General features: G+C 62.1%; 58 protein-coding genes (1 of these 58 only partly in view). 37 read left to right on the forward strand and 21 right to left on the reverse strand.

Going from position 1 to position 56511, the window contains the following annotated elements:
- Positions 1-186: 186 nt before the first annotated feature.
- A complete protein-coding gene (locus ABID37_RS14755) occupies positions 187-816 on the forward strand; it encodes a 5-formyltetrahydrofolate cyclo-ligase (RefSeq protein ID WP_354196035.1) in 630 nt (209 codons plus the stop codon).
- 79 nt (positions 817-895) lie between these two features.
- Positions 896-1273 (forward strand): dihydroneopterin aldolase, encoded by a 378-nt coding sequence (gene folB / locus ABID37_RS14760; protein ID WP_354196402.1) that lies wholly within the window; start codon positions 896-898, stop codon positions 1271-1273.
- A 76-nt stretch (positions 1274-1349) separates the two neighbouring features.
- Here folB and ABID37_RS14765 read toward each other — a convergent pair whose 3' ends face one another.
- Positions 1350-1652, reverse strand: coding sequence for a hypothetical protein (locus tag ABID37_RS14765; protein WP_354196037.1), 303 nt, complete (start codon positions 1650-1652; stop codon positions 1350-1352).
- Positions 1653-2337: 685 nt separating this feature from the next.
- Here ABID37_RS14765 and ABID37_RS14770 point away from each other — a divergent pair.
- The 11 genes from ABID37_RS14770 (at position 2338) to ABID37_RS14820 (ending at position 14670) form a co-directional block, all read left to right on the forward strand.
- Entirely contained in the window at positions 2338-3411 is a 1074-nt protein-coding gene (locus ABID37_RS14770) for an ABC transporter substrate-binding protein (protein WP_354196039.1), read from the forward strand.
- A 76-nt stretch (positions 3412-3487) separates the two neighbouring features.
- A complete protein-coding gene (locus ABID37_RS14775) occupies positions 3488-4579 on the forward strand; it encodes an ABC transporter ATP-binding protein (RefSeq protein ID WP_354196041.1) in 1092 nt (363 codons plus the stop codon).
- Between the two features lie 3 nt (positions 4580-4582).
- A complete protein-coding gene (locus ABID37_RS14780) occupies positions 4583-5446 on the forward strand; it encodes an ABC transporter permease (RefSeq protein ID WP_354196043.1) in 864 nt (287 codons plus the stop codon).
- Positions 5443-6237, forward strand: a complete 795-nt coding sequence (locus ABID37_RS14785; RefSeq protein ID WP_354196045.1) for an ABC transporter permease — start codon at positions 5443-5445, stop codon at positions 6235-6237. The genes ABID37_RS14780 and ABID37_RS14785 overlap by 4 nt, the downstream gene beginning before the upstream one ends.
- A gap of 276 nt (positions 6238-6513) precedes the next feature.
- Entirely contained in the window at positions 6514-8136 is a 1623-nt protein-coding gene (locus ABID37_RS14790) for an ABC transporter substrate-binding protein (protein WP_354196047.1), read from the forward strand.
- Positions 8137-8227: 91 nt separating this feature from the next.
- The gene (locus ABID37_RS14795) at positions 8228-9202 is read left to right on the forward strand and encodes an ABC transporter permease (RefSeq protein WP_354196049.1); all 975 of its coding nucleotides are present in this window, start codon (positions 8228-8230) and stop codon (positions 9200-9202) included.
- A complete protein-coding gene (locus ABID37_RS14800) occupies positions 9199-10137 on the forward strand; it encodes an ABC transporter permease (RefSeq protein ID WP_354196051.1) in 939 nt (312 codons plus the stop codon). Before ABID37_RS14795 ends, ABID37_RS14800 begins: the two co-directional genes overlap by 4 nt.
- The gene (locus ABID37_RS14805) at positions 10134-11105 is read left to right on the forward strand and encodes an ABC transporter ATP-binding protein (RefSeq protein WP_354196053.1); all 972 of its coding nucleotides are present in this window, start codon (positions 10134-10136) and stop codon (positions 11103-11105) included. The genes ABID37_RS14800 and ABID37_RS14805 overlap by 4 nt, the downstream gene beginning before the upstream one ends.
- Positions 11105-12127: an ABC transporter ATP-binding protein gene (locus tag ABID37_RS14810; protein ID WP_354196055.1), complete on the forward strand. Its 1023-nt coding sequence runs from the start codon at positions 11105-11107 to the stop codon at positions 12125-12127. Before ABID37_RS14805 ends, ABID37_RS14810 begins: the two co-directional genes overlap by 1 nt.
- Positions 12128-12152: 25 nt before the next feature.
- Positions 12153-13562 carry a M20 family metallopeptidase gene (locus ABID37_RS14815; RefSeq protein ID WP_354196057.1) on the forward strand — a complete coding sequence of 470 codons (1410 nt, stop codon included), beginning with the start codon at positions 12153-12155 and terminating at the stop codon, positions 13560-13562.
- A 10-nt stretch (positions 13563-13572) separates the two neighbouring features.
- Positions 13573-14670 carry a M24 family metallopeptidase gene (locus ABID37_RS14820; protein WP_354196059.1) on the forward strand — a complete coding sequence of 366 codons (1098 nt, stop codon included), beginning with the start codon at positions 13573-13575 and terminating at the stop codon, positions 14668-14670.
- On the opposite strand, the gene ABID37_RS14825 is transcribed toward ABID37_RS14820, so the two are convergent.
- The 8 genes from ABID37_RS14825 to hutC are packed head-to-tail and all read right to left on the reverse strand — an operon-like array spanning position 14642 to position 21512.
- On the reverse strand, positions 14642-15187 hold the full coding sequence (locus tag ABID37_RS14825) for a TIGR02444 family protein (RefSeq protein WP_354196061.1): 546 nt from the start codon (positions 15185-15187) through the stop codon (positions 14642-14644). The genes ABID37_RS14820 and ABID37_RS14825 overlap by 29 nt on opposite strands.
- Position 15188: 1 nt before the next feature.
- Positions 15189-16586 carry an FAD-dependent oxidoreductase gene (locus ABID37_RS14830; protein ID WP_354196063.1) on the reverse strand — a complete coding sequence of 466 codons (1398 nt, stop codon included), beginning with the start codon at positions 16584-16586 and terminating at the stop codon, positions 15189-15191.
- Positions 16583-16885, reverse strand: a complete 303-nt coding sequence (locus ABID37_RS14835) for a (2Fe-2S)-binding protein (protein WP_354196065.1) — start codon at positions 16883-16885, stop codon at positions 16583-16585. Before ABID37_RS14835 ends, ABID37_RS14830 begins: the two co-directional genes overlap by 4 nt.
- A complete protein-coding gene (locus tag ABID37_RS14840; RefSeq protein ID WP_354196067.1) occupies positions 16869-17975 on the reverse strand; it encodes an NAD(P)/FAD-dependent oxidoreductase in 1107 nt (368 codons plus the stop codon). Before ABID37_RS14840 ends, ABID37_RS14835 begins: the two co-directional genes overlap by 17 nt.
- A gap of 10 nt (positions 17976-17985) precedes the next feature.
- Positions 17986-18735, reverse strand: a complete 750-nt coding sequence (locus tag ABID37_RS14845; RefSeq protein WP_354196069.1) for an aspartate/glutamate racemase family protein — start codon at positions 18733-18735, stop codon at positions 17986-17988.
- 31 nt (positions 18736-18766) lie between these two features.
- Positions 18767-19417, reverse strand: a complete 651-nt coding sequence (locus tag ABID37_RS14850; RefSeq protein ID WP_354196071.1) for a UbiX family flavin prenyltransferase — start codon at positions 19415-19417, stop codon at positions 18767-18769.
- Entirely contained in the window at positions 19414-20736 is a 1323-nt protein-coding gene (locus ABID37_RS14855; RefSeq protein WP_354196073.1) for a UbiD family decarboxylase, read from the reverse strand. The genes ABID37_RS14850 and ABID37_RS14855 overlap by 4 nt, the downstream gene beginning before the upstream one ends.
- Complete coding sequence (gene hutC / locus ABID37_RS14860) at positions 20733-21512, reverse strand: histidine utilization transcriptional repressor HutC (RefSeq protein WP_354196075.1); 780 nt, start codon at positions 21510-21512, stop codon at positions 20733-20735. Before hutC ends, ABID37_RS14855 begins: the two co-directional genes overlap by 4 nt.
- Positions 21513-21861: 349 nt before the next feature.
- On the opposite strand from hutC, the gene ABID37_RS14865 reads away from it, so the two are divergent.
- The 6 genes from ABID37_RS14865 (at position 21862) to ABID37_RS14890 (ending at position 29236) form a co-directional block, all read left to right on the forward strand.
- Complete coding sequence (locus tag ABID37_RS14865) at positions 21862-23346, forward strand: aldehyde dehydrogenase (protein WP_354196077.1); 1485 nt, start codon at positions 21862-21864, stop codon at positions 23344-23346.
- Positions 23347-23414: 68 nt separating this feature from the next.
- Positions 23415-25109, forward strand: coding sequence for a thiamine pyrophosphate-binding protein (locus ABID37_RS14870; protein ID WP_354196079.1), 1695 nt, complete (start codon positions 23415-23417; stop codon positions 25107-25109).
- A gap of 64 nt (positions 25110-25173) precedes the next feature.
- On the forward strand, positions 25174-26067 hold the full coding sequence (locus tag ABID37_RS14875) for a transporter substrate-binding domain-containing protein (RefSeq protein ID WP_354196081.1): 894 nt from the start codon (positions 25174-25176) through the stop codon (positions 26065-26067).
- 17 nt (positions 26068-26084) lie between these two features.
- Positions 26085-26984, forward strand: coding sequence for an amino acid ABC transporter permease (locus ABID37_RS14880; protein ID WP_354196083.1), 900 nt, complete (start codon positions 26085-26087; stop codon positions 26982-26984).
- Positions 26985-27020: 36 nt separating this feature from the next.
- Positions 27021-27812: an amino acid ABC transporter ATP-binding protein gene (locus ABID37_RS14885; protein ID WP_354196085.1), complete on the forward strand. Its 792-nt coding sequence runs from the start codon at positions 27021-27023 to the stop codon at positions 27810-27812.
- On the forward strand, positions 27809-29236 hold the full coding sequence (locus ABID37_RS14890) for an amidohydrolase (RefSeq protein WP_354196087.1): 1428 nt from the start codon (positions 27809-27811) through the stop codon (positions 29234-29236). Before ABID37_RS14885 ends, ABID37_RS14890 begins: the two co-directional genes overlap by 4 nt.
- Positions 29237-29593: 357 nt before the next feature.
- Here ABID37_RS14890 and ABID37_RS14895 read toward each other — a convergent pair whose 3' ends face one another.
- The 6 genes from ABID37_RS14895 to ABID37_RS14920 all read right to left on the reverse strand — a co-directional run bounded on the left by ABID37_RS14895 (position 29594) and on the right by ABID37_RS14920 (position 34770).
- Positions 29594-30421: an amino acid ABC transporter ATP-binding protein gene (locus ABID37_RS14895; RefSeq protein ID WP_354196089.1), complete on the reverse strand. Its 828-nt coding sequence runs from the start codon at positions 30419-30421 to the stop codon at positions 29594-29596.
- 45 nt (positions 30422-30466) lie between these two features.
- Complete coding sequence (locus ABID37_RS14900) at positions 30467-31117, reverse strand: amino acid ABC transporter permease (protein ID WP_354196091.1); 651 nt, start codon at positions 31115-31117, stop codon at positions 30467-30469.
- Positions 31118-31120: 3 nt separating this feature from the next.
- Positions 31121-31774, reverse strand: coding sequence for an amino acid ABC transporter permease (locus ABID37_RS14905; protein ID WP_354196093.1), 654 nt, complete (start codon positions 31772-31774; stop codon positions 31121-31123).
- A 122-nt stretch (positions 31775-31896) separates the two neighbouring features.
- The gene (locus ABID37_RS14910; protein ID WP_354196095.1) at positions 31897-32751 is read right to left on the reverse strand and encodes a transporter substrate-binding domain-containing protein; all 855 of its coding nucleotides are present in this window, start codon (positions 32749-32751) and stop codon (positions 31897-31899) included.
- 402 nt (positions 32752-33153) lie between these two features.
- Positions 33154-34263, reverse strand: a complete 1110-nt coding sequence (locus tag ABID37_RS14915; RefSeq protein ID WP_354196097.1) for a M20 family metallopeptidase — start codon at positions 34261-34263, stop codon at positions 33154-33156.
- A gap of 33 nt (positions 34264-34296) precedes the next feature.
- Positions 34297-34770: a RidA family protein gene (locus ABID37_RS14920; protein ID WP_354196099.1), complete on the reverse strand. Its 474-nt coding sequence runs from the start codon at positions 34768-34770 to the stop codon at positions 34297-34299.
- Between the two features lie 132 nt (positions 34771-34902).
- Here ABID37_RS14920 and ABID37_RS14925 point away from each other — a divergent pair, with 132 nt between their 5' ends.
- A complete protein-coding gene (locus ABID37_RS14925; RefSeq protein WP_354196101.1) occupies positions 34903-35814 on the forward strand; it encodes a LysR family transcriptional regulator in 912 nt (303 codons plus the stop codon).
- Positions 35815-36030: 216 nt separating this feature from the next.
- Positions 36031-36831, forward strand: coding sequence for a lipoyl protein ligase domain-containing protein (locus ABID37_RS14930; protein ID WP_354196404.1), 801 nt, complete (start codon positions 36031-36033; stop codon positions 36829-36831).
- Between the two features lie 14 nt (positions 36832-36845).
- On the opposite strand, the gene ABID37_RS14935 is transcribed toward ABID37_RS14930, so the two are convergent.
- The 5 genes from ABID37_RS14935 to ABID37_RS14955 all read right to left on the reverse strand — a co-directional run bounded on the left by ABID37_RS14935 (position 36846) and on the right by ABID37_RS14955 (position 39848).
- Positions 36846-37052, reverse strand: coding sequence for a hypothetical protein (locus ABID37_RS14935; RefSeq protein WP_354196103.1), 207 nt, complete (start codon positions 37050-37052; stop codon positions 36846-36848).
- A 122-nt stretch (positions 37053-37174) separates the two neighbouring features.
- Positions 37175-37465, reverse strand: coding sequence for a cell division topological specificity factor MinE (gene minE / locus ABID37_RS14940; RefSeq protein ID WP_354196105.1), 291 nt, complete (start codon positions 37463-37465; stop codon positions 37175-37177).
- The gene (gene minD / locus ABID37_RS14945) at positions 37462-38277 is read right to left on the reverse strand and encodes a septum site-determining protein MinD (RefSeq protein WP_354196107.1); all 816 of its coding nucleotides are present in this window, start codon (positions 38275-38277) and stop codon (positions 37462-37464) included. Before minD ends, minE begins: the two co-directional genes overlap by 4 nt.
- 33 nt (positions 38278-38310) lie before the next feature.
- Positions 38311-39072: a septum site-determining protein MinC gene (gene minC, locus ABID37_RS14950; protein WP_354196109.1), complete on the reverse strand. Its 762-nt coding sequence runs from the start codon at positions 39070-39072 to the stop codon at positions 38311-38313.
- Between the two features lie 299 nt (positions 39073-39371).
- Positions 39372-39848 carry an Lrp/AsnC family transcriptional regulator gene (locus tag ABID37_RS14955; protein ID WP_354196111.1) on the reverse strand — a complete coding sequence of 159 codons (477 nt, stop codon included), beginning with the start codon at positions 39846-39848 and terminating at the stop codon, positions 39372-39374.
- A 127-nt stretch (positions 39849-39975) separates the two neighbouring features.
- Between ABID37_RS14955 and phhA the strand changes: the two genes are divergently transcribed.
- From phhA to ABID37_RS14995, 8 genes are all read left to right on the forward strand, one after another.
- Complete coding sequence (gene phhA, locus ABID37_RS14960; protein WP_354196113.1) at positions 39976-40809, forward strand: phenylalanine 4-monooxygenase; 834 nt, start codon at positions 39976-39978, stop codon at positions 40807-40809.
- A gap of 150 nt (positions 40810-40959) precedes the next feature.
- Complete coding sequence (locus tag ABID37_RS14965; protein ID WP_354196115.1) at positions 40960-42084, forward strand: transporter substrate-binding protein; 1125 nt, start codon at positions 40960-40962, stop codon at positions 42082-42084.
- Positions 42081-42698, forward strand: coding sequence for an ANTAR domain-containing response regulator (locus ABID37_RS14970; protein ID WP_354196117.1), 618 nt, complete (start codon positions 42081-42083; stop codon positions 42696-42698). The genes ABID37_RS14965 and ABID37_RS14970 overlap by 4 nt, the downstream gene beginning before the upstream one ends.
- Entirely contained in the window at positions 42676-43575 is a 900-nt protein-coding gene (locus tag ABID37_RS14975) for an ABC transporter permease (protein WP_354196119.1), read from the forward strand. Before ABID37_RS14970 ends, ABID37_RS14975 begins: the two co-directional genes overlap by 23 nt.
- Positions 43572-44492: an ABC transporter permease gene (locus tag ABID37_RS14980; protein ID WP_354196121.1), complete on the forward strand. Its 921-nt coding sequence runs from the start codon at positions 43572-43574 to the stop codon at positions 44490-44492. Before ABID37_RS14975 ends, ABID37_RS14980 begins: the two co-directional genes overlap by 4 nt.
- Positions 44493-44511: 19 nt before the next feature.
- Entirely contained in the window at positions 44512-46149 is a 1638-nt protein-coding gene (locus tag ABID37_RS14985) for an ABC transporter substrate-binding protein (RefSeq protein WP_354196123.1), read from the forward strand.
- Entirely contained in the window at positions 46139-47083 is a 945-nt protein-coding gene (locus ABID37_RS14990; RefSeq protein WP_354196125.1) for an acetamidase/formamidase family protein, read from the forward strand. The genes ABID37_RS14985 and ABID37_RS14990 overlap by 11 nt, the downstream gene beginning before the upstream one ends.
- Positions 47080-48873, forward strand: coding sequence for an ABC transporter ATP-binding protein (locus tag ABID37_RS14995; protein ID WP_354196127.1), 1794 nt, complete (start codon positions 47080-47082; stop codon positions 48871-48873). Before ABID37_RS14990 ends, ABID37_RS14995 begins: the two co-directional genes overlap by 4 nt.
- A gap of 35 nt (positions 48874-48908) precedes the next feature.
- Here the strand turns inward: ABID37_RS14995 and ABID37_RS15000 are convergent, their stop codons facing one another.
- Entirely contained in the window at positions 48909-49679 is a 771-nt protein-coding gene (locus ABID37_RS15000) for an IclR family transcriptional regulator (RefSeq protein WP_354196129.1), read from the reverse strand.
- A 122-nt stretch (positions 49680-49801) separates the two neighbouring features.
- On the opposite strand from ABID37_RS15000, the gene prpB reads away from it, so the two are divergent.
- The 8 genes from prpB to ABID37_RS15040 all read left to right on the forward strand — a co-directional run.
- Positions 49802-50710, forward strand: a complete 909-nt coding sequence (gene prpB, locus ABID37_RS15005) for a methylisocitrate lyase (RefSeq protein ID WP_354196131.1) — start codon at positions 49802-49804, stop codon at positions 50708-50710.
- A gap of 20 nt (positions 50711-50730) precedes the next feature.
- Positions 50731-51696 (forward strand): Bug family tripartite tricarboxylate transporter substrate binding protein, encoded by a 966-nt coding sequence (locus ABID37_RS15010; protein WP_354196133.1) that lies wholly within the window; start codon positions 50731-50733, stop codon positions 51694-51696.
- A gap of 74 nt (positions 51697-51770) precedes the next feature.
- The gene (locus ABID37_RS15015; RefSeq protein ID WP_354196135.1) at positions 51771-52169 is read left to right on the forward strand and encodes a 5-carboxymethyl-2-hydroxymuconate isomerase; all 399 of its coding nucleotides are present in this window, start codon (positions 51771-51773) and stop codon (positions 52167-52169) included.
- A 33-nt stretch (positions 52170-52202) separates the two neighbouring features.
- Positions 52203-52643, forward strand: a complete 441-nt coding sequence (locus tag ABID37_RS15020) for a tripartite tricarboxylate transporter TctB family protein (protein ID WP_354196137.1) — start codon at positions 52203-52205, stop codon at positions 52641-52643.
- Positions 52643-54142: a tripartite tricarboxylate transporter permease gene (locus ABID37_RS15025; RefSeq protein WP_354196139.1), complete on the forward strand. Its 1500-nt coding sequence runs from the start codon at positions 52643-52645 to the stop codon at positions 54140-54142. The genes ABID37_RS15020 and ABID37_RS15025 overlap by 1 nt, the downstream gene beginning before the upstream one ends.
- A 34-nt stretch (positions 54143-54176) precedes the next feature.
- Complete coding sequence (locus tag ABID37_RS15030; protein ID WP_354196141.1) at positions 54177-55043, forward strand: fumarylacetoacetate hydrolase family protein; 867 nt, start codon at positions 54177-54179, stop codon at positions 55041-55043.
- Positions 55037-55867 (forward strand): 2-oxo-hept-4-ene-1,7-dioate hydratase, encoded by an 831-nt coding sequence (gene hpaH / locus ABID37_RS15035; RefSeq protein ID WP_354196143.1) that lies wholly within the window; start codon positions 55037-55039, stop codon positions 55865-55867. The genes ABID37_RS15030 and hpaH overlap by 7 nt, the downstream gene beginning before the upstream one ends.
- Positions 55851-56511: the 5' portion of an aldolase/citrate lyase family protein gene (locus tag ABID37_RS15040; protein WP_354196146.1), read on the forward strand. 143 nt of this gene lie beyond the right edge of the window; only the first 661 of its 804 coding nucleotides appear in the window; it begins with the start codon at positions 55851-55853; its stop codon lies off the right edge, out of view. Before hpaH ends, ABID37_RS15040 begins: the two co-directional genes overlap by 17 nt.

A 56511-nucleotide genomic window follows, 5' to 3' on the forward strand; every position in this document is an offset into this window, starting at 1 on the left:
GACGCAACACATGCCGCCATCGGCACCGAGGTCGAGATCGGCAAGCTCGACGGCCACCAGAAACGCCTGCCCGCAAAAATCGTCCCCTTCGCCCATTACGACCCCAAAAAGGAAAGGCCAAGGTCCTGATTTTCCGGGCCTGTCGATCAACCGGCACTGTTCAGGGAGCATGCGCAAGGAGAGGCAATGGCTGGAAAGGGCACCAATCCGATACCAGGCCGGCCTGACGGGGCCCCGTCGGAACTTTCGCAGGATATTTCACAGTGGCGCGTGGGCGAGCGCAAGCGCCTGATCGGTCTTCGCCTTGCCATGAGCGCAGACGAGCGCGCCAGCAAGACAAGAGCGATCGCGGCCGGTCTTGATCGCCTGATCGGCTCTCCACAGGGGCGCATTGTCTCCTTGTACTGGCCGTTCCGTGGTGAGCCGGACCTGCGCGAATGGTCGACCAAGATCATCGAGGCGGGCGGGCAGATCGCATTGCCGGTCGTTATCGCCAAGGCGCAGCCTCTGGAATTCCGGCTTTGGGCACCGGGCGAGCCGCTGGAACGCGGTGTCTGGAATATTCTCGTCCCTTCCAGCGGTCGTGTGGTCGAGCCGGACGTCGTGGTGGCCCCGGTCGTGGGGTTCGATGCGGCAAACTATCGGCTCGGCTATGGTGGTGGCTTCTACGACCGGACGCTCGCAGCAATGACCAAGCGGCCGTTCAAGGTCGGGGTAGGTTATGCGGGCGCCAGGCTTGCGACGATCCATCCGCATGCGCAGGACATCGCCATGGACGCAATCGTGACAGATGAACGAGGCTCCCATGAGCACTGACGAACTGGTTATGGACCCTGTAGTTGCGGGTACCTCGGCTCGCGGCGGCCGGGTTTCCCGCCGCGATATCGCGGGTGCGATGTACAAAATCTTCATGAAGAACTGCGCGTTCTTTGCCCGGCACGGCGTGCTGGACGAGGAAGAACGGCTTGGCCAACGGTTCTATGTGGACGCCGAGCTGGATGTGCGCCCCGCGGTGGGGATCGAAGAAGATTCGATCGAGGCCACTGTGGATTACGGGCTCGCCTTCGCCGAAATCGAAAAGATCGTCACTGGCCGCCGGCGCTTCCTGATAGAAACCCTGGCTCTCGACATCAGCCGGACCCTTTGCTCGGTGTTTCCACAGATCACGCGTGCCCGGATCACGGTGCGAAAGCCCAACGCGCCCGTACGCGGTGTGCTCGACCATGTCGAGGTAACGATCGTCTGGCCTCAAGGTCCTGTCGCAAGCCTGTAGTCGGGGCGCAAAGAGTCTGCTTCCGCGACGTATAAACAGCCGGGATTCGGCTTGGCCGGCTATCCACGGTGAGAGATCAAAGCCAGTGCTTCTTGCCAGAGAAGGTTAGGATCATCTCGTCCAAATACCCAACGTTGTTTGGGTTGGGAGCTTTCGTGCCGTGTTGAGCATCTACACGAGAATTCGGCAGCCGGAAGCGCTTCGAATGTGTGAAGCCTGGGCCTTCACATCGGAACGGGAGGATGAAGGGTTCCTCCAGTGCCATATGTCGGATATGCAGGAACGAAGCCCAGGCGATGTCGGCGTGCGCCGGTGCGGGCGGCTCCCCGCAGACCTTCACATGCTTTACCAGCATCTTGTGGGAGAGCATCGTACTCATGATAGTGATGTCGCTTTCCTTAAGAGGGTGGAGGGCAAGGGTGCGTTCACGCTTCCTGTCATGGACATCTTGGAGTCTTGGCGAGATCGGTGACAGCGTTCGCGCAAGCCGGTTGGCGGGCTACAACCACCCGATTGACGGCCTATCCGTCCCTCGAAGCGGTTTACTTTACCAGGCCTGACCTTGTCGCCTGCCGTTTCCCGGCTCTCATGGATTCGGGCGATTGCCTGCTCAAATTGCTGTCGGGCGTGGAACGGCCGTAAGGCAAAACATTTGCAACCCATAATGTGACCTGGAAATGGTGGCAGCCACAAGATGACGGCAGCTGCGATGCGGATTGTCGAAAAGGCCATCGATCCATCGGCCGGGGGATTGGGACCGAGGCCAGCCATGCCTTTCATTCCGCTGCAACGTTTCGGGTAGCCGACTGCACGGACGGCGAAGCAGAACTGTAGGCGAGACGTGAACCCGCACGGAAATTGCCGACGCCCTGCAAAATCTGCCTTGACACAACAGATAATGATATAATTATTATGCAGTAATAATATTGCTAACAAACTTTTCCCCACAGTTCGGGGTGAGGGAGGTGCTGGAAAGCGGTGATGCATGACCACGAGGTGATGCCCTTTTGTGGAGGTCAAGTCATCGCGTTCGCTGTAGCTCAGGCCCTCCGCCAGAAGAGGGTGTGACCAACCTGGGGCCAGTGGCCCTTATCAACCATCCAAGGGGAAGTGTTATGAAAAAGATACGGTATGCGTTGTTTACGACCATTGCGTTGGGTGCACTGACTTCGTCCGCCTTGGCCGATTGCAAGCTTCGGGTCACGACTTGGGGCGGCAGCTATCAGAAGACCTATCAGGCGGTTGCCGCGAAATTCGAGGAGGAACACAACTGCACTATAGAATGGGTGGTTGGCGCCAGCCCCGACCATCTGGTGAAATCGCGCCTTGGCCAGGTCGATGTGGCGACGAACACGCTTCTCAATTCGATCGCCGGCGAGAAGGAAGGGCTCTGGATGGAGCTCGACAAGGCCAAGATTCCCAATATGGCCAATCTCTATGACAATGCGGTCTTCTCGCCCTACACGATCTTTGCCAATGTCGGCGACTATGTGCTGGCCTACAACACCGACAAGGTGAAGGAGGCGCCGACAAGCTGGGATGAGTTGTGGAAGCCTGACTATAAGAATCATGTCGTCATCTACGGCTTCGAGCATATACCGACCCTCAGCCTGACGGTCCTCCAGGCTGACAAGAACGGCGGCGGCATCGACAATATCCAACCCGGACTGGACCGCATGGCCGAACTGGTCAAAAGCGGCAATCTGATCGGTTCGCTCGATGTTGAAAGCCAGATGGTATCGCTGTTCCAGACCGAGGATGCTTGGCTCGGCATGCTCGCGACGGGGCGGATGAAGGAGTTGCTGGAAAAAGGCACCTCGAACGTCAAGTTCGTGCGCCCTGCCGAGGGCACTTTCCCGCTGATCAGCACGGTCAATATTACCAAGGCCGCAAGGGACCCGGCGATGGCGCAGGCATTTGTCGACTATATTCTGAGGCCCGAGGTCCAGGTCGCCTTCGCGGTCAACAATCTCTATGCCCCGACGGTCCAGAACGCGCCTATACCGGATGATTTCGCCTATCGGGACTTGCTGGTGCAGAATGAGGAGTTCAAGCGACTCTACCTGCCGGATCAGGAGAAGATCACGGCCCATAAGGCGGAATGGCAGAACCAGTTGAACCGCATGACCAGCAAGTAGGATGTCGAAAGACGCCGGCGGCCGGATCACGCAGCCGCCGGCGCTTGTATTAGTTGGCTGAGCGAGCGCAGGAATTATGAACCACGCCACCGAACACGCCATACAGGTGCACCGCATCTTCAAGCAGTACGGACGCATCACGGCTGTAAATGATGTTTCCTTCGAAGTCGGGCAAGGGGAGTTCGTCTCCCTGCTTGGCCCGAGCGGATGCGGCAAGACGACCACCCTTCGCATGATCGCGGGCTTCATCATGCCCAGCGGTGGCACGATCCGTGTCAATGGTCGTGACGTGACCCATCTGCCGCCGGAGAAGCGTGAGGTGGGTTTCGTATTCCAGAACTATGCGCTGTGGCCGCATATGACCGTGGCCGAGAATGTCGCCTTTGGATTGAAGCTTCGCAAGCACGGCAAGGATTTCATCCGCAACAAGGTCGAGGAGGCGCTGTCTGTAACAGGGCTGTCGGGCTATGAGGACAGGCTGCCGCGCCAGCTTTCCGGCGGACAGCAGCAGCGGGTGGCCTTGGCGCGCGCGCTGGCGCTGGAGCCCCAGCTCCTGCTAATGGACGAGCCCCTCAGCAATCTCGACCGTGCCTTGCGCATTGCCATGCGGCGTGAGCTGAAGCAGTTGCAGAGCCGGCTCAACATGACCACGCTCTATGTAACGCACGACCAGGAAGAAGCACTGTCCATGTCGGATCGTGTGGTCGTGATGAATGGCGGCGAGGTCGCGCGCGTTGCCCGCCCCTTCGAGATCTACGAGGATCCCCAGTCCGAATTCGTCGCCGATTTCGTCGGCACCACGAACTTCCTTGACGGCGAGGTCTTGCGTACGCAGGGCGGCCAGGCTGTGGTGCAGGTGGGGAACTCCCCTCTTCAACTCGTTGTCGATAGCGAGATGCCGCCGGCGCAAGGCGCGCCGATGCGCATCCTGTTGCGGCCGGAGCGCGTGCATGTCTCCCGAGACAGGCCCGAGGGTGCCAATGTCTTTGCGGCCACCGTCAGTTTCATCGAATATTTCGGGCCAACCATCCGCTACACGGTCGAGGTCGAGGGCAAGCGCTTGCAAGCCGAGGTCCACAATGTCGATCGTCCGCTCGCTATCTCTTCCCCGGTATGGGTGCGCATCGATCCGGGCCATTTTCGCCTGATCGATCGCAAGGGTGCCTGAGCCATGAGGTCTAAGGCCGCCGCCGTCCTTCTGGCTCCCTCCTTCATGCTTTTGCTGGCATTTGTGATCCTGCCGCTGTTGTGGGTGGCCCGGGTCAGTTTCAATACGACGGTGGACGGAGCCTATATGGTTTCGGCCTTAACCCTGGAAAACTACACCCGTTTCCTTGGAAGCCCCTGGTACCTGGTCAACACGCTGTGGTTTTCCATTCGCATCGCGGTCCTGTCCACGGTGATCTCGGTGGCACTTGCCTATCCCATGGCGCTCTACATCGCCCGCACGTCAGGCGCCCAGAAGAGCATCCTGATGACCATGGTGCTGTCGCCCCTCCTGATCGGCCTGGTAACACTCGTCTATGGCTGGATCGTAATCTTCCGGGGCGGGGGTTTGCTCAATTCGCTCATGATTGCGTTGCGCGTCTATGACGAACCCGTGCGCTATATGTGGGACTTGAAGGGCGTTGTTATCCTGTTGGTCTATATCGGCATGCCCTATATTGTGCTGTCGCTGCTCGACTCCATCGAGCGCATCAACCCCTCGCTGGTCGAGGCGGCTCGCAATGTGGGCGCCAGCCCTTGGACGGCGTTCTGGAAGATTACCTTCCCGCTGACGATGCCGGGGCTTCACGCGGGGCTGATCATCGTTTTCTCGCTGAATTTCGCGGCCTTCGCCGTGCCGCTCATGGTGGGCGCCAACGATACGCAGATGATCGGCCTGGTCATTTACCGGGAGGCGCTGCTCAACAACGATTTGCCGTTCGCCTCGAGTCTGTCGGTCATCATGGTGGCCGCCAATGCTCTGATCCTGACGGGCATGGGCTTCGTTTTCGGCAGGTTGATCCTGAACAGGCTGGAGGCCACGAGATGATGCGCACCGATGTCGGCGGCTGGGCGCTGCGCCTGTTCACCTATATCTCCATGGCGTTCCTGTTCTTCCCAGTTGCCATCACCTTGCTGGTGTCGATCAACCCGCGGGAATTCGTCCTGCCCCCGACAGGCTTCACGCTGGAGTGGTTTCGTGCCGCCTGGGCTTCTGATACCTTCGTGCGAGCGATGGGGGTCAGCCTGTGGCTGGGGCTGACAGCGACCATCGTTGCCAACGCAATTGCGTTTCTCGCCGTGTTGGCGATGATCCGCTACGATTTCCGGGGCAAGACTCTGATCAATCTTCTGATCATGTCGCCGCTGCTGATCCCGACGACGATCTTCAGCCTGGCGCTCTACGTGTTCTTTGCCCGTCTCGGCTTCGGTGCCGGCATTCCGGCGCTGGTGATCGGCCACACCCTGCATGTCCTGCCCTTTGCGGTGCGCATTCTTATGGCGAGCATGCAGAACTTCGACATGTCGCTGGAGGAGGCGGCGCGCAATGTCGGGGCGGGTCCGGTGCGCACGCTGTTCTCCATCACGCTACCGGTGATCAGGACGGGTCTGCTTTCCAGCCTGGTACTCTGTTTCGTGCTGTCGTGGAACGATTTTCCGATCTCGGTCTTCCTGGCGCCGCCCGGCTGGACGCCGCTGCCGGTCGAGCTCTTCTCCTATATAAAATACCAGTACGATGCGGTCGGCGCCGCCCTGGCGAGCTCGCTGATCCTGATCTCGGCCCTGGCCATCATCGTCATTGACAGGATGTCCGGTCTTCGCCAGGTCGTGAACCACTGAAGCGTGCTCTGTAACGAATGGGCGCCTGGCTGCTTCTGAAAAGAGGTCGGCCTTTGTCCGCCATCGGCAAGCACGGTTTGTGCCGCAGACCTATCGGATCGGCTATCCGCATATAATATCATTATTAAAATCGCCGGCTGCAGTCGGCGCCTTTTTATTATCCAGATAAATCAACAAGATCATGCTTCTGGCGGCCGGATTTCGTGCCTTGTCCCGGGTTCATGGGCTGTTGACAGGAAGGATATCAAAATATACCAGTTATTATGATATTATTTTATGGGCAAATACCTATCAATAATAGCCCAACTGGAGGAGCAAATGAAATCAGTGGCGCGCATGCTGGCGTTGGCTGGTACGGTTGCAATGTTGGGGATCGGTGCGGCCCACGCCGCCGACAAGCTCACGATAGGAGTGCGGGCGGCCGCGACGAGTATCGATCCGCACTATCACCTGCTCAATCCAAACAAGGATCTTGCGGCCCACATGTTCGACGGCCTGACGGCCATGGATCAGAACGTTCACCTCAAGCCGTCGCTGGCCATATCCTGGCGGCTGATCGACGACCAGACCTGGGAGTTCAAGCTGCGGGAAGGGGTGAAATTCCACAACGGTAATGCCTTCACTGCCGATGACGTCGCCTTCACCATCGACCGGGTGCCAAACGTCGCCAACAGCCCGGGCTCCTACGCGGTGTACACCAAGCGTATTAAAAGCGTGGAAGTGGTGGACGACTACACAGTCCGCTTCACCACCGACGGCGTCTACCCGCTGCTGCCCATCGATCTTTCTATGGTTTTCATGCTCGACCGGGAGACCCACGAAGGGCTCGGGACGGAGGACTTCAACTCCGGTAAGGGAGCCATCGGTACCGGCCCGTACCGTTTTGTCTCCTTCCAGCGGGGCGACCGTGTTGAGCTTGAGCGCAACGACGATTATTGGGGCGGCAAGCCCGAATGGGACGAGGTGACATTGCGCGTCATCTCCAATGATGCCTCGCGTCTCGCGGCGCTTCTCGCCGGGGACGTGGACATCATTGATGCGGTGCCCACCACCGATCTTGAGCGCCTGCGCAACGAGGCACGCGTCAAGATGTGGGATGCGCTGAGCATGCGCGCCATCTTCCTGTGGATCGATCACCATCAAGCCGAGGGAGCCACTTTTGTCAGCGGTCCGAACGGCGAGAAATTTTCCGAAAATGTGCTCCGGAATCTCAAGGTTCGGCAGGCCCTCAGCATGGCCATCAACCGCGATGCCATCGTCGAGAGATTGATGCAGGGTGCCGCCGCCCCTACCGGCCAGTTCCTACCCGAAGGTGCCTTTGGCTACGATCCCGGGATTTCGTCTCCCGCCTTCGATGCCGAGGGCGCCAAACGCCTGCTTGCGGAGGCGGGCTATCCGGACGGTCTGCGCATTACCCTGCACGGCCCCAATGACCGCTATGTGAACGACAGCCGCATCATCCAGGCCATCGGCCAGATGTGGGAACGGATCGGCGTCACCACCAAAGTCGAGCCGGAGCCTTGGTCGGCCTACATCGGCCGCATGACGCGCGGCGATTTCTCCATCGGCCTCCTCAGCGTCGGCACCTCGACGGGCGAGGCCTCCAATCCGCTGCGCTCCGTGTTCGCAACCACCAATCCCGACAAGGGACTGGGTGCATCCAACTATGGCGGCTACTCCAATCCTGAGATGGATGTTGTCGTTGAAAAGGCGATGGGCACCACGGATGATGCGGCCCGCGAGGCGCTGCTGCGCGAGGCAACCAGGCTGGTGATGGACGATGTGGCGGTGGTGCCGCTGCACATCCAGAAGAGCTTCTGGGCCTCGAAGCCTGACCTCGCGCTGGAGGCGCGCCGCGATGAGTCCACGCGCGCCATGGAAGTGCATCGCAAGAAGTGACCCGGCGGTCAGCCCTCGGGCCGCCGCCTCACTGGGATGCCGTATTAACCGGCATCCCATCAGCAACTTTTCCGGACGGACCAGACTTCTAATGGCCATATGGGTGTTACGGCGATTGATGCAGGCCCTGCTGGTCGTCTTTGCGATGACCCTGATCGTCTTCATGGCGATCAGCTTCATGGGCAATCCGGTCGACATCATGATTTCGCCTGATGCCGACCAGGCCGATCGCGCCAAGGCTATAGCCGCACTCGGGCTCGACCTGCCCGTTTGGCAGCAATATCTGCGTTTCCTCGGCGGCGCCATACAAGGCGAGTTCGGCCGCAGCTTCGTCTTCAACGAGCCGGCCATCGGTCTCATACTCAGCCGCATGCCGGCGACGCTGGAACTAGCCGTCACCGCCACGCTGCTTTCGATCGTTATCGGCCTTCCACTCGGCCTCTATGCGGGCCTGCGTCCCGACACCGCGCTGGCCAAGATACTCATGGGCGGCAGCATTCTCGGCTTCAGCCTGCCGTCGTTCCTGATTGGCCTGTTCCTAATCGCGGTGTTCGCGGTGGAGCTGCAATGGTTGCCGAGCACCGGCCGCGGTCAGACGGCGCCCCTCTTCGGCATTCAATGGTCGTTCCTGACAGCCGACGGCCTTCGCCATCTGATGTTGCCGGCGCTTAATTTGGCACTCTACAACATCGCGCTCATCATGCGCCTGACACGGGCCGGCGTCGCCGAGACCATGCAGGCCGAATATATCAGGTTCGCACGGGCAAAAGGCCTGACGACCCGCCGCATCGTCTTCGTTCATGTGCTGAAGAGCATCCTGATCCCGATCGTGACGGTCATTGGCATGGAATTCGGTATCACCATAGCCCTGTCGGTGGTGACCGAGACGGTATTCGCCTGGCCGGGAATGGGCAAGCTGATGATCGACAGCATCGGCGTTCTCGACCGCCCGGTCATCGTCGCCTATCTGATGATCAGCGTCTTGATCTTTGTCCTCATCAACTTCTTGGTCGACATCTTTTACACCGTGATCGATCCGAGAGCCGATCTGGGAGCTGCTGAATGAATGCCGGTGCCGTCCAGGACACTGCTTCCCCGATGAGGAATGAGGAAGCGCAAATAACCGACGATTCCCGGCCATTGGTACTGGCTGCTCGCGTCTTCGTAGGTTCGAAGGTGGCGATGGGAGCACTGGTCTTGCTGCTCTTGCTTGTGTTCGCGGCACTCTGCGCTCCGTGGATAACACCGCAGGATCCCTACGATCTTGGCCAACTGGACATTATGGACGGGCGTCTGCCTCCCAGTTCGGTTGGCATGTCAGGCCTTACATACTGGCTGGGAACCGATGACCAGGGCCGCGACATCTTCTCCGGTATCCTGCACGGCCTGCGTATCTCCCTCGGGGTTGGGGTGGGAACCGCGTTAATCGCGGCGATCATCGGCGCGACACTTGGCCTCGTCGCGGCCTTCTTGGGCCGGCGCACGGACACGGTGATCATGCGCGTGGTCGACCTGCAGCTTTCCTTCCCGTCGGTGCTCGTGGCGCTGATGATCCTGGCTTTTCTTGGCAAGAGCGTCTGGAACGTCGTTTTGGCCCTCGTCATCGTCGAATGGGCTTATTATGCGCGTACCGCGCGCGGTGCGGCGGTGGCGGAACGGCGCAAGGAATATATCGAGGCCGCTTCCTGCCTGGCAATCCCCGGCTGGCGCATCCTGTTCTTCCATCTGTTGCCTAATTGCCTGCCACCTCTGATGGTCATCACCACCATTCAGGTGGCGAGGGCAATTTCTCTGGAAGCGACATTGTCCTTCCTGGGCGTCGGTGTGCCGGTAACCGAGCCATCGCTTGGCCTGCTTATCGCCAACGGCTACCAGTACATGTTCTCCGGCCAGTACTGGATCATTTTCTTCCCCGGTGTGGCGTTGCTGCTTCTGATCGTCAGTATCAATCTGGTAGGGGACCGATTGCGCGACATCCTTAATCCGAAGGGCGTGTCATGAAGCCCACGTTGCAGGTCACGGATTTGCGAACGCATATCTATCTGCGTTCCCATGTTCTCAAACCGGTGGATGGCGTCTCGTTCAATATCGCACCCGGCCGCATACTCGGGCTGGTGGGAGAGTCGGGTTCCGGGAAATCCACGGTTGGATATTCGGTCATGAGAATGATCGATCCGCCGGGCCGTGTCGCTGGCGGCAGCGTGGAGTTCAACGGAACCAATATATTGGATCTGGACGACGCAGAAATGCGGCGCCTGCGCGGCAATCGCATTGCCATGGTCTTCCAGGATCCGATGATGACCCTCAACCCCGTGCTCACCATTGGCACCCAGATGATGGAAACCATCGCTGCACATGAGACAATCGGCAAGATGCAGGCACGGGATCGCTGCGTGCACGCGCTGGAGCTGGTGGGGATTCCCGCACCGGCCGAGCGGCTGAAAGCCTACCCGCACCAGATGTCGGGGGGCATGCGGCAGCGTGTGTCCATTGCGATCGCTTTGCTGCATGAACCCGGCCTGATTATTGCCGATGAGCCGACAACAGCGCTCGACGTGACCGTCCAGGCCCAGATTCTGTCGGAAGTCCAGAAGCTGGCGCAGGACAGAGGGACCGCCTTCCTGTGGATCACGCATGACCTGTCTGTCGTATCCGGTCTCGCCGACGATGTGGCGGTTATGTATGCGGGTAAGATCGTGGAACAGGGCAGGACCATCGACGTTTTGCGCAACCCGCAGCATCCCTACACGAGGGGGCTTATCGGATCGATCCCATCCGGCACGGCGCAGGGAGAGATGTTGACACCCATTCCCGGCAGTGCGCCCAACCTCACGCGGCTACCGCAAGGCTGTGCGTTCGAGCCCCGCTGCCCGCACCGCCTGCCACAATGTGCCAGCGCAGTTCCACCGCAATCGGCGGGGACAGGCCGCGCGCTCGCCTGTTTCAACCCTCTGGTCGATGCGAGGTGATGGCTATGACACAGACGCCGATCCTGGAACTGAGGAAGGTCGCCAAATCCTTCGCGAAAGGTGACGATATTGTATCGCGGGCCGCGCGAAAGCTTGGGCTGCTGGCTCCCAACCGTCCCCTTCATGCGGTGCAAGAGAGCAGCTTGCAGATCTGGAGCGGTGAGATTGTCGGACTTGTCGGGGAATCGGGATGCGGAAAATCGACGCTCGGCCGCCTCGCGGCCGGCCTCATCCGCCCTACTTGCGGCGCAGTACTGCAAGATGGAAAGGACGTCTCCACAATGACCAGGTCGGAGCGGCGTCAAGCCAAGCTCAAGACCCAGATGATCTTCCAGAATCCTTATGCGAGTCTCAACCCGCGGGCCAAGATTGGACAGGCAGTCGGAGAAGCTGCCCGGTTCCATGGCCTGCTCGATGACGGTAGCGGCAGGACAAGCTATGAAGACTATGTCGAAAGCCAGTTGGCTCGTGTAGGTCTAGACAGCGGCTATAAGAACCGCTTCCCCCATCAACTCAGCGGCGGCCAGCGCCAGCGCGTGGCTATTGCGCGCGCCCTGGCTGTCAAGCCGCACATGCTGATCTGCGACGAAGTGGTTTCCGCTCTCGACGTGTCAGTACAGGCTCAGATACTCAACCTGTTTATCGAGCTGCGTGACCGGCTCAATCTGACTTATCTTTTTGTTAGCCACGATCTGCATGTAATCCGTTATCTCTCGGACAGGGTGGTGGTCATGTATCTTGGCCAGGTCGTCGAAGAGGCACCCGCCGAGCAAATTTATCGGCATCCCAATCATCCCTATACGCGTGCGCTGCTGGCTGAAGTGCCGCGCCTTGGCGAAGGCAAAAGCCAGTTCACCGCGATCAAGGGGGAGATGCCGAGCCCGCTCGATCCGCCCAAGGGTTGTCCTTTTCATCCCCGTTGCATCCACGCCACCGCGCGTTGTGCCGTGGAAGCACCGGCAATAGTCGAGATTGCTCCCGGTCACCGGTCGGCGTGCCATCTCAACCAGATGTCTCACTGAAATTGCATGCAAGATGGAGATTCCATTGAAGAAGGATGTGTTGAAGGCAGTCGAGGACAAGGCGCCTGCCTATATCAAGCTGGCGGACTCCATCTGGGATACGCCGGAGCTTTGCTTCAAGGAGTTCAAGTCTTCGGCAATGCAGATGGCGTTGCTCGGGCGCGAGGGCTTCCTGGTCACCAAGGGGCTTGCCGGCATGTCTACCGCTTTCGTGGCTGAGGCTGGCAAGGGCAGGCCTATTATCGGCTTCCTTGGTGAATTCGATGCGCTTTCGGGACTGAGCCAGGACGCGGGCGTGGCAGTTCAACAAACGTCGACTCCGGGTGCCAACGGCCACGGCTGTGGACACAATCTGCACGGCGCTGGTGCCATGCTGGCCGCCGTAGCGCTGCGCGATGTTCTCAAGGCTCACGGTGTAGAAGCAACGGTCAGGTATTATGGCTGTCCAGCTGAGGAAGGCGGTTCCGGTAAAACCTTCATGACGCGCGCTGGCGTGTTTGATGACCTTGATGTGGCGCTCAACTGGCATCCTTCCAGTTTCTCGACGGTTAAGGCATTCCCGTCGCTGGCGGTCATCCAGGCGGCCTTTCGCTTTACTGGCAAGGCTGCCCATGCGGCAGCGGCCCCGCATATGGGACGCAGCGCACTCGACGCCGTCGAGTTGTTCAATGTCGGAGTGAACTATTTACGCGAGCATATGCCCGATCAGGCCCGTATCCACTATGCCGTTACCGACAGCGGCGGCACCTCGCCCAATGTCGTGCAGGCTCGGGCCGAGGTTCTCTACTATGTGCGCGCACCCGATATCCACGAGACGAAGGAACTGTTCCAGCGGGTCAAGAAGGTAGCCGAAGGTGCGGCCTGGATGACAGAAACGACGCTTGAGGTTTCCACCAGCCGCGGTTGTTCGAACAACATTTACAACAAGGTGTTGGACGATGTCATGTATGACAATCTGCTACAACTAGGGCCCCCACCCTTCGATGATGTGGACCGTGAATTTGCGGCGGAAATCCGCAAGACCTTCAGCGAGGAAGATGTCAGCTTCAATGCGTTGAACTTCGGTTTCCCGAGCCAGTCCTCCAAGGTTCTGAGCGATGACGTCGTACGTGAGGCACCGCAATTGCTCGGCGGTTCGTCCGACATGGGTGACGTAACCTGGGTGGCGCCCACCACCCAGTATTTCGGCGCCTGCTATGCCATTGGCACCGAATTTCATACCTGGCAGCTCGTCGCCCAGGGAAAAACCCCTGCAGCTCACAAGGGCATGATCCATGCGGCAAAGGTGCTGGCAGCGACCGCCATCGATTTGATCCAGAACCCGGTCATTATTGAGAAGGCCAAGGAAAACCTGAAGTTGATGAAGAGCAACCGACCCTATAGCTGTCCGATTCCGCCGGAAGTTCAGCCCCCATCCTATGCTGAAGCGTGCTGAGGTGGCGAATATGTTGCAGGCTCGCCTGGATGGGTTGCGAGCAATGATGACGGATCAGGGTCTCGATGCTGTGGCCCTGGTTCCAGGCAATGCGTTCCGGTACTTTCTCGGGCCGGATATGCCTTTCCTGGAGCGACCAACCGTTGTCGTTATCGATCGGCAAGGGGGCAGCAAGGCTGTCATCCCCGCGATCGAGCGGGCAACCTGGCAGAAAGTCAAGCTCGATGGCGATACGTCCTACTGGCGCGATGAAGATGGATATGCCGGCATCTTTGCCGCGCAGAGAGGGCAGGTGAATGCGCGCCGCATAGGCGTCGAAAGCTTCCGCATGCGGGTGGCCGAACTGAACGCACTTCAAAGCATGGTGCCGGACGCAGAAATCGTGCCGATCCACACTCAGTTATGGGAACTCAGGTCATGCAAGGATGCCAGCGAAATCGATATGATCCGTCGGGCGGTGTGTGCCTCCGAGGAGGCAATACGAAGCACTCTGGAAGAGGTCCGGGTTGGCATGAGCGAGATGGATGTAAAGGCTATCTTGCAAGGTCATATAACGTCTTGTTCCGGCATAGGGATTACCGGCGAGCTGCTGGTTCTGGCTGGCGACAACTCGGCCCGGCCGCATGGCCGATCGCGGATGGACTATCGTATCCGCAAGGGCGACGCCCTGCTGATCGATTTCGCCGCGACCTGCGAGGGCTATTGTTCGGATGTCACCCGCACCGCCTTCGTCGGGGCGATGTCGGATGAGCAGCACCGGCTCTACGATACGGTTCTGCGCGCCAATGAGATCGGCCGTGGGCTTGTACGGCCGGGTGTCAGCGCCCACGAAGTGGATGATGTCGTTCAGTCCTTTCTGGAGGCCAGCCCCTTCCGCGACTTTATCGTGCACAAGACCGGGCATGGACTTGGCCTCGATGTGCATGAGTTGCCTCATCTTATGCGTGGCAACCATACCCCGCTGGCGCAAGGCAATGTGGTGACGGTGGAACCGGGGCTCTACAAGCCAGGCGAGATCGGGGTCCGCATCGAGGATGTCCTGGCCGTTACCGAAAACGATCGCGAGGAACTGTCGACGTTCACGCGGGAGCCGCTGGTTGTGGGGTAGGGCCGTCTCGGCCAGCCCGGACGACTTCGGCTACAGCGATGATGTACGCCAATGCCCTTTCCACCGCGCCATTGCGACTATCGGCTGGAACAAGGCCCGTCAGGGTTTCGTTTGAGGTCGGCCCGGCGCCGGTCGCGTTCTCCTCCAGCCAGTAAGCGGCGAAATCGACCTGCAGGCGTTCCGCCATCAGTTCCGCCTTTTTGATGTCGGCACGAAGCTGTTCCTTCGCGCTCTCCGCGATGTCCTGCCGTGCTGGCTTTAGCGCGCGCCTGATGCTGCGCAGGGGTAGCACCGCATCTTGACGCCAACCTGACATTCCGGCCCGAAGCGTCGCAATCTCTTTGTCCGTAAGCGGTTTGCCCAAGGCTATGTCGGCATAGATGAGCATCAGCATCTCCACCACGTCCAGTCCTGCCTCGTCCTGCAGGAGGAGACAGGCTTCGGAAATACCGTTGCGCCGATAGAAATCGAGCAGGAACGCCCATGCGGCATCTGCGGGGAAAGGCCGTTCGCTCAAATCAATCCTCTCCATATTGGCTGGCCAGTTCGCCGACTGTAACGGGCTTCAGCGGCGCACGGATGCGGTAATATCCGGTCGCATCAAGGGTCTGGCGGGTTTCGCAGGCGATGATGGCGCTGACCGTAGGGCCGCACATGCGGCCCTGGCAAGGGCCCATGCCCGCGCGCAGGAAAGCCTTGGTCTGGTTCGGTCCGAGACAGCCTTGGCGGACGACCTCCCGGATGCTGCCGGCACGAATCGCCTCGCAACGGCATACGACTACCTCGTCGGCTGGAAAAAGGATTTCCCTGCGTGGACGGTAGAGTCGGTCGAGGAAGGGTCTGACCGTCAAATGGGCGGCATACGCCCGCTGCGTGGCCGTCTGCCTGCTTGCAAATTCGGTTTCGTGAATCTTGTCGAGACGTTTCAGGATCACCAGCGCGCAGAGTGTGCCGCAATGGGCGCTTGCCTCGGCCCCCACGATGCCGCCGCCATCACCGGCGATGAAGATACCGGGAACGGAACTTTCTCCCATGGGGTCGAGGATCGGCCGGAAACACTGTTGCCTCTCGTCCCATTGGTGGGCACAGCCGATGGATCTGGCGATCTGCTGGTTCGGGATTATGCCCTCGTGCAAGGCGACCAAGTCACAGTCGATGCGGTGGGAGCGTGTGCCGACGTTGAAACTAACTGCGCTTGCACGCTCGGTCCCCTCAATATGAAGGTTGGAGACCTGACGATGGATTTTCACTCCGTGTCGGTGCAGTTTCGCTACCAGGCCGAGACCTTTCCACAGATAACGCGGACCATGGCCGAAGATGGCTTTCGGCAGATAGCGCAGTGCAGGGACAAGATTGGCGCGCACGGCCGTGTCGAGAAGTACCAGATCGGAGATCCCGGCTTGGAGGCACTGGGCAGCGAACAGGTAGAATAGTGGACCACAGCCGGCCAGCACGAGACGACCGGAAGGGCGAAGTCCGGCATCCTTGAGCATGATCTGCAAGGCGCCGATCGTCATGATGCCCGGCAGCGTCCAGCCGGGTATCGGAACCGGCCGCTCGATCGCTCCGGAGGTGAGGACGAGGGCCTTTGCCCGTAACCGTTCGACCTTGGCGTCGGCCTTCGTCCAAACAGTGCCGTCAGTATCGACGCGCCACACACTCGTGTTGAAGCGCAGCTCGGCAGCACTGGCGCGCAGCCGGGCCACCAGCGCAGCGCCATTCGCATAGTCGGGGCCAAGTACTGTGGTGAGTGTCGCGTTCTGACTATTGCGTTCGACAGCACGGTAGACCTGGCCGCCGGGCGCCGGTTGTTCGTCGATGATGAGCGTGCGTGCACCGCCTTCGGCCAGCGTCGTGGCAGCCATCATCCCGGCCGGCCCGGCGCCGATCACGATGGCGTCCCATAGGTTACTCATGCGAGCGTCCTCGCACCACGCTGGCGTCTGACGACCATGCCGGGATGGGCCCTGGTCAGGCAGGATTGTTGATTCTGCTTGCCGTCAATCTCGACCAGACACTCGAAGCACACCCCCATCATGCAAAAGGGGGCTCGCGGACTTTCATCGACTGGGTTCTTTCGCAGTGGCGAAACCCCGGCCTCCAGAAGTGCTGCGGCAACGCTGTCACCGGGCCGGAAGGGAAGCTGCGACCCCTCGAAGATCAGGACATTGTCGCCTGCGGGCAGCGCAGAACTGCATTCAACTCTGGTGAACATCGAACCTCTCGCTTGTGAAGCTCGAAAGATGCGAAGGCAACCGGCCTTGTACCAGTGCTGGGCCGATTTCCAGCGCATGGACGCTGGCCAGGGTGACGCCGCTATGGCAGGTCACGGCAAAGGCGCCTGGATAACGCGCGGATTCCTCGTAGATGGGCAGGCCGTCGGGTGTCATGACGCGCAACGAGCCCCAACTGCGCACGACCGTGGCATCGGCCAGCGCGGGAAAGACACGCGCGGCCGTCCTGCAGAGCGCGGCCGTAGTGGCCACATCGGTTCCTTCGTCGAAACCCCGCTCCTCATGGCTGCTGCCGAGCAGGACCGTGCCTTCGACCGATTGGCGGACGCAGTTGGTAGCATAGGGCAGGAACGACTTTACCCGCTCGGTCACAACGATCTGCCCCCGCTCGGGCTTCACCGGCATCGACAGTCCCATCTGCGGCGCGAGCTTGGCGGCGCCCAGCCCAGCGGCCAGAACGATGCGCCGGCCCAAGACGCTGCCAATTTGACTAGACGCCCGAAACGCGCCTGTTTCCGCATTGATGTGTTCAACCCGGAAACCCGGCCGATAGTGGCCGCCAGCGGCCTGGAACGCCAGTTGCAGGGCTCGCAGTAAATAGAGTGGGCTGACGTGGCCGTCGAGCGATGAAAAGGACGCGCCCACTACCTCGTCGCCTATGTCCGGTAACAGCGCCCGCAAATCGGCCCGGTCCAGGATGGAAATGTCGATGTCGCCGCCGTCTGCTTGCGTACGGGCGATGATGTCGCGGCGTTTGGCGATTTCTGCTTCGCTGAAACAGAATTGTAGCCCTCCAGGCTGCCGCCAGCCGATGTCGAAGGAAACGGCGGTACTCAGCCGCTCGGCGAAGTCCGGCCACATCCGCCCGGCCCGAAGTGACCAGTGCATATAGGGCGGGATACCGACGCCTTTGCCTTGCAACCATACCAGACCAAAATTACCGCGGGCCGCCCGGAAGGCGACGTCGCCTTCGTCGAGAAGGACGACATTAGCACCGGCGATCTGCGCGCCCCAGGCGAGGGCGGCTCCCACGAGGCCGCCGCCAACCACGATCAGGTCGAACGCCCCCATCGCGCCGCGTTCAGGGAAGGGGTTCGGAGTGGAAGTTGCGAGGCCTGAGGCCCGCGTGCAACCACTCGACCAGTGAGACAACATCGTAGACCGGCACGCCAAAGGTCCGCTGGATGGCTCGGGAATAGGGTGGCAGGTTGGCACATTCGCTGACTAGGGCGCCGATAGACGGCGTTTCGGCCAGCATGCGCTCCACCGTTTGGAACGCGTCGCGCTCCTGTGCTGCATAGGAGACCCGAGCGGCGTTGTTGCGCATGTTGGCGCGGATTGGCCCGTCGAAAGCAAGCTCACCGAGTGGTAGGTCCACAGGCGCACCGACATTGAGGAAATGCTGGTCTGTTATCGACTTGCGGTCGGAAATGATGACGCCGACCGTCCGGTCGACCGGCAGGGTCTGCAGTACAAGTGGAATTTGCATCAGGCTGGAGGAGGCGACCGGCACGCTGCTATAGGCGCGCAATTGTGGATGTACCATGGCCAGGAACCCGCAACTGGTGGCGATGCCGTCCACGCCTAGCTCTGTCAGCCGATCGATTGCGTCATAAAAGGCTGGTAGGGCCTTTTCGGGATTGCCCTCGATCACATCCTGCGGGCGCACTCCAGTCACGACATGGTAATGGACCGGAAACCGCCACGTCATGGCGTTGGCGACATCGCCTGGAAGGCGCTCGAACCCGGTGTCGAGCACGATGATGCCGATGGTCGCGCCATGCACCGGCCGCCGGCGGGGAGGGCGGTTGGTGGATTGCTCGACAGTCATGAGGGTTCGCATCTGCAAGGTTCCGGCTTCGTCAGGAGGCGCCGCCGCCGGGCTTCAGGCTAGCTTCACGGTCGGCGCTCATTCCCTTCCACCGCTCCACCTTGCCGCTGTCGATGCCGAACAGATCGAGTGCGCGGCCGACGCTGTGGTCTACCATCTCATCGAGCGAGCGTGGCTTGGCGTAGAACGCCGGAACCGGCGGCATAAGAATTGCCCCCATTTCTGCAAGGGAAGTCATCGTCCTGAGATGGCCGAGATGAAGAGGTGTCTCACGCAGCATCAGCACGAGCTTGCGGCGCTCCTTCAGCACCACGTCCGCGGCGCGACTCATGAGGCTGGAGGTTACTCCCGAGGCAATTTCAGACATCGTTCTTATGGAGCAGGGCGCTATCAGCATGCCAAGCGTCCGGAACGAGCCGCTGGAGATCGAAGCTCCGATATCTTGTACATTGTGGCAGACGCTGGCCCGTTCGGCGACCTCCGCCGGCCGCATGTCCAGTTCCTGGGCAAGTGTCAGATGCGCCGACCGCGTCACGATAAGGTGGGTCTCAATGCCAGCGGCCTTGAGTTGGTCGAGCGCCCTGACGCCATAGACGGCGCCGGATGCGCCGCTGATACCGACGATGATGCGGGGCGGCGGTTCTGCCCCGCCCTCCTGCCGGAATGCAGCCGGTTCGCTCATGCGTTTTCGAACCAGTCAGCCAGGTCGACCTTGTCAGCAAGGCGGATCTTCTTGCGCTCGAATTCGGCCTTGCGATGGAATGGCTTGGTGGCGTCCACGAGCAAGCGGCCCCAGTGATCCTTGGCCTCGTCACGATAGAAGGACGGCGTTTCGGGAATGATAATCATATCCTTGTCAGGGCGGCAGCGGGTCAGCGTCGCCCACATCACGTCGTCCATGCTGTAGATGTCAACGTCCTCGTCGACGACGGTGATCACCTTGGCCCAGATCGGCTCGGCGCCGATCGTGGCCAGCATGACCTGGCGAGCGTGGCCCTCGAATTGCTGGTCGATCTTGATCACGGCATGGTTGACGAAGGGCTGGCAAGTGACGTCGAGGATGCCGGGCAGCGCCGCGCTCAACCGCTGGAAGATGTTGGCGGACACCGACAGTTCCAGCGTCAGAACCTCCTCGGCCGAACCGCACAGGATGCTGTGGAACATGGCATCGCGTCGCACGGTCACCCCTAAAACCTCGAACACTGCATTCGGGCCTTCAGGCACATAATAGCCCATGAATTCGCCGAATGGCCCCTCGGGTCGGCGTTCGTTGGGCAGGAAACGACCCTCGATGACGATCTCGGTATCGGCGGGGACTTCGAGGTCGATATATTTGCACTTGCGCATGGCAATGGGACTGCCCTTAAGCCTGGCTGCGACCTCGAGCTCGTCTACGTCATAGGCCAGCGGCGCTGCAGCGGTGAGAAAGGATGTCGCCGGCGCACCGATCAGCATTGCCGCCTCCAGTGGCTTGCCCATCTTCTCGGCCTTCTCGTGGTAGATGGTGAGGTGATGACGCGGTGCTAGGCGACAGCGCAACTCGTTGTCGTTCACATACATGGACCGATGATACGACAGGTTGCCGACCCCAGTCTCGGGATCTTTGGCGATGAACATGGCCGAGGTGAAATAAGGTGCGGCATCACGGTCGGAATAGGTGATGAGCGGCAAGTCCGACAGCTTGCATTCCTTCAGTTCGGAGTCCTCCACCTTGATGAAGGGTTCGCCGATGCTTGCGGAGCCTAGATTGGCGAGGTTGCTCCACTGGCGGCAGAAGTCGGCGGAATCGATGCCGATTACCTCTGCCAGACGATCTCGCGAGCCGTAGACGTTGGTAACGACAGGAAAGCGCGTGCCTTTGACGTTGGTGAACAGAATCGGCTTGCCCCAGCGCTTCTGGGCCATATGAGTGACGGCCGCCAGTTCGTGGAAGGGGTCGATCTCTTTGTCCACGACAAGCAGATCTCCGCGTTCACGCAGGCGGGCAACGTAGTCTCTCATCGGATTCTCCTTGATGCCGCGGCACCTCGCTGTTGCGTGGCGCCAGTCCGGCTGGGTGTGGCTTCATGTGAACTGCGCAACCGGTACCGGTCGCCGGGATAAAGGAAGCGGCTGCGGGTGACGGGCACGCCGTCGCGCCAGGTACGGCGATCGAGCAGGAGACAGGGCTGGTTGCCGTCTATCTCTAGGGCGCGTCTGCTGTCCTCGTCAGCCCGTATAGCCCGGATCGTGTTGTCGACATAGGTAACCTCGGTTTCCCGCAGCAGGTAGGCGTGAGGCGTGATGCGTGTGAAGTCCTGTTTCAGATAGTCAGGGGCCTCTACCGAGTTGACAAAGCGATCCTCGATTTGGATGGGCGTGCCGTCTTCCTTGTGAAGCAGACGTGAGTGGTAAACGGGTCCGTCATAGGGCAGGGGCAGCATGCCGGCGAACAGGCTTTCCGGCGGCACGACGCCCAGAAAGAGCACCTCGCTGGTATGTACGCCGCCACTCAGGGCGATTTCCTCGGAAACGTCCGGTAAGTCGAATATGGCGCATTGCATGCGGGGACCGACGACGAAGGTGCCACGCCCCTGGATGCGAACCAGCATGCCTTCCGATTGAAGCTCCCGCAGCGCCCGGCGCACGGTCAGGGAAGAGGCGCCGAATTCTTCGGCCAGCGATTCTTCGGAAGGCACCCGGAAATCGGCCGGCCATTCGTCGCCGCGTATGCGCTTTTCGATTGCCAATTTGATTTGCTCGTAAAGGGGTTGCGAGTTTTGAAGTTCGTTCGCCATTCTCTCCCCGCTTCCTATTATAATATCATATCTTGTGTGGATTGATACGCCGAGTTCAGGCGCATTGTCTAGTGTCATTGTGGGTACGCCTGTTGCCGCAGTCGGGAAATCGACAACAAATTCATTGAGAATTCGCGAAATTGGTGCAAGCGAGGGAGGTGCGGCGCGCGTTTGTCCGGGGAGGTCCCCTGCAATCTCCTCCTTGACATCAATAAGATTTCACGATTATTCAGGTCTAAATGTATATTATTATGCATTTGATTTGATAGTGTAGATTTGCGGCGGTAACCCGGGCGAGGCGTGAAGGGTTGCGGCGGAGTGCGGTGCCAGCAAGAGGATTGTCAGGCAAATGGACGAGATGCCGAAACTGAAGATGTATATCGGCGGCGAATGGGTCGAGCCGTCGAGCGGCGAATATTTTGAGACGATTGATCCGTTCACGGCAAAGCCCTGGGCGCTGGTGGCGCGGGGCAATGCCGAAGATGCAGACCGCGCCATTCGCGTCGCACACAAGGCTTTCAAGGAGGGGCCGTGGGGACGCATGCATCCGTCCGAGCGCGCCAAGCTAATCCATCGGCTCGGTGTGCTGATGGAGGAGAATGCCGACACTCTGGCTGATGTCGAGGTGCGCGACAATGGCCGTCTGCTGGCAGAAATGCAGCACCAGATCCGCTATCTCCCCAAATGGTACTATTACTATGCCGGCCTGGCCGACAAGATCGAGGGCGTCGTCCACCCGTGCGACAAGCCGGCGCTGAGCTTCTCGCGCCATGAGCCGCTCGGCGTCTGCGTCGGCATTGTGCCCTGGAATGCGCCGCTACTGCTGTTTTCGCTGAAGGCCGCGCCCGCGTTGGCTGCGGGCAACACCATCGTGATGAAGCCGGCGGAGCATACGTCCGCGACCGCGCTCAAGCTTATGGAACTGGTCGAGGCAGCGGGCTTCCCGCCGGGTGTTATCAATGTCGTGACCGGCTTCGGCAAGGAGGTCGGCGAGCCCCTCGTCACCCATCCGCTGACCCGTCATGTCGGCTTCACGGGTTCCACTGCCACCGGTTCCCATCTCTATTCGCTGGCGGCGAAGGACGTGAAGCGCGTCAGCCTCGAACTCGGTGGCAAGTCGCCCAACATCGTCTTCGGCGATGCTGATCTGAACAATGCGGTTCGTGGCGTGGTCGGCGGCATCTTCGGGGCCACGGGACAGACCTGCATTGCCGGATCGCGCCTGCTGGTTCATCGCAGCATCCATGATGAGTTTGTCGAAAAGCTCGCGGCCTTTACGAAATCCGCCCGCGTCGGCGACCCGCGCAACGTGCAGACCCAGATCGGCCCTATTGCCAATCGCATGCAGTATGAGCGCGTACTCGGCTATGTGGACATTGCCCGACAGGAAGGCGCCGAGCTGATTCTGGGCGGCAAGCGCCCCGATCTGGACGAATGCGCGACCGGCTTCTTTGTGGAGCCGACCATCTTCGCGGGCGTGAATAACGACATGCGGATCGCCCGCGAGGAGGTGTTCGGGCCGGTTCTTTCGACTATCGCCTTCGACGAGGTGGAGGAGGCCGTCGCCATCGCCAATGACAGCGAGTTCGGCCTCGCGGCGGGCATTTGGACCTCCGACATGAAGCGTGCGCTGCTGATGTCGGAAAGACTCGATGCCGGAAGCGTATGGATCAACACCTATCGCGACATTTCCTATACAACGCCCTTCGGCGGCTACAAGAAGAGTGGCATCGGCCGCGAAAACGGTGTCGAGGGGATCAGGGAATATCTGCAGACCAAGGCCGTGTGGATATCCACGGCCGAGGAGATTGCCAATCCCTTCGTCATCGGCTGAGGACGGACGGTAACAGGATGCGGCATTCAGGATGGCCCGCCGGGAGCGTGGGCGAAAGCGAGAGCAGTATGGTCAAGAGAAAAGGCAGCGAAATACTGGCCGACGAGTTGGCGCTCAACGGGGCGGAACTCATATACCATGTTCCCGGCGAAAGCTTCTTGTCGGCGCTCGATGCGCTTTCCCTGCGTCATCCTTCGATTCGCCTGATTTCGTGTCGTCATGAAAACGGCTCCGCTCAGATGGCGGAGGCCTATGGCAAGCTGACCGGCAGGCCGGGCTTGGCGTTCGTGACCAGAAGTCCCGGCGCCACCAATGCCGTGAATGCCGTGCACACAGCCTATCAGGATTCGTCGCCGATGATCCTGATCGTCGGGCAGGTGAAGCGCGAACTGATGGAGCGCGAGGCCTTCATGTCCTACGACTTCCGCACCATGTTCGCCCCGATGACCAAATGGGTCGCCCAGATCGACGATCCTGCGCGCATTCCCGAATTCATTCAGCGCGCCTATCACACCGCGATGACGGGTCGCATGGGGCCGGTCGTCCTGGTTGTACCGGAAGACGTCTTCGAGGAGGAGTGTGAGGTCCAGCCCGGCAAGCCTTATGAACGCGCCGTGGCCGGCTCCCCGGATGCTGCCTCGGTTGAGCGGGTGTTCGACCTGCTTTCGCAGGCCAAAAAACCGCTTCTCGTGGTCGGCGGCTCTGGCTGGAGCGAGGCGGCACGCGAAGACATCCAGACTTTCGCCCGCGTCAACAATGTGCCGGTGGTCACCACGTTCCGCCGCCGGGATATCATCGACCACGACCTGGAATGCTATGTTGGCGAGATCGGGATCGGCTCGAACCCGGCTCTGCTCGCCCATATAAAAGACAGTGACCTTGTCATCATGTGCAACGACGCGCTGAGCGACGTGAACACGATCGGCGCTGGCTATATGGAAGGCTTCACCCTGTTTGCCATCCCAGTGCCGCGCCAGAAGCTCGTCCATGTCACCAGCAGCTTCGAGGAATTGAACCGCGTCTTCCAGGCCGACATCGCCCTGCTTGCGGACAACGACGCCTTCGCCCGGGCGCTTGCCACCCATGCACCCGTGGACAGCACCTCGCGGGCACAATGGACCCGCGATCTGCGTCAGACTTTCCAGGCGGAGACGGCTCCCGGCGCCTGTCCGGGGGCGATCGACCTGCCGGCGGTCATGAAATGGCTGCGCCAGCGTCTGCCGCAGGATGCCATCGTCACCAACGGTGTCGGTGCCTATGCCACTTGGAGCCAACGCTATTTCTCGCACCACAAGTTGCATACCCAGCTCGGGCCGATCAGCGGCACGATGGGATACAGCCTCCCGGCGGCGATCTCGGCCAAGCTTCTCTACCCGCAGCGGCCGGTGGTGTGCTTCGTTGGCGATGGTTGCTACCAGATGAGCGGCGAGGAACTGGCAACAGCAGTTCAGTACGGCGCCAATATCGTCGTGGTGCTGTTCAACAACAACATGTATGGCACCATCCGGATCCATGAGGAGAACCGCCTCGATGGCCGAGTGAACGGAACTCAGCTCGTCAATCCTGATTTCCATATGCTTGCAACCGCCTATGGCGCCCACGCCGAGCGGGTGGCGACGACCGCGGAGTTCGCGCCTGCCTTCGATCGCGCACTGGCCGCCGGCCGGCCGGCATTTATCGAACTGACAATCGATCAGGACGCGGTCCATACCCGCTATTCGATGACGCAGCTCAGAAACAGGAACAGGAATAGGAACAAGTAATAGCCTAACGACAGGGAGGAGAACGGAAATGCACTTTGTAAGGAATCTCGTTGCGGCCTTGTGTTTGGCGCCGCTGGCTCTGGGGGCGGCGGCTTCGCCGGGTCTTGCGGCCGAAACGCCCAGCACGCCCATGCCCACGTTGAAGGCCGATCCCGCCCTCAACGCCATGCTGCCGGAGGCAATCCGGAAGGCCGGCGTGATCCAGCTCGCCACCGATGCCCAGTATCCGCCATGCGAAAGCTTCGCCGAGGACGGCAAGACCATAGTGGGATGGGAGCCCGATATCTGGAACGCGATGGCCCAGAAGCTTGGAGTGGAGCTCGAAGTGTCGTCGATAGCCTTTGCCGGTTTGATCCCGGGCGTCCAGAGCAAGCGCTTCGACATGGCGATGGAATGCATGGCCGATACGGTAGAGCGCGAGAAGGTGGTGACCTTCATCAACGTGGCCTTCATCATTGCCGGCGTGGTCGCGCTGGAGAATGATACCCGCATCGGCGATGATCCGGGAACGCTGTGCGGCCGTAAAGTCGGCGGGCAGGAAGGCACGACCCATATCGACAATGTCAAGAACTTGCTCAACCCCTATTGCGAGAAGCAAGGCAAGCCGCTCATCGAAATCGTCAACTTCCCTTCAGCGGCGGCTGCCCAGGTGGCCCTATATTCGGGTCGGGTCGATTTCATTACTTATGAGTTGATCGGGGCGTCGGAACTGAAGCGGAAGGCACCGAAGCCGATCAAGGTGATCCCGATGGATATCTTTCCGCGCAAGTACAACGGCATGATCGTCGACAAAGACAATATGGAGCTCGCTGAAGCACTGCTGGCGGCCCTCAAGGCGGTGCACAAGGAGGGTGTCTATGATCTCGTCATGAAGAAGTGGGAGATCGAGGCCATCCGTCTCGATGAGCCCGGAATCAACTTGACCACGACCCGCCCCCTCACGCAGGCCAAGCCGTAACCTAAGGACCTTCGACAATGACGCCGGAAAACGCGATCTCCGTGAGCGGACAATCTTCCATCCGAGGCCGCATGGAGTCGGAGGCGGCTTCCGGCGAGGCGATCATCATCGCGCCGCGCCGGCACCCTTGGCGGTGGATAGGCGGTGCGGTGGCGGTCTTTCTCATGTGGCGGATCGTCAACTCGATGATCTACAATGAGAATTTTGGCTGGGATATTGTTGCCGAGTATTTGTTTTCGCCGGTCGTGCTGAGCGGGCTCGGCTTGACGATCTGGTTAACCGTTGTCGCCATGACGCTCGGCATCATTCTCGGTCTGGTGTTGGCGGTGATGGCCCTGTCGTCCAACCCCATGCTGCGCTATCCGGCCGATGTCTATCTGTGGCTGTTCCGCGGTACGCCAGTGCTGGTCCAGCTCATCTTCTGGTACAATCTCGCAGCGCTCTATCCAGTCATCCAGTTCGGTCTGCCGTTCGGCGATGTGCTTGCCGAATATTCGACCAATGCCTTGATAACCCCCTATACCGCGGCCCTGCTCGGGCTCTCTTTGAACGAGGCCGCATATATGGCCGAGATCACGCGCGCGGGCATAGCCTCGATCGACTATGGGCAGGAAGAGGCGGCCAAATCGCTGGGTATGTCGCGGGTCAAGACCCTGCGACGCATCATTCTTCCGCAGGCGCTGCGTGTCATCATCCCGCCGACCGGCAATCAGGTGATCGGCATGCTGAAGATGACCTCCCTGGTCAGCGTTATATCCCTCTACGATCTGCTCTATTCGGTGCAGGGTGTGTCAGCGCGGACCTTCCAGGTAATCCCGATGTTGATCGTGGCCTGTGCTTGGTATCTGCTGATGACCAGCATTTTGAGCATCGGCCAGAAATACATCGAGAAGCTGTGTGCCCGAGATGCATTGTAACGAGGGCTGTGATCGATCCTACCGGAGGACAATGACATGAACGCAATGGTCATGGCTCGCAAGGTTTCCAAAAGTTTCGGAGCCCTGAAGGTGCTTGACGGCATCGACTTCACCTTGCCCAAGGGCGAAGTGACGTGCCTGATCGGTCGGTCCGGCTCGGGCAAGTCCACCTTCCTCCGTTGCGTCAACCATCTTGAGGAGATCAATGGAGGCGAAATCTATGTCGATGGCAGCCTCATCGGCTATCGCCGGCAGGGCAATGTCCTCTACCCCCTCAGTGAAAGCGAGATCGCTCGCCAACGTCTCGGCATCGGCATGGTATTCCAGCGCTTTAATCTCTTTTCTCACATGACCGCGATCCAGAACGTGATCGAGGCGCCAGTGCAGGTTCTGGGCATGAACCGGGATGAGGCTATCGAGCGTGGCAAGAAGCTGATGACGCAGGTCGGTCTCTCGGACAAGCTTGACGCCTATCCGCGTCAGTTATCGGGTGGCCAGCAACAGCGTGTAGCGATTGCCCGCGCCCTGGCAATGAACCCGAAGCTGATGCTGTTCGACGAGCCCACCAGTGCGCTCGACCCGGAACTGGTTGGCGAGGTCCTCGAGGTGATGCGCGGGCTGGCTGAGACCGGGATGACCATGCTGATCGTCACGCACGAGATGAGCTTCGCCCGCGAAGTGGCCGACTCCGTCGCCTTCATGGACCAAGGCAAGATCGTGGAATATGCGCCGGCCGCCGAATTCTTCGGGGACCCGAAAGAGGAGCGAACGAAAGCGTTCCTGTCGAGAATACTAAAAAATGCCGGTAGCGAGCGAGCAGCAGCATGAGCAACACCGATATCCAGATTGCCCTCGATGCCGTCGCGCAAAGGGTTCCCGAGGCAGTGCGCATCAGCGAGGGCGTCTGGGACACGCCGGAACTATGTTTCAATGAACACGCCGCCGTGGCTCTCCAGATCGATTATCTGGAAAAACAGGGCTTCCGTATCGAGCGCAACGTTGCCGGCATGGCCACGGCTTTCACAGCCGAAGTTGGTGAAGAGGGCCCGGTCATCGCCTTCCTTGGCGAGTACGATGCCTTACCGAGTTTGAGTCAGGAGGCCGGCGCCGTTCAGGCAAAGCCAGTGGTGGCAGGCGGCAATGGTCACGGCTGCGGGCATAACCTGCTCTGCGGTGGAACCGTGCTGGCTGCTGTCGCGCTTAAGGACATCCTTGCTTCTAAGGCAATCAAGGCCAGGGTGCGCTATTATGGCTGTCCGGCCGAAGAAGGAGGATCGGGTAAGACGTTCATGGCGCGAGCAGGTGCCTTTGATGACGCCGATGTCGCGCTTAACTGGCATCCTGCCTGCTTCACCGCGGTCAAGGCTTACCAGTCGCTAGCCGTGCTAAGGGTGAAGTTCCGTTTCCAAGGTCAAGCTTCCCATGCCTCGGCGGCGCCGCATCTAGGGCGTAGCGCGCTCGACGCAGTCGAGTTGATGAATGTCGGCTCGAACTATCTGCGTGAACATATTCCGCCCGGCTGCCAGCTTCACTATGCAATCACGGATGCTGGTGGACCCTTTCCCAATGTCGTTCAGGCGCAGGCCGAGGTGATCTATTATATCCGTTCAGAGAGTGTGGTGGATGCCTCCACCCTGCAGGAAAGGGTAGAGCAGGTGGCTCAAGGCGCAGCACTCATGACCGGAACCCGTGTGGAGATTGTGCCAGACTATTCTTGTTCTAACGTGATCTATAATTCGGTGCTGGACGAACTGCTCTACGAGCACATCCAGCGTTTCGGCGAGGTCGAGTTCGATGACGACGATCGCGCCTACGCGACCGCGCTTCGGCGCAGTTTCAGTGAGGAGCAGATTCGCTATGGACTGGAGAAGTTTCAAGCGCCGATTGGCAAGGATGAACCCTTGAGCAATCGCGTCATTCCGCGTGCCGCGCAATTGTGGGCGGGATCGTCCGATGTAGGTGATGTGAGCTGGGTCACGCCAACTGTTTCGCTCTATGGCGCTTGCTATGCCATTGGAACGGAGTTCCATACCTGGCAGATGGTAACCCAAGGCAAGAGCCCGGCAGCGCATAAGGGTATGGCCCATGCCGCGGCGATCATGGTTTCGACCGCGCTGGACATTATCGCCAGACCGCAGACCGTGCGGCAAGCTAAGAGCGAGCTTCTGGAAAAGCGGGGCCATCAGCCATACCGATGCCCGATTCCCGGCAGCCTGCAGCCCCCGATGGCTGCGCAGGATCGCGCCGCATAGTTGCGACGCCTGCCGCAGAACTAAGCTGAGGCAATATTCACATCATGCGTCGTTTCAACAGTCCAGCTATCGCCGAAGCACAATGACTGGGAACGACTTACCCGAGTGCATCGTCGTGGGTACTTCCATCAGATTGGGACGTGCCGTAATCGCTGGAGGTTCAACATATAGATATTGGCTCTATTCATTGGGTGGCCCGGTGGCATGCGGTGTGTTTTGATCACTGTTCGCTCGAGATCGCCGGTCTATCGCAATGCATGTGCATTCATGTCGGGAGCATCCGCTATCTCGACAGTCTTGCTACCTATTCTTCTATAGGTTTCTCTTCCGTGTGCCGTGCCTTGAACGGGACGCCCGTCAGCAGGCCGCTACCAACTGTTGCGGCTCGGAGCGAAACAGCAGGTTGCGCTGGCGCCAGGTGTCGAGGAACTCTTGCAGTCGGGGGCTCTCCGGCTCGTTGAAGAGCTTGTCCGGTGAACCCTGCTCGACCACCTGTCCGCGATCCATGAACACGACCCGGTTCGCGACCTGGGCTGCGAACCCCATTTCATGGGTGACCACCACCATGGTGATGCCCTCATTGGCGAGCTGCTTCATGACATCGAGCACTTCCCCGACCAATTGCGGGTCGAGGGCGGAAGTCGGCTCGTCGAAGAGGATCACATGCGGCTCCATGGCCAGCGCCCGGGCGATGGCGACACGCTGCTGCTGGCCGCCGGAGAGCCGGGAGGGGTAGCGATCGGTGAAATCCGCCAGGCCGACCTTGGCCAGCGCGATCCGACCCTTCTCGCTGACCTCGGCGGCAGGGACGCCCTTAGTCAGACGCGGCCCGAGCGTGACATTGTCGAGCACCGTCATGTGCGGCCACAGGTTGAAGTGCTGGAACACCATGCCGACATTGCGGCGGGCCGTATCGATGTTGCGTTCGCTTTCGCGCACCATTCCCGCCGGCGTCTTTCTGTATCCGAGCAGGCGGCCCTCGATCTCGACCTCGCCGCTGGTGTATTCCTCGAGGAAGGCCGTGCAGCGCAGCAGGGTGCTCTTGCCCGACCCGGATGGGCCGATGATGCACACCACTTCCGACGGGTTGATGTCGAGCGATATGCCGGACAGTGCGGTGAATGGGCCGAAGCTCTTCACCAGGTTGCGGATCTTGATGACGGGTTTCGGGGGATCGTAGATCATGCTTGTTTCCGATCGTTCCTGGGCAGGATGTCCTGCGGAAATGGGTTAGTAGCGAACCATGCGCTCGACGGTCCGGCCCAGCAGGGCGACGGCCTCGACCAGCAGCCAGTAAAGCAGGGCGGCCGCGAGATAGGGACCGACGACGGCATATGTCTCGTTCACGAACTGGGCGGTGTTCTTCGTCAGTTCGGCGACGGTGATGATGGAAAGCACCGCCGATTCCTTGATCAGTATGATGATCTGGTTGACCATCGGCGGGGTAATCAAGGCCAGCATTTGCGGCAGCTTGACATGGCGCATGATCTGCCCGGCGGAAAGGCCCGCCATGCGGGCGGCCTCGATCTGTCCCTTGGGGATGGAGTGGAAGCCGGAGCGGAAGATTTCCGCGAAATAGGCCGCACCATAGAAGCCCAGACCCAGGACTCCGACCGTCTCCGCATTCAGCCTGAGACCGATGCCCGGGCCGCCATAATAGAGCACGAACAGAAGGATCAGGATCGGCAGACCGCGCATGATCTCGATATAGGCGCGCACCGTCCGGCGCAGGATCGTGGAGCGGGCGCCGTCCAGGCAGGCCAGGAGAAGCCCCACAGCAATGCCGATCATGGTGGCGAGCGCGCAGATCCAGGCCGTGGTGGCGAGGCCCGCCGCCAGCATCGGCCAATATTCAATCCACAGTTCGAAGACCTGCGTCATGGCTCAGACCCCGCGTGCGAGGCGCTGTTCGGCGGCGCGGCCGAGCAGCGACAGGAGGAAATTGACTGCGATGTAGATGACGGCGGCGGCGATGTAGATTTCGAACGGGCGGTAGGTGGTGGCGACGATCTGCTGGCTGACCCGCATCAGTTCGGTCACGGCGATCACCGATACCAGGGACGAGTTCTTGAGGATGCTGATGGTCTCATTGACCAGCGAAGGAATCACGAGACGGAAGATCTGCGGCACCAGCACGTGGCGGCGCGCCGTCCACTTGCGTATCCCCACCATACGGGCGGCCTCCATCTGGCCACGGGCGATCGCCAGCAGGCCGCCGCGGAAGATCTCCGCCTGGAAAGCCACCGTGTTCAGGGTCAGGGCGATGATCGCGGCAAGAACAGGCGGCACGTTCAGGCCGAGAAACGGCAGCAGATAGTAGATGATGAGAAGCTGCACCAGGATCGGCGTGCCGCGCCACACACTCTGGTAGAGCCGCGAGAGATGACGCACCCAGGCACGCGAAGAGGTCAGGCCGAAGCACAGCACAAGGCCGAGCGGCATGCCGAGCACGATCGCCACGCCGGACACCAGCACGGTGATGCCCGCGCCCCACAGCAGCATGGGCAGATTGTCGTAGATGAGGGAAACGGTAGCCACTTGAGTTCACCTTGGGGAAAATCGGAGCCGGACAGTCCGGCCCGGGGCCTGTACCGTGGGAGGCGGCGCAACGGCCCGCCTGAACGCCGGGGAGGCAAGAAACCTCCCCGGCTTCGCCGGACTCAGCTCTGCGGTTCCGGCAGCGTGTCGGTCGGCAGCGCAGTGGTGGAGCCGAACCACTTCTTCTGCAGCGTCTCGATGGTGCCGTCGGCGGCCAGCGTGCGAAGCCGCTCGTCGATGAAGTCGGCCAGCGGCCGGCTGTCGTCGTCCTGGCGGAAAGCCCAGCTGAAATAAGAAGCGGGGCCGAAGGTGGCAGGTACGGTTTCGAAGACGTCTCCGCGCTGGGCCTGCAGGTAAAGCAGGTTCGGCAGTGCGTTCACCACCGCATCGATGCGGCCGGCGGCGAGGTCCGCATAAGCTTCGTTATAGTCCAGATAGGTCTGGATGCTTTTCATGGGCGCCTTGCCGGACGCCTCCAGTTCCGCCGACAGGTTTTCCGCGCCCTTGAGCTGCGCCGATCCGGCCTGCGAGCCGACGATGCGGCCGCTCAGGTCCTCTGCCTTGTTCAGCGTGTCGTCGCCCTTGCGCTTGACGAAGGTCAGCGTCGCGTCGGCGACCGGAAGCGACAGGCGATACGTCTCGTACCGCTTCTTGTTGACGGCCACGGAGGTGACGATGGCATCGAACTTCAGCGCCTGAAGGCCCGGAAGCAAGCCCTGGAAGGGGAGATCGAACCTCGACACCTTCACCTCGGGCAGGCCCTGCATGACGGCATCGAACAGATCGATGTTGTAGCCAACGACCTTGCCGTTCTCGACGAACTCGAACGGCGGATAGCGCGCCTCGGTGCCGATGACGATCTCGGCCTTTTCCTTGATCCGTTCCAGCAGATCGGCGGCTGCCGAGATGCCGGAGGCGCTGAGCGACAAAGCTGCGGTGAGAAGTGCCGAGGCACACAGGCGAATGACTGACTTCAAGGTTTCCTCCCGATTGAATGTTCCCTTTGTTGCGGAATTCGATGCCGGAACCGTCGACGATCGCGTCGGGTTTCCGGCAACGACACGGGCCGGCGCAGGAGCTTGCCCGGCGTGTTCCAACCTTTTGCAGATCCTCTCAGAGTGCAGGCTGTTGTGTCGGATCAGCTTACGGTCGGCCTCATATTAATCAACGTCGAGTTATCGATAGCTGTTTCGATTTTATCGATGTGAAGATCCACCCGTCATTGGCAATTCCAGACTGGCGGGGAATGCGGGCGCCTGCGGTATTGCAGCGGAATGCGGAGCCGGCTTCCGGATTGTTTTGAGGACCTATCAACGCTTCGGCTCGCCACGCGCCCTGTCCAACGCATGGCGAGCCGGGCCCGCAGCGTTGCTGCGAAGTCAGTCCGCGATCAGGGTGCGATAGATGTCGACCGAGCGCTCGATCTCGGCCATTTCGCACCATTCGTCGGTGCGGTGCGCCTGCGCGGGTTCGCCCGGACCAATGATGACCACGGGCGCGGGCGCCATGGCCGCCAGTATGGCCGCATCGGTGAAGAACGGCATGCCGATGGGTGACGTGTCGCGGCAGCCATGTTTGCTCAGCGCGGCGCGGCAACGGGCCACGAAGGCGTCTTGCTCGTTCGTCCACACCGGGGGAAGGTCGTAAAGGATCGACAGCGCGGCCTGCCTGCCGGTGCGTTGGCGAACGATCTCGACAAGGGTGTCGTGGTCCATGCCGGGCACTGAGCGGATGTCCATGACCAACTCCGCCCGGTCGGGCACCGCATTGATGGCATGGCCGCCCTGAAGCAGGCTGACATTGCGGGTCGGGCTGCCGAGCACCGGGTGCGCGTCTCCGCCCAGTTCGAGGTCGCGGATGTCCAGGGCGGCTTGCGCCGCCCGGTAGACCGCATTGTCGCCGAGCTGGGGCATGGCCGAATGGGCGGTACGGCCGGTGAATTCAAGCTTGAGGAACAGGGCGCCCTTGTGGCCGAGCCCGAGGCGATTGGCCGTGGGCTCGGCCACCACCCAGCCACCGATCTCAGGCAGTTCCACCTTGTCGCGGCGCATCGCGACCGCGCCTTCGCAGCCGCGCTCCTCGCCTGCGGTCAGGACGAGCACCACATCGCGCCCGATTGTGCCGGTCCGTGCCGCAGCGATGGCAGCCGTCACAAAGGCGGCGACGCCGCCCTTCATGTCGCTGCTGCCGCGGCCATAGATTCTTCCGTCGGCGTCGATCTCACCCAGCGGATGGCGCGACCAGGCGGTGTCACCGAGCGGCACCGTGTCGAGATGGCCGGTGAAGGCGAGCGCCGGACCCGGCCGGCGCCCGGCAAGATGGGCGACGAGGTTGGACCGGCCCGGACTGAAGCGATGGCGGCGCAAGGCAAAGCCCGCTTCCCCCAGAATGGCCTCCAGAAGGTCGATGGCGGCATCTTCCGCGCCCGGCGGGTTGGTGGTGTCGACGGCAAGCAAACGCTGCGTCAGTTCGATGGCGTCGATGCTCATGTCCGTTGCCGCTCCGCCGGCCCGCAAGAGCGGTCAGCCCTGTCCGAGGAAGGCTGTGGCGGCGTTCTGCCCGCCGATGATGGCCACGACCTCGGCCTCGATGAGGAAGCCCTCATACATCAGGCCGGCGACCCGCACGGCCGTGGCCGCCGGGCCCGGATCGGCGATGTAGCGCAGGCGCACGCGGGTCATCTTTTCCCAGAAATCCTGGATTTCGTCGCCCTCGCCGTCGAAGACATAATAGGTGTTGAGCTTGACGACGTCTTTCCAGGTGGCGCCGGCGCTGGCCAGCACCCGGGTGATGTTCTCGAACACGTTCTGCGTCTGGATCTCGATGTCGCCCTTGCCGAGGACATTGCCATGCCGGTCGGCCGACAACTGCCCGCCCACGAAGACCATCGGGCCGATCCTCCAGCCCTGCGAGAACGGCGTGGGGATGTGCCAGTCCCAATGGCCCGGGGGCGACAGGCGCTGGCGACTGGTGTCGAGGATGATCTGGCTGGTCAAGTTTCTTCTCCCTGCTGATGGCGACATCTTGCCTCCGGCTCATTAGGGGCGGGAAGCATGCATGGATAAACACCTTTCTTTCTCATTATATTTCGATATCATCGATGTAATTACCAGCGTGAGGAGATGACCATGCGGTTCTCGCCGTCGGATCTGCGCGGCCTCGCCGTATTCCGTTCGATCATCGAGAATGGCGGCTTCGGCGGTGCGCAGCTGGCGCTCGGCATGAGCCAGTCGACGCTTTCCTTCCACCTGAAGGCGCTCGAGGAACGGGTCGGCTTCGAGCTGTGCCGCCGGGGCAGGCGCGGCTTCCATCTCACCGAGAAGGGGCGCGAGGTTTACGAGGCGTCGAAGAGCCTCGTGGCGGCCGTGTCGAGTTTCGAAGGGCGGCTGGGCGAGTTGCGCAAGGAGATCGTGGGAACGCTGCGCGTCGGCGTCGTCGCCAACACCGTAACCGATCCCGGCCTGCCCATGGATGCGGTGATGGAGGCCTGCCTGCGGCAGGTCAAGGATGCCGAGATCGAACTTCTGGTCACCCACCCGAAGGCGCTCATGGACGAACTGGCCCGGGACGGCATCGACATCGCGCTGACCCCGCCGATGCGGATCGGTCCGGATTTTCGCGAGAAGCTGTTCTACCACGAGATGCATTCACTCTATTGCAGCCACCGCCATCCGCTGTTCCATGCCGATCCGGCCGCCCTGACGCCGGAGGAGATCGCGCGCCACGATTTCATCGTGCGTTCCTATGCCAACAAGTCGGAGATCGACTTCTATCCAGACGCACGGGTGCGCATTCAGTCCTCCACCATGGAGGCGCAGGCCATTCTCATCCTCAGCGGCCGTGTCATCGGTTATCTGCCCGAGCATTTCGCCCGCCAGTGGGAGGAGAGCGGCCAGATGCGGCGCCTGAATTCGCCGGCTGAGCGCTATGCCTCGCCGCTGGTGATCGTATCGAAGCTGGACCAGAGGATTTCCTCGATCCAGCGCCTGTTCATCCGGGAATTGACGCGCCGCTGCGTGCTGGACAGCGCCGGGGCCTGACAGGCCGCTCTGCTTGATCAGCCACCTACCGCCGGGCGGAATTGCGGGTACTGCGCAGTCTAGTGCCATTCGAAGACAGCCATCTCGGTGGTGAGGATCTCGGCGCCGTGGCGGGTTGTTGGGGGATTGTCCCTGCTTTAGCCACCGGGCTGTTGACGGCGCGGGCGAGGTGGCGTTCCTGTCAGATCCGTGCGAGGCGATCAGGTGGCGGTGGTGATGATGACGAGAGAGAAGCTTGCGCAGGTGCAAGGCGGCGAGGCCGGGAAGGCCGATGGGCCGGGCGTTCTGCTGCGCCTGCCGTATGAGGAGGCGCTGGCGGAGGAACGGGCGATGCTGGCGGCTGCCGACGGCAGTCCCGGGCTGACATGGCTGCTGTGGCAGACCGCGCCCTGCATCGTGGTGCCGCGAAGCCACGAGAGCCGTTCCGGTTTCAAGGCGGCGGTGGCGGCTTCCGCCGCGCGCGGCTGGCAGGTCCACACGCGCGACACGGGCGGCGGCGCGGTTGTGCAGGGTCCCGGCGTGGTCAATCTTTCGATGGTGTTTTCCATCGGTCCTGCCTTGCGCGATCGTATCGGAACCAGCTACCGGGTGCTGTGCGAGCCGGTGATGGCCATGTTGCGCAGCCGGGGCATCCACGGCACCTACCGCGCCATTCCCGGCACCATGTGCGACGGGGCCTATAATATCGTGGTTGGGTCCCGCAAGCTTGCCGGCACCGCGCAACGCTGGCGCAGCCTCGGCCGGGACCGGCCCGGCGAGCAGGCCGTGCTTGCCCATCTGGCCATGTTCGCAACGCTCGACCATGTCGAGGCTGCCGAGGCGATCAACGCCCTCTATGCCGATATGGGCGTCGAGGCCGGCATCGAGGCGTCCAGCCACATCAACTGGGCCGAAATCGACACGCCTTCAGACACCGATATAGCGGATGCCCTGGCGCGGGAACTCGATGACGCCTGCCGGGCGGTCCGGCTGGCCGAGATGCTGGAAGAGAGCATCCGCTCGCAAAAGGCGAAATAGACGGACGTCGCGCCTCAGGCCCTGCCGGCATGCGCCGGCGCGGCCCCGTTGCCGACCTTTGCCGCCGGGGGCGTGGCGCCCGCGGCTTCCTCGCAGACCTCCACATGCTTGGCCAGCGCCTCGTTGGAGAGCACCGCGCTGATGGTGGTGATGTCGCGCCCCTGATAGCGGGGCATCTGCTGGACTTCCTTCAGCCTTTTCAGAAGTGCGAGCCGGGTCATGTTGTCCCTCCTTGATAAGCCCCCCTGGGCCGCCTTGGGGAAATGGACCGCAAAGCGGTATCCGTTTGCCGCATCATCGCCGCGCCCGTCGGGACGCGATATGGTCCGGCCGATGGCGGCCCTCAGGCCGCCTTCTTCTTCTTGCCCGCTTCAGCCTTCTTCTTGGCCGCGTCGAACGGGATCTCGATGTCGACGGCGAGCGTCGAGACCTGGCCGCCGCGCTCCATCTTCACGGAGACCTTGTCTTCGTCGATATGCATGTGCTTGGAAATGACGCGCAGGATCTCGTCGCGCAGCCGGTTGACGAGGTCCGAATCGCCGGATGAAGCGCGCTCGTGGGCGAGCAGCACCTGCAAGCGCTCGCGCGCGGCGGGGGCCGACTGGCTGCGGGAAAAGAGACGGAACAGGTTCATGCCGCTTTCCTTCCGAAGATCTTGCCGAGCAGGCCCCGCTTTTCGCCCGGTACGTTGACCGGCAGGCTTTCGCCCCGCAGCCGGCGCGCGGCGTCGAAATAGGCGATAGCCGGCGCGCTGCGGCCGTCGGCCAGCGTCACCGGCGAGCCGACATTGGAGGCGCGCAGCACGTCCATGCTCTCCGGTATGATGCCGAGCAGCGGGATCGACAGGATTTCGAGGACGTCGCTCACTTTCAGCATGTCGCCGCGTTCGGCCCGGCTGGGGTCGTAGCGGGTGAGAAGCAGGTGCTTCTCCATGTCCTCGCCGTTCTCGGCCTTGAGCGTCTTGGAATCGAGCAGGCCGATGATGCGGTCGCTGTCGCGCACCGACGAGACTTCCGGATTGGTGACGACGATGGCCACGTCGGCATGGCGCATGGCCAGCGTCGCGCCGCGCTCGATGCCGGCGGGGCTGTCGCAGATGACCCAGTCGAAGGCGTTCTTCAGGGCGGCGATGACCTTCTCGACGCCTTCGGGCGTGAGGTTGTCCTTGTCGCGCGTCTGCGAGGCCGGCAGCAGATAGAGCGTCTGCAGCCGCTTGTCGCGGATCAGCGCCTGCGTCAGCTTGGCTTCGCCCTGGATGACGTTGACGATGTCATAGACGACCCGCCGTTCCGCGCCCATGACGAGGTCGAGGTTGCGCAGGCCGACGTCGAAGTCCACCACCACGACCTTTTCGCCATTCTGCGCAAGGGCGGCGCCCAGCGCGGCGGACGATGTCGTCTTGCCGACGCCGCCCTTGCCAGATGTAACCACGATTACCTTGCCCATTGGCCTCTCCAGTGTGTGTGAACCGCCTTCGGCTCAGCCGAATGTCTCTACCTTGATCGCATCGCCTTCGAGCCAGATCTGCACCGCCTTGCCGCGCAGGTCCGGCGCCATGTCCTCGGCCGTCTTGTAGAACCCGTCGATGGCGATCAGCTCCGCCTCGAGCTTGCGGCAGAAGATCCGCGCCGAGGCGTTGCCGGTCGTGCCTGCCATGGCCCGGCCCCGCAGCGTGCCGTAGATGTGGATCGAGCCGCCGGCGACGATTTCCGCGCCCGATGCGACCGAACCGACGACGGTCACGTCCCCTTCGGGGAAGAACAGCGATTGCCCCGAGCGCACCGGCTGGGTGACGATCATCGAAGGCGCGGCCTTGGCCGGGGTCGGCCCGGCAAGGGTGGTGCTGGAAAGGTCGGCGCTTTCGACGGCGTCCGCCGCGTCCGTCCCGTCACCGGCCTCGTCGGCGACCGGAGCTTCGAAGTCCGAGGCGGGGCGTCCATCGCTCATGGCCGGCGGCAGGTCGGCGGCCAGCAGCGAGGGGCGCGCGCCTTCGATGCCCATGATGCGCACATTGCGCGCGCCGAGCTGGCCGACGAGTTCGCGAAGCTGCGTGCGGTCGATGTCCAGGTCCTGAACGTCGAGCACCACCGGCCGTCGCAGGAAAAATCCTGCCGAACGGGCCGCCAGATCATCAAGCCGCGCCAGCCAGTCCTCGAAGGGCAACTCCGGGGTCAGGGCAAGCGCAAGGAAGGAGCGACCCTTGAGGCGGATCGGCCGGGGTTGAGTTAACACGTCAGTCATCTTGGTTAATTTTCGGTTGCTCCGGTGTATGGAGGAAATGGTTAACAAAAGGTTAATTTCGAAGATCCGACGCGCAAAATCGTGATCCGGAAAAGCGCGCTCCCCTGACGGAATACCGTTTCTTTTCATACTGTTAGATGAAATATGAACTGAAACGAAAAGTTATCTTGACCCAAAATGGGACGGTGATTCGGTGGCCGCCAAGCGGCCGGTTTCCCGCCAGTCGGCGAGTCTTGCGGCGAACGACGCAAGGCCGGGAATCACATCGATGGTGAGTCGCCCGCCGGTGCCCGGCCCGGTTACGGGCCGAGATGGCCGAGGGGCGTTCGTCCCGGCCCCTTGATGTTCTGCAGCACCAGTTGGGTGTGCACGTCGCGCACTCCTTTCAGCCGCATCAGCCGGTGCATGACGAAATCGTTGAGGTCGTCCACCGCGGGCACCATCACATGCAGCAGGAAATCGTGGTCGCCGGTCATCGTCCAACAGGCGGAGACTTCGTCCATGCGCTGCACGGCGGCAATGAAATGTTCGGGCGACTCATCGCTGTGGCTTGTCAGGCGCACCCGGATGAACACCTCCACTGCAAGCCCCAGCGCCTTGCGGCTGAGCTGCGCCGAGAAGCCCTTGATGACGCCGGTCTCCCGCAGCGCCTCGAAGCGGCGTGCGCAAGGTGTCGGCGACAGGCCGATCTCTTCCGCCAGTTCCGTCACCGGCTTGCGCCCCTCGCGCTGGAGAATGTCGAGCATCCTGATCTCGAAGGCATCGAATTGAGGCATATCCACTCCCCTGTCGATATTTTGGAGGGGATTATGCTCCAATTACCGGCATATGCCCAGCAAGCAGGCCGAAATCCTCCACGACCTCTTGCTAGAATGACAGCATTCGCCGTCGAGGGAGGAGAAGATGACGATCAGCATTGCCGAATATGCCCGCGAATGCGCGGCCCAGGGCTTGCGCGGAAACTATTCGGTCTGCCGGCCCGACTTCACGGTGGCGCAGGACTACGATTACAGCGAGGAGGAGCAGGCCGTGTGGCGCACGCTGTGCGACCGCCAGACCAAGCTGACCCGCCGGCTCGCGCATCGCGCCTATCTGGACGGTATCGACGCGCTCGGCCTGTTGGAGCGCATTCCCGATTTCGGCGAGGTCAGCGACCGGCTGCGCCGACTGACGGGATGGGAGATCGTCGCCGTGCCGGGGCTCATTCCCGCCGAGCCGTTCTTCGGGCATCTGGCGGCGCGGCGCTTCCCCGTCACCAACTGGCTGCGCACGCAAAAGGAACTGGACTACATCGTCGAGCCGGACATGTTCCACGACTTCTTCGGCCATGTGCCGATCCTCACCCAGCCCGTCTTCGCCGATTTCATGCAGGCCTATGGCGAAAGGGCGGGCGAGGCGATCGCGCTGGGCGGCGACGAGATGATCACGCGGCTTTACTGGTACACGGCCGAATACGGGCTCATGCAAGAGCCGGGACAGGAGTTGAAGGCGTTCGGCGCCGGGCTGATGTCGTCCTTCACCGAGCTTCAGTTCGCGGTGGAGAGCCCGGATGCGCACCGCGTGCCCTTCGATCTGGAGACGGTGATGCGCACCACCTATGAGATCGACAAGTTCCAGCGCGCCTATTTCGTGCTGCCGTCCTTCGATGCGCTGCGCGACGCCTTCCGCACGGCCGATCTCGCGGCGATCATCGGCCGCTGGAAGGACAAGCCGGCGCTCGACCCGGCAACCGTGTAGGCCGGCCCCGCGCTTTCCGCTTGACTACGTTGGGCGGTCGGCTAGGCTTGAACATACATATCGGCCTTGCTCGCCGAATGGCAAAAATGCCTCGTAAGCTCCGCTTCTTCACGCGTGGCTGCGGGGCATTTTCTTTTCTGGGGGGAATTCTTGAAGCGCCGCGTCGAAATCGGCATTCTTTATTCGCGTTCCGGCAATTATCGGCTCGTTTCCGATGCCTGCCGCACGGGTGCGTTGTCCGCAATCGCGGATGTCAATGCCGATCCCTCCAGCCCGATTGCATTCGTGCCCGTGGACTACGATCCGCAAGGCAATGCCGACGGCTACGCGACCGGCTGCGCCGAAATCCTCCAGAAGAGCAGCGCCCGGCACATCGTCGGCTGCATTACCTCCTGGAGCCGCAAGGAAGCCATCCCCATTCTGGAGCGTTTCGGCGGCACGCTGTGGTATGCTTGTCCCTACGAGGGCTTCGAGACCAGCGATCATGTCGTCTACATGCACGCATGCCCCAACCAGCAATTGCTGCCGCTGTTTTCCCACGTCGTGCCGCGCTTCGGGGCCAACGGCTTCCTGCTCGGTTCCAACTATATCTGGGGCTGGGAGATGAACCGCGTGGCCCGCGACCTGATCGCCGATGCCGGCGGGGAAGTGCGCGGCGAACGCTACCTGCCGCTCGGCGAAACGGAGGTCGCCCGGCTGATCGAGGAAATCCGCGCCACGCGCCCGGATTTCGTCTTCAACAATCTGATCGGCTTGTCGTCCTACGCCTTTCTCAAGGCCTATGCGGAACTTGGGCGCCAGGACGCGCACTTCCTGCCACACCACTGCCCGGTCGTTTCGTGCAACCTGACCGAATGCGAGCTGGAGGCGATCGGGGAGGCCGGCAACGGGCATCTTTCGGCAGGTCCATATTTTCATGAAGCCGGTGCCGGCGGGACGGGCTACAGTCCTGGCAGTTCTTTCGAAGCGGCCGCCTATGCCAGCGTGCGCATTCTGGCGGAAATCCTCGGACAGAATCCGGATGCCGGCTGGGCGGATCTGCCCGCAGCCTTTGCAGCGCGCCGCTTTGAAACGCCTTTTGGCGCGACCGCCATCGACACGCACACCCAGCATGCCACCCTGCCGGTGGTGATCGGTGAAATCGAGGGGGCCGGTTTCCGCATCATAGGCCGCGAAGGCGAGGTCGCGCCCGATCCCTATCTGTCCCGCTACGATCGCAACGCCCAGTTCGGCACGCCGCGGCTGAGGGTGGTGCCGGGGAGAGGGGAGCGATGAGCCGGCGCAGCCGCATTCCCAATCTCGGCGGCGCGACCGCCTATGTGCTGCACCGGCCGCATCCGACGGCGCAGACCATGGTGCGACAACTGTCGGCCATCGGCCTGACGGCGATCGACTGCTGGCCCGAACTGCCGCCAGCAGCCCTTTCGGCGGACTTCGTGTTCTTCGACGTCGATCTCGGCTTTGACGAACAATTTCCGTGGCAGCCGGGCGAAGCGCCCATGCCGCTGATCGCGCTGATCGGCTCCGAGGCGCCGGGCCGCATCGAATGGGCGCTGTTCACGCACCGCGCCAATGCACACCTGCTGAAGCCAGTGGGCGCGGCCGGCGTCTATTCCAGCCTGCTGATCGCAAGGCAGAATTTCGAGGAGCGCAAGCAGCTCGCCGCGCGCATCGACGCGCTTCAGGCGCGGGTTGCGGAACGCCACACCATCGTGCGTGCGGTGGCCGCGCTGGCAAAGGACAGCGACTACGAGCAGGGCTTCGCGCGGCTGCGCTCGCTGGCGATGAGCTGGCAGGTCAGCGTGGAGGAGGCCGCCTTGCGCGTGGTTGCCATGGCCGAGGACAAGGACGGGGCCGGGGACGGGAATGACCAACGTAATCACGCCTGACGCCCAGCCCGTGGCGACGAGGCCGCGCAAGGGCGCGCTGGGGAAGCTGGTGCGCCGGCCGCTGGCGCTGATCGGCATGATCATCATCGTCATCGTGGTGGCGGGTGCGGCGCTCGCGCCCTATCTCACCAATTTCCGGCCGGACGAGCAGATATTCGACGGGCTCACCCTGTCCGGCGAACCGCTGCCGCCGAACGCGACCTTCTGGCTCGGTACAGATCTTCTGGGACGCGACCTGCTGACCCGCATCCTCTATGGCGCGCGCACCTCGCTGTTCATCGGCATCATTGCCAATGGCATCGCCCTGATCATCGGCACGCTGATCGGTGTGGTGGCGGGTTACTATCGCGGCTGGATCGGCTCGGTCCTTATGCGCTTCACCGACTTGATGATGGCCTTTCCGGCCCTGCTTCTGGCGATCTGCCTTGCCGCGGTCTTCCAGCCGAGCCTGTGGATCGTGGCGCTGGTCATCGCTCTGGTGAACTGGGTGCAGACCGCGCGCGTCATGTACACGCAGACCAGTTCGCTGGCGGAGCGCGAGTTCATCGACGCCGAGCGTACCATCGGTGCGAGCGGTGCGCGCATCCTCTTCCTGCACATCCTGCCGCATCTGGTTCCCACCATCATCGTGTGGGGTACGCTCGGCATCTCCACCACGGTGCTGCTCGAGGCGACGCTCTCCTATCTCGGCATCGGCGTGCAGCCGCCCACGCCTTCGTGGGGCAACATCATCTTCGAGAACCAGACCTATTTCCAGGCGGCCCCCTGGCTGGTCTTCTTCCCCGGCGTCGCCATCCTCGCGCTGGCGCTGGCCTTCAATCTCGTAGGCGACGCCTTGCGCGACATCCTCGACCCGACCCAGCGGGGGCGCGCATGATCTCCTATCTCAGCAGGCGCATCATCCAGTCGGCGCTGATCCTGATCGGCATCTCGCTGATCACCTTTGCCCTGCTTTATCTGCTGCCGGCCGACCCGGTGCGCCAGATCGCGGGCCGCAGCGCCACGCCGGCCACGGTGGAGAGCATCCGCCGCCAGCTTGGCCTCGACCAGCCCTTCCTCGTGCAATATGGGCGCTACCTGTGGAACCTGCTGCATGGCGATCTCGGACGCTCCTACATCCAGCGTTCGGAGGTGTCGCAACTCATCGCGGCGCGCCTGCCGGCCACCCTGCTGCTGATGCTGGGGGCGATCGTGTTCGAACTGCTGATCGGCCTCACCATGGGGCTGGTGGCGGCGGTGCGGCGCGGCACCAGGACAGACCAGTCGCTGATGGTGGTGTCCTTCATCGGCGTTTCGGCCCCGCAATTCGTGGTCGGACTGCTGCTGCTCTATGTCTTCGCCGTGAGGCTGAGCTGGTTCCCGATCGGCGGCTACGGCACCTTCTCGCATCTCGTGCTGCCCTCGCTCACCGTCGCGGTGATGAGTTCGGGCTGGTATGCGCGCATGATGCGTTCGTCGATGATCGACGTTCTGCGGCAGGACTATATCCGCACCGCACGCGCCAAGGGGCTGGCTCGCGCCACGGTGCTGATCCGCCACGCCCTGCCCAACGCCATCCTGCCCATCATCGCCATGATCGGCATCGACATCGGCATCCTGATGGGCGGCATCGTGGTCGTCGAAAGCGTGTTCGGCTGGCCCGGCATCGGTCAGCTCGTCTGGCAGGCGATCCAGCGCGTCGACATCCCCATCATCATGGGCGTCACGCTGGTTTCCGCCTTCGCCATCGTGCTCGGCAACCTTCTGGCCGACATCATCGCGCCGCTCATCGATCCCCGCATCAAGCTCAGATAACCAAAGAAAGGGAACAGCAATGAAGACCTATCTCGTTTCAACGGTGGCGGCAGCCGCGCTGGCGCTCGGCCTGTCCGCCGCCTCCGCGCAAGTGACGCCTAATCCGGATGCGAAGAACGGCGGCTCGATCATCATCACCTACAAGGACGACGTCGCTACGCTCGATCCGGCCATAGGCTATGACTGGCAGAACTGGTCGATGATCAAGAGCCTGTTCGACGGGCTCATGGACTACAAGCCCGGCACCACCGAACTGGTGCCCGACCTCGCCGAAAGCTACGAGATTTCGGAGGACGGCCAGACCTTCACCTTCAAGCTGCGGCAGGGCGTGAAATTCCACAACGGCCGCGAGATGACGGCGGAAGATGTGAAATATTCCATCGACCGTGTCGTCAATCCGGAAACCCAGAGCCCCGGCCAGGGCTTCTTCGCCTCCATCAAGGGCTATGACGAAGCGGCCGAAGGCAAGGCCGACGGCGTTTCAGGGATCACCGTGGTCGATCCGCTCACCATCAAGTTCGAGCTGACCCGCCCCGACGCCACGTTCCTGCATGTCATGGCCATCAATTTCAGCCACGTCGTGCCGAAGGAAGAGGTCGAGAAGTATGGCGCCGACTTCGGCAAGAACCCGGTCGGCACCGGTGCTTTCAAGCTCGGCGAATGGACGCTCGGCCAGCGCGTCGTGTTCCAGAAGAACGAGGATTACTGGAACAAGGGCCTGCCACATCTCGACACCATCACCTTTGAGATCGGGCAGGAGCCGATCGTGGCGCTGCTGCGCCTGCAAAAGGGCGAGATCGACATTCCGGGCGATGGCATTCCGCCGGCCAAGTTCCAGGAAGTGATGAACGATCCCGAGCAGAAGGCGCGCGTGGTCGAGGGCGGTCAGCTCCACACCGGCTATGTGACCATGAACGTCAACATCCCGCCCTTCGACAATGTGAAGGTGCGGCAGGCCGTCAACATGGCCATCAACAAGGAACGCATCGTCCAGCTCATCAACAACCGCGCCGTCCCGGCCAACCAGCCGCTGCCGCCCTCCATGCCGGGCTACGCCACGGATTACAAGGGCTATGCCTATGACGCGGACAAGGCCAAGGCCCTGCTGGCCGAGGCCGGCTTTGCCGATGGGTTCGAGACAGACCTCTACGTCATGAACACCGATCCCAACCCGCGCATCGCACAGGGCATCCAGCAGGATCTGGCAGCCATCGGCATCAAGGCCAACATCCAGGCACTGGCGCAGGCCAACGTCATCGCCGCCGGCGGGGAGAAGGAGGGCGCCCCGATGATCTGGTCGGGCGGCATGGCGTGGATCGCCGACTTTCCCGATCCGTCGAACTTCTACGGTCCGATCCTCGGCTGTGGCGGCGCGGTTCCGGGCGGCTGGAACTGGTCGTGGTATTGCAACGAAGAGCTCGACAGGAAGGCGGCGGAAGCCGACTCCATCGTCGATCCGGCCAAGGCCGAGGAACGCAACAAGGCGTGGAGCGATATCTATGTGAAGATCATGGAGGACGCCCCCTGGGCGCCGGTCTTCAACGAGCAGCGCTTCACGCTGAAATCCGCGCGCATGGGCGGCGGCGACAACCTCTATGTCGACCCGGTCCATATCCCCGTCAACTATGACCATGTGTATGTGAACGATGTGCAATAGCTGCAACTACACTATCCACGGGCGCCACCACCATTTCGGCTGGGACAACGCGCTTGCCCCGGCCGAGAGGGTGGCTCCCGGCTCGACCATCTTCTTCGAGTGTCTTGACTCTTCCGGCGGCCAGTTGTCGCCGGAGAGCACCGTGGAAGACATAGCCAGACTCGATTTCGCCAGGATCAACCCGGTCACCGGGCCGATATTCGTGGACGGGGCCGAGCCGGGCGATGCGCTGAAGGTGACCATCGAGGAGTTCAAACCGTCCGGCTTCGGCTGGACGGCGAACATTCCGGGCTTCGGCCTGCTCGCCGACGACTTCAAGGAACCGGCGCTGACGATCTGGAAATACGACGCCTCGACGCTGGAGCCGGCGCTGTTCGGCAAGCATGGCCGCGTGCCGCTGAAGCCGTTCGCCGGCACCATCGGCAATGCGCCGGCCGAAAAGGGGCTGCACTCCGTCGTGCCGCCGCGTCGTGTCGGCGGCAACCTCGATATCCGCGATCTCGCCGCCGGCACCACGCTCTACCTGCCGGTGGAAGTGGCGGGCGCGCTGTTCTCGGTGGGCGACACCCATGCCGCGCAGGGCGATGGCGAGGTCTGCGGCACGGCGATCGAGAGCCCGATGGATGTCGTGCTCACCCTCGATCTGGTGAAGGGGGCGAACCTCAAGACGCCGCGCTTCACCACGTCGGGGCCGGTGACCCGCCATCTCGACGCCAAGGGCTACGAGGTGACGACCGGTGTCGGACCGGACCTGATGGAGGGCGCCAGGAGCGCCGTCGCCCAGATGGTCGATCTGCTGGCTGGCCGCTACAATCTCGATCCGGTCGACGCCTATATGCTGGTGTCGGTGTGCGGCGATCTGCGCATAAGCGAGATCGTCGACATGCCCAACTGGGTCGTGTCCTTCTACTTCCCGCGCTGCGTCTTCGAATGAGCGCGACGGGCACCAGGATCGCGGCGGGAGCTTCGGCCCCCGCCGCACCCGGCGAACCGGTCCTCGCCATCTCGGGACTGACCGTCACGGTGCGCGGCGAGGATGGTGCGCGCGATGTGGTGCGCGACCTGTCGTTCACGCTGGGGCGGGGCGAGACGCTGTGCATCGCCGGCGAATCCGGGTCCGGCAAGTCGATGACCTCGCTTGCCGTCATGGGCCTGCTGCCACAGCCCGCCGCCTATGTTTCCGCCGGCTCGATCATGCTCGGCGATACCGATCTCGCGCGCCTTGACGAAGGCCGCATGCGCCGCATCCGCGGCAACCGCGTGGCAATGATCTTTCAGGAGCCTATGACCTCGCTGAACCCGGTGCTGAGCATCGGCCGCCAGCTTACCGAGGCCATCGAGACCCATACCTCGCTGTCGCGCGCGCAGGCGCATGAGAAGGCGATAGAGGCGCTGCGCGCCGTGCGGATTTCGGAAGCCGGAACCCGCATGAAGCAGTTTCCCCACGAGCTTTCCGGCGGCATGCGCCAGCGCGTCATGATCGCCATGGCGCTCGCGCTCAACCCGGATGTGCTGATCGCCGACGAACCGACCACCGCGCTTGACGTGACCGTGCAGGGCGAGGTGCTGGAGCTGCTGCGCGATCTCCAGCGTACGCGGGGCACCAGCATCATCCTCATCACCCACGATATGGGCGTCGTCGCCGAAATGGCCGATCGCGTCATCGTCATGTGCGACGGTGCGATGGTCGAGGAAGGGCCGGTCGGGCAGATCTTCGAAGCCCCGGCGACCGACTACACAAGGGTGTTGCTGGCCGCCGTGCCGCGCATCGGCTCCGGTGCCGGAAGACAGGAAAGCCGCACGCCGGGCAGCACGGGGCCGGTCGCGGCGGTCGCCGACCTTCAGGTGCGCTTCGACCTGCGCGGCGGTTTGCTCGGGCGTGTCCAGCGGCGGGTTCATGCGGTGGAAGGCGTGTCCTTCGACATCCGCCCCAACGAGACGCTGGCGCTGGTCGGCGAATCCGGTTGCGGCAAGTCCACCACCGCCAAGGCGTTGGCCGGGCTGGTCCCTTATGCCGGCTCCATCAGGGTCGGCGGGCGTGACCTCGCCTCCCTTGACAGGGACCAGCGCAAGGCGGTGCGTCGCGACGTGCAGATGGTGTTTCAGGACCCGTTCGCCTCGCTCGATCCGCGCATGCGCGTCGGTGATCTGGTGGCCGAGCCGCTGCTCATCCATAAGATCGCCGGCAAGCGCGAATGCCGCGACCGTGTCGCCACGCTGTTCGAGCGCGTCGGCCTGCCGGTCGACGCCATGGAGCGCTATCCGCACGAGTTTTCAGGTGGCCAGCGGCAGCGCATCTGCATTGCCCGCGCGCTCGCATTGGGCCCTAAGCTGGTGATCGCTGACGAAAGCGTGTCGGCGCTCGATGTCTCCGTGCAGGCCCGCGTACTGGAACTGCTGCGCGAATTGCAGCGGGAGCTTGGCGTTGCCTATCTGTTCATCTCGCATGACATGGCGGTGGTGGAGAATATCTCCGATCGTGTGGCGGTGATGTATCTCGGCCAGATCGTGGAGATGGGCACGCGCGACCAGGTGTTTTCCAACCCGGCGCATCCCTATACGCGACGATTGATCGAGGCGGTTCCCATGCCGGATCCGGCACGCAGGCGTGCGCATTTCGCCCGCATGGACGGCGAAATCCCGAGCCCGACGCGCGCCGTGGGCGATGAACCGGTCCGGGTCACGCTGCGCGACATCGGCGGCGGCCATCTGGTTGCCGGATAGGCGGACGTTGCTGGGGGCATCCGCGAAGGCTTCGTTCACTGCTTGTGCGATGAGTAGTTCACGTTCACGCGCTTCTGTACTTCGGCCACGGCCTTTGTCAGAGCCCCAAGGCACGAGGCAAGGTGGTCGCCGCTCATGCGCTGGCTGATCGAGCTGATGCTGATGGAGCCGAAAGGGCGGCCGGAAGGATCGCACAGGGGTGCGGAGATGGTTCGCGCGCCAAGCGCGGGAATGTCCCTCTCTACATGTCCTGTACGCCGTGCGGCGGCAACCTCCTCGCGAACCTGGTCGATTGTCCGTCCCTGCGCTGCATAGGCCGCTTCGTTGGTGTCGATCAGGGCAAGCGCTTCATCCTCAGGCATTGCAGACAGAACCGCGAGCCCGCTGGCGCCCGCGCCGAGCGGACGGCGAAGGCCGACATCGGTGATCAATGTCTTGACCGGGAAGGAGCCGCTGGTGCGGCTGACGCAGACCATGTCGTTGCCGCTCAGCCGGGAAAAAAAGACGGTGTCGCCGGTTTCTTCGGCCAGTCGGTCCGTGATGTCCCGCGTCAGGTTCTGAAGGTCGAAGCGCGGCGCAGCCGTAAGGCCCAGGTCGTAGACAATGGGGCCGAGCGCATATCGCCGGCTTCCCGTCTGGATAACCAGCCCGAGGTTGGTCAATGCACGCAGGATGCGATGCACCGTCGGGCTCGTGAGCCCGGTGGCGGCAGCCACGTCGCTCATGCCGGCCCCCTCCCGGTTGCGGTCCGCGACGGCCATGAGGACGGCGACGGTCCGGTAGATGCTTTGCGCCCCTTGCTCCATGGAATTCTCCATAATATGGAATTCTAGATAATTTTTGATCCACTATATTGACACGATATCCATATTGTATAGAAAATAGTGTAAATACCCAATACATAATCCACATTATGGAGTCAAGCTCAATGCTCACCACTGTTCCGGTCAACACCTCGGCTGGCGCGCGTTTCCGTCAGGCCCTGCATGAGGAATCGCCGCTCCAGATCATGGGGACCATCAACGCCTATACGGCACTCATGGCCAAGTCGGTGGGCTACAAGGCGCTTTATCTGGCGGGCGCTGGTGTGGCCAATGCCTCCCACGGATTGCCTGACCTTGGAATCACCACCATCAACGATGTCCTTGCCGATCTGCGCAAGGTCTCCGACGCTTCCGACCTGCCGGTGCTGGTGGATGTCGATACCGGTTTCGGTGGCGCCTATTCGATTGCCCGCCTGGTGCGCGGCCTCATCAAGGATGGCGCCGGCGCCATGCATATGGAGGACCAGGTGGCGCTCAAGCGCTGCGGCCATCGTCCGGGCAAGGAAATCGTCAGCCGCGACGAGATGCTGGACCGTATCAAGGCGGCTGTCGATGCGCGCTACGACGAGAATTTCGTCATCGTCGCGCGCACGGATGCACTGGCCATCGAGGGCCTGGATGGGGCCATCGATCGTGCCTGTGCCTATATGGAGGCAGGCGCGGACATGATCTTCGCGGAGGCGTTCACCGAACTGGGGCAGTATCGCCAGCTTTCCGACGCGCTGGGCCGTCCGCATGCGGTGCTTGCCAACATCACCGAATTCTCCAGGACACCGAACTTCACCACCGGCGAGCTGCGCGATGCCGGGGTGTCGGCCGCCCTTTATCCGCTCTCGGCGGCGCGTGCCATGAACGCGGCGGCGCTCAAGGTCTACCGGACCATTCGGGAGCAGGGCACCCAGAAGGATATTCTCGACATCATGCAGACGCGTGAGGAGCTTTACGGCTTCCTCGACTACCATTCCTACGAACAGAAGATCGACGCGTTGTTTGCCTCGCGCAAGAGCGCTTGAACCAGAACAGGGAGGAGATCATGGGACTGAAGAAAATATTTGCCGGCGCCGTGCTGGGCCTGGCGCTGTTGGGCGGGGTCACGGTGGCGCAGGACTATCCAACCCAGCCGATCAACTTTGTCGTGCCGTTCAACGCCGGCGGCGGCACCGATGTCACCGCCCGTATCGTCGCCGAGGAGATGGCCAAGATACTGGGGCAGCCCGTTCTCGTCGAAAACCGGCCCGGAGCGCAGGGTATTCCCGGTACCCGCTATGGTGCCGATGCCAAGCCGGACGGCCACACCATCCTCTTCGTGCTCCAGGCCACGATGGCGCTCAATCCCAGCCTTTATCAGGCGACGAACTATGATCCGCTGAAGGATTTCGCTCCGGTTTCCCAGATTTCGGAATCGCCTTATGTCATCGTGGTCCACCCCAGCCTCGGGGTGAAGGATCTGCAGGGCCTGATTGCCCTGGCGAAGGAGAAGCCGGGCCAGGTCAACTATGCCAGCGGTGCCGCCGCATCGCATCTGGCATCACTGCTCTTCCAGAAGGCGGTGGGTGTCGAGATGAACCACATCCCCTATAGTGGCTCCGGGCAAGCGCTGACCGATCTGTTGTCTGGCCGCGTCGGGGTCATGCTGAGCAGCCCGGTGTCCGTGTTGCCGCACATCCAGGCTGGCGCGCTGATCCCCATCGGCATCACCAGCACTGAACGCTCGCCGTCGCTGCCTGACGTGCCGACCGTTGCCGAGAGCGGTTATTCCGGGTTCAAGGTTTCCGGCTGGTACGGCATCTCCGCGCCTGCGGGCACGCCTGATGCCATCGTGGAAAAGCTGAACGCCGCGGTCGTGCAGGCTATCGGCACGGAGACCGTGCGCGACGGACTCATCAAGGCGGGCGTCGAGCCGAAGTCGTCAAGCCCAGACGAGTTCTCCAAGCTTATCGCCACCGAATATGAACAATGGACGGTGCTGATCGAGGAGGCAGGCATCAAGCCCGAATAGCCTTCCTTTGTGCAATGCTCTCCGGGGACGGGCCTCCCCGGAGAAAATCTCCAAAGCAGAACAGGAACCCCATTGTGCCGCATATCTGGATTGAATGCTCAAGGAACGTCGCTGCGGAGCCGGAGGCTCGGGCACTGAAACAGGCAGTCTACGCTGCCGCCCTCGAAACCGGAATCTTCCCGGTGGGGGGCATCCGCCTCCGCTTCCAGGTCATCGAGGACTACATCGTCGGCGACGGCGATCCCACCAACGGTTTCGTGCACATCGTGCTCCGGATCGGGCATGGCCGGGATCTCGACACGCGGCGCAAGGCTGCCGATCATGTGTTCGAAAAGGTGGTCGCTTTGTTGACACCCCTGCGCGATCGGGCTCCGCTCGCAGTCGCCTTCGAGATGCAGGAGATGAGTGCGGAACTCAATTACAAGTTCAACAACCTGCATGAGCATATCGAGCGCCGCCGCAATGCCGCCTGAGGCGGCGTCGGCAAGGGGCTGCGGGAGGAAGCAATGAAACTCAAACGCGACATGGTGGCAGGCCTGGTGTTTTCCACTATAGGGCTGGGTGCCTTGGCCATCGCCCTCGGCTATCCGTTTGGCTCGACATTGAACATGGGCCCCGGCTATTTCCCGACCCTCGTTTCCGGCCTTATCGTCGTGTTGGGCATCGCGCTCACAATGCGGGAACTGCGGGCCGGTAACGGTGCCCTGCTCACAGATATCGCCTGGCGACCTCTTGGGATCATCATTGCCGCGGTCGCAGGGTTCGCCATCCTTATCCAGCATAGCGGTCTCATTCCCGCTGTGTGCTTCCTCACCGCAGTCGGCTGGTATGCCGATCCGCGCCGCAGCCTGCGCGCCCTGCCGGTCCAGCTCGTGATCGGCATTCTGGTGCCGATCCTCATCTTCCGTATCGGCCTTAACATGCCGATCCCGCTGTGGAGGTTCTGATGCTGGACGGAATCCTGCTCGGTTTTCAGGTCGCTTTCTCGCTCGACAACCTCTTCTATTGCCTGGTTGGGGTTACGCTCGGCACCCTGATCGGCGTTCTGCCGGGGGTCGGCCCGCTGGTCACCATAGCAGTGCTGCTGCCGCTGACTTTCGGCCTCACGCCCGAGGCGGCCCTCATCATGCTTGCAGGCATCTACTATGGTGCCTCCTATGGCGGCTCGACCACCGCCATCCTCGTCAACCTGCCCGGTGAATCGTCGTCGGTGGTCACTTGTCTCGACGGTTACCAGATGGCGAGGCAGGGAAGGGCGGGCGCCGCGCTCGCCATTGCCGCCCTGGGGTCGTTCGTCGCCGGTTGCATCGGCACACTGGCCATCGCCCTGTTCGCCCCTTTGCTCGGCAATTTTGCGCTGCGTTTCGGGGCGGCCGAATATACCGCCCTGATTATCATGGCCCTGGTGGCGACGGCCGTCCTCGTGCAGGGGGCGCTGCTCAAGGGGCTGCTGATGGCCTTGCTCGGCATATTGATCGGCATGGTCGGAATGGACTTGAACTCCGGCGTCATGCGCTACACCTTCGGAATGACCTCGCTGATGGACGGCATCGATTTCGTTGTTGTCGCGGTGGGCATGTTCGCCTTCTCCGAGATCGTATCCCAGCTGTGGTCGAGCACGTCCGAGGTGCGCAAGACCTCCGAGGTCACCAGTCTCTTGCCCAGCCGGCAGGAGCTGAAGGACTCGGCCATGCCGATCGTACGCGGCACGGGCGTGGGCATGTTCTTCGGCCTGTTGCCCGGTATCGGCACGACCATCAGTTCCTTCGCCTCCTATATGCTGGAACAGCGTGTCGCCAAGGACCCCTCCCGCTTCGGCAAAGGCGCCATCGAGGGCGTCGCCGGGCCGGAATCCGCCAACAACGCGGCAGCGCAGGTTTCCTTCATTCCCACCCTGACGCTCGGCGTGCCCGGCAGTGCGACCATGGCCTTGATGCTGGGTGCCCTGATGCTGCAGGGCATCACGCCGGGACCGAACGTCATCACGGAGCGGCCGGCGTTGTTCTGGGGCCTGGTGGCCAGCATGTGGATCGGCAACGTCCTGCTGGTGGTGCTCAATCTGCCGCTGATCCGTATCTGGGTATGGCTTTTGAAGGTGCCCTATTCCTGGCTCTATCCGGTCATTCTCTCGCTGGCCTGTTTCGGCATCTATTCGCTGTCGAACTCCTCCTTCGATGTGTGGCTGGGTGCGGGGTTCGGATTGTTCGGCTACTTCGCGTACAAGCTCGACTGTCCCCCCGCGCCGTTCATCCTCGGCCTCGTGCTGGGGCCGATGCTGGAGGAAAGCGTGCGTCGCGCATTGCTCATCTCTCATGGCGACCCCAGCACCTTCGTTACCAGCCCGATCAGCGCCGCCTTTCTGGCGGTGACGGTGCTGTTGCTGGCCCTGATGGTGCTGCCCGCCATCCGTCGCGGCCACAAGAAACTGGATCTTGAGGTCCAGTAGGGCCTGCCCCAACTCACGCATAAGGACTATCAGCATGAACTATCTCAGCTTCCGGGCCGATGGCCGGGACCGTTTCGGTATTGCCTGCGACCATGGGGTCATAGATCTTTCCGGCCGTACGGGGTTCGCCTCGCTGCGCGATATGATCGCACGGGGCGGAGCGGGCGAAGCGGAGGCCGGCGCCACTTCCCTTCCAGCCGATTTTGCTTACGACGACATCGAGTACCGGGTCCCGGTTCCCGATGCAGACAAGATCATCTGCGTTGGCGTCAACTATCCGGACCGCAATGCGGAATACAAGGACGGGTCGGACCTTCCCAAATACCCCAGCCTGTTTCTGCGCACCCGAGGCTCGTTTGTCGGGCACGGACAGGCTTTGCACCTGCCGCCCGAATCCGCGCAATTCGACTATGAGGGCGAGATTGTTCTGGTCATCGGCAAGGTCGGCCGGCGCATTCCCGAGGCCGCCGCGCTCGACCATGTGTTCGGCCTGACCCTGTGCAACGAGGGGAGCGTCCGCGACTGGATGCGTCACGGCAAGTTCAACGTGACGCAGGGCAAGAATTTCGAGGCTTCCGGCAGCATCGGTCCGTGGGTCGTTCCGCTGCAACGGGCCGGCGCACTGGGCGAGCTGGAACTGAGCACATTCGTCAATGGCGAGTTGCGCCAGCAGGACAGCGCAGGGCGCATGATGTTCCCGTTTTCACGGCTCATAAGCTATATCTCGACCTTTACCGCGTTGCTGCCGGGCGATCTCATCGTCACCGGTACGCCCACCGGCTCCGGCGCACGCTTCGACCCGCCACGCTTCCTCACTTCCGGCGATGTGGTCCGCGTCAGTGTTCCAGGCATTGGCACGCTGGAGAACCGGGTGGTCGAAGAAGGGGTTTCGACGTGCTGAGCGGGCGTGACATCGCGGCGGCGGTCGAGGCGCTGGATCGGGCCGAGCGGACACGGGTCCAGACCGGCCTGCTCAGCCTCGCCCATCCCGGCATGACGATGGACGATGCCTATGCCGTCCAGTCGGCGTGGGTCGCGCGCAAACTTGCCGAAGGCCGCAGGATCATCGGCTGGAAGATCGGGCTGACCTCGCGGGCCATGCAGCAGGCGCTCGATATCAACATTCCGGACTCCGGCGTCCTGCTGGATTCCATGGCCTTCGCCGACGGCAGCGTGGTTCCGGCAGGCCGTTTCATCCAGCCTCGTGTGGAAGCGGAGATTGCCTTCGTCATGAAGGACCGGCTGGTCGGCGCGGACATCACGCCCGAGGCCGTCATGGAAGCTACCGACTATCTGGTTCCCGCGCTCGAAATCCTCGATACGCGGATCGTACGGACCGATCCGCAAACCGGGCGGCGGCGGACCATATGCGACACCATTGCCGACAATGCCGCCAATGCGGGCATCGTGATCGGGAGCGAACCCGTGAAGCCGAACGGCATCGACCTGCGCTGGATCGGTGTCATCGTGTCGCGCGACGGATGCGTGGAGGAGACAGGGCTGGGGGCCGGCGTGCTCAACCATCCGGCATTGGCCGTGGCATGGCTTGCTCAACGGCTCTCCATATTTGGCGGCGCCATCGAACCCGGCCATGTGGTGTTGTCCGGCTCCTTCATCCGCCCCATCGAATGTCCGCCCGGATCGCATATCGTCGCCGATTTCGGCGATTTCGGCACCGTGAGCTGCAGTTTCGCACAGGAGAAGGCCGATGCCGGCGCCCGTTAACAAGTTCAGGCGGGGCCTCGCGGAGGGGCGCGTCCAGATCGGCCTCTGGCTGGGGCTGGCTAATCCCTACAGCGCCGAACTGCTCGCCGGCACGGGTTTCGACTGGCTGGTGATCGACGGCGAACATGCGCCGAACGACCTGCGCTCGATGCTTGCCCAGTTGCAGGCGGTCGCGATCGGCAATGCCACGCCGGTCATTCGCCTGCCTGCCGATGAGAACTGGATGATCAAGCAGGTGCTCGACATCGGGTGCCAGACGATACTGGTCCCCATGGTCGAGACGGAGGAGCAGGCGCAACGCCTTGCGCGCGCCATGAAATATGCGCCTGCCGGTGTGCGTGGCGTCGGCGCGGGATTGGCCCGGGCCTCGGCCTTCAACGCCATTTCTGATTATCTGGCGACGGCGGATGCCGAGACCTGCCTGCTCGTACAGGTCGAGACGCAGGCGGGCATGGCCGAGATCGAGCGTATCGCGGCCGTCGACGGTGTCGATGGCGTCTTCATCGGTCCAGCCGATCTGGCGGCCGACATGGGGCACCGAGGCAACCCCGAACATCCCGATGTGCAGAGGGCGATCGAGGCGGGTATTTCGCGCTTGCTGGAGGCCGGCAAGCCCGCAGGCATATTGACCTCGAACCGAGGCC

It is taken from the genome of Aquamicrobium terrae, assembly GCF_040545735.1.
Lineage (GTDB): Bacteria > Pseudomonadota > Alphaproteobacteria > Rhizobiales > Rhizobiaceae > Mesorhizobium > Mesorhizobium terrae_A.

Coding starts and splice junctions, on each gene's coding strand:
- ABID37_RS14755 (WP_354196035.1), top strand. CDS start 187: ATGGCTGGAAAGGGCACCAATCCGATACCAGGCCGGCCTGACGGGGCC.
- folB (WP_354196402.1), top strand. CDS start 896: ATGTACAAAATCTTCATGAAGAACTGCGCGTTCTTTGCCCGGCACGGC.
- ABID37_RS14765 (WP_354196037.1), bottom strand. CDS start 1,652: ATGAGTACGATGCTCTCCCACAAGATGCTGGTAAAGCATGTGAAGGTC.
- ABID37_RS14775 (WP_354196041.1), top strand. CDS start 3,488: ATGAACCACGCCACCGAACACGCCATACAGGTGCACCGCATCTTCAAG.
- ABID37_RS14780 (WP_354196043.1), top strand. CDS start 4,583: ATGAGGTCTAAGGCCGCCGCCGTCCTTCTGGCTCCCTCCTTCATGCTT.
- ABID37_RS14785 (WP_354196045.1), top strand. CDS start 5,443: ATGATGCGCACCGATGTCGGCGGCTGGGCGCTGCGCCTGTTCACCTAT.
- ABID37_RS14790 (WP_354196047.1), top strand. CDS start 6,514: ATGGGCAAATACCTATCAATAATAGCCCAACTGGAGGAGCAAATGAAA.
- ABID37_RS14795 (WP_354196049.1), top strand. CDS start 8,228: ATGGCCATATGGGTGTTACGGCGATTGATGCAGGCCCTGCTGGTCGTC.
- ABID37_RS14800 (WP_354196051.1), top strand. CDS start 9,199: ATGAATGCCGGTGCCGTCCAGGACACTGCTTCCCCGATGAGGAATGAG.
- ABID37_RS14805 (WP_354196053.1), top strand. CDS start 10,134: ATGAAGCCCACGTTGCAGGTCACGGATTTGCGAACGCATATCTATCTG.
- ABID37_RS14810 (WP_354196055.1), top strand. CDS start 11,105: ATGGCTATGACACAGACGCCGATCCTGGAACTGAGGAAGGTCGCCAAA.
- ABID37_RS14820 (WP_354196059.1), top strand. CDS start 13,573: ATGTTGCAGGCTCGCCTGGATGGGTTGCGAGCAATGATGACGGATCAG.
- ABID37_RS14830 (WP_354196063.1), bottom strand. CDS start 16,586: ATGAGTAACCTATGGGACGCCATCGTGATCGGCGCCGGGCCGGCCGGG.
- ABID37_RS14835 (WP_354196065.1), bottom strand. CDS start 16,885: ATGTTCACCAGAGTTGAATGCAGTTCTGCGCTGCCCGCAGGCGACAAT.
- ABID37_RS14840 (WP_354196067.1), bottom strand. CDS start 17,975: ATGGGGGCGTTCGACCTGATCGTGGTTGGCGGCGGCCTCGTGGGAGCC.
- ABID37_RS14845 (WP_354196069.1), bottom strand. CDS start 18,735: ATGACTGTCGAGCAATCCACCAACCGCCCTCCCCGCCGGCGGCCGGTG.
- ABID37_RS14850 (WP_354196071.1), bottom strand. CDS start 19,417: ATGAGCGAACCGGCTGCATTCCGGCAGGAGGGCGGGGCAGAACCGCCG.
- ABID37_RS14855 (WP_354196073.1), bottom strand. CDS start 20,736: ATGAGAGACTACGTTGCCCGCCTGCGTGAACGCGGAGATCTGCTTGTC.
- hutC (WP_354196075.1), bottom strand. CDS start 21,512: ATGGCGAACGAACTTCAAAACTCGCAACCCCTTTACGAGCAAATCAAA.
- ABID37_RS14865 (WP_354196077.1), top strand. CDS start 21,862: ATGGACGAGATGCCGAAACTGAAGATGTATATCGGCGGCGAATGGGTC.
- ABID37_RS14870 (WP_354196079.1), top strand. CDS start 23,415: ATGGTCAAGAGAAAAGGCAGCGAAATACTGGCCGACGAGTTGGCGCTC.
- ABID37_RS14880 (WP_354196083.1), top strand. CDS start 26,085: ATGACGCCGGAAAACGCGATCTCCGTGAGCGGACAATCTTCCATCCGA.
- ABID37_RS14885 (WP_354196085.1), top strand. CDS start 27,021: ATGAACGCAATGGTCATGGCTCGCAAGGTTTCCAAAAGTTTCGGAGCC.
- ABID37_RS14890 (WP_354196087.1), top strand. CDS start 27,809: ATGAGCAACACCGATATCCAGATTGCCCTCGATGCCGTCGCGCAAAGG.
- ABID37_RS14895 (WP_354196089.1), bottom strand. CDS start 30,421: ATGATCTACGATCCCCCGAAACCCGTCATCAAGATCCGCAACCTGGTG.
- ABID37_RS14900 (WP_354196091.1), bottom strand. CDS start 31,117: ATGACGCAGGTCTTCGAACTGTGGATTGAATATTGGCCGATGCTGGCG.
- ABID37_RS14915 (WP_354196097.1), bottom strand. CDS start 34,263: ATGAGCATCGACGCCATCGAACTGACGCAGCGTTTGCTTGCCGTCGAC.
- ABID37_RS14925 (WP_354196101.1), top strand. CDS start 34,903: ATGCGGTTCTCGCCGTCGGATCTGCGCGGCCTCGCCGTATTCCGTTCG.
- ABID37_RS14930 (WP_354196404.1), top strand. CDS start 36,031: ATGATGACGAGAGAGAAGCTTGCGCAGGTGCAAGGCGGCGAGGCCGGG.
- ABID37_RS14935 (WP_354196103.1), bottom strand. CDS start 37,052: ATGACCCGGCTCGCACTTCTGAAAAGGCTGAAGGAAGTCCAGCAGATG.
- minE (WP_354196105.1), bottom strand. CDS start 37,465: ATGAACCTGTTCCGTCTCTTTTCCCGCAGCCAGTCGGCCCCCGCCGCG.
- minD (WP_354196107.1), bottom strand. CDS start 38,277: ATGGGCAAGGTAATCGTGGTTACATCTGGCAAGGGCGGCGTCGGCAAG.
- minC (WP_354196109.1), bottom strand. CDS start 39,072: ATGACTGACGTGTTAACTCAACCCCGGCCGATCCGCCTCAAGGGTCGC.
- ABID37_RS14955 (WP_354196111.1), bottom strand. CDS start 39,848: ATGCCTCAATTCGATGCCTTCGAGATCAGGATGCTCGACATTCTCCAG.
- phhA (WP_354196113.1), top strand. CDS start 39,976: ATGACGATCAGCATTGCCGAATATGCCCGCGAATGCGCGGCCCAGGGC.
- ABID37_RS14970 (WP_354196117.1), top strand. CDS start 42,081: ATGAGCCGGCGCAGCCGCATTCCCAATCTCGGCGGCGCGACCGCCTAT.
- ABID37_RS14975 (WP_354196119.1), top strand. CDS start 42,676: ATGACCAACGTAATCACGCCTGACGCCCAGCCCGTGGCGACGAGGCCG.
- ABID37_RS14980 (WP_354196121.1), top strand. CDS start 43,572: ATGATCTCCTATCTCAGCAGGCGCATCATCCAGTCGGCGCTGATCCTG.
- ABID37_RS14985 (WP_354196123.1), top strand. CDS start 44,512: ATGAAGACCTATCTCGTTTCAACGGTGGCGGCAGCCGCGCTGGCGCTC.
- ABID37_RS14990 (WP_354196125.1), top strand. CDS start 46,139: ATGTGCAATAGCTGCAACTACACTATCCACGGGCGCCACCACCATTTC.
- ABID37_RS14995 (WP_354196127.1), top strand. CDS start 47,080: ATGAGCGCGACGGGCACCAGGATCGCGGCGGGAGCTTCGGCCCCCGCC.
- ABID37_RS15000 (WP_354196129.1), bottom strand. CDS start 49,679: ATGGAGCAAGGGGCGCAAAGCATCTACCGGACCGTCGCCGTCCTCATG.
- prpB (WP_354196131.1), top strand. CDS start 49,802: ATGCTCACCACTGTTCCGGTCAACACCTCGGCTGGCGCGCGTTTCCGT.
- ABID37_RS15010 (WP_354196133.1), top strand. CDS start 50,731: ATGGGACTGAAGAAAATATTTGCCGGCGCCGTGCTGGGCCTGGCGCTG.
- ABID37_RS15020 (WP_354196137.1), top strand. CDS start 52,203: ATGAAACTCAAACGCGACATGGTGGCAGGCCTGGTGTTTTCCACTATA.
- ABID37_RS15025 (WP_354196139.1), top strand. CDS start 52,643: ATGCTGGACGGAATCCTGCTCGGTTTTCAGGTCGCTTTCTCGCTCGAC.
- ABID37_RS15030 (WP_354196141.1), top strand. CDS start 54,177: ATGAACTATCTCAGCTTCCGGGCCGATGGCCGGGACCGTTTCGGTATT.